This is a genomic window from Hymenobacter bucti (genome assembly GCF_042681145.1).
Classification (GTDB): domain Bacteria; phylum Bacteroidota; class Bacteroidia; order Cytophagales; family Hymenobacteraceae; genus Hymenobacter; species Hymenobacter bucti.
The window spans coordinates 1-57,671 of record NZ_JBHUFD010000002.1; the positions used below are offsets into that span (position 1 = coordinate 1).

45 protein-coding genes and 1 other RNA gene (1 of these 46 running past the window's edge) are annotated in these 57,671 nt (G+C 62.1%); 18 read left to right on the forward strand and 28 right to left on the reverse strand.

The window, feature by feature from the left end:
- Positions 1 to 44 precede the first annotated feature (44 nt).
- The 15 genes from fucP to ACFSDX_RS06080 all read right to left on the reverse strand — a co-directional run bounded on the left by fucP (position 45) and on the right by ACFSDX_RS06080 (position 21,583).
- Positions 45 to 1,319, reverse strand: a complete 1,275-nt coding sequence (gene fucP / locus ACFSDX_RS06010) for an L-fucose:H+ symporter permease (protein WP_382312326.1) — start codon at positions 1,317 to 1,319, stop codon at positions 45 to 47.
- Between the two features lie 191 nt (positions 1,320 to 1,510).
- Positions 1,511 to 2,713 (reverse strand): glycoside hydrolase family 130 protein, encoded by a 1,203-nt coding sequence (locus ACFSDX_RS06015; RefSeq protein WP_382312327.1) that lies wholly within the window; start codon positions 2,711 to 2,713, stop codon positions 1,511 to 1,513.
- A 75-nt stretch (positions 2,714 to 2,788) separates the two neighbouring features.
- A complete protein-coding gene (locus tag ACFSDX_RS06020) occupies positions 2,789 to 3,865 on the reverse strand; it encodes a LamG domain-containing protein (protein ID WP_382312328.1) in 1,077 nt (358 codons plus the stop codon).
- Between the two features lie 37 nt (positions 3,866 to 3,902).
- Entirely contained in the window at positions 3,903 to 5,399 is a 1,497-nt protein-coding gene (locus tag ACFSDX_RS06025; RefSeq protein ID WP_382312329.1) for a RagB/SusD family nutrient uptake outer membrane protein, read from the reverse strand.
- A gap of 14 nt (positions 5,400 to 5,413) precedes the next feature.
- The gene (locus ACFSDX_RS06030) at positions 5,414 to 8,872 is read right to left on the reverse strand and encodes a SusC/RagA family TonB-linked outer membrane protein (protein WP_382312330.1); all 3,459 of its coding nucleotides are present in this window, start codon (positions 8,870 to 8,872) and stop codon (positions 5,414 to 5,416) included.
- 127 nt (positions 8,873 to 8,999) lie between these two features.
- A complete protein-coding gene (locus ACFSDX_RS06035; RefSeq protein ID WP_382312331.1) occupies positions 9,000 to 10,064 on the reverse strand; it encodes a FecR family protein in 1,065 nt (354 codons plus the stop codon).
- 145 nt (positions 10,065 to 10,209) lie between these two features.
- Positions 10,210 to 10,788 carry an RNA polymerase sigma factor gene (locus ACFSDX_RS06040; protein ID WP_382312332.1) on the reverse strand — a complete coding sequence of 193 codons (579 nt, stop codon included), beginning with the start codon at positions 10,786 to 10,788 and terminating at the stop codon, positions 10,210 to 10,212.
- Between the two features lie 282 nt (positions 10,789 to 11,070).
- A complete protein-coding gene (locus ACFSDX_RS06045) occupies positions 11,071 to 12,000 on the reverse strand; it encodes an MBL fold metallo-hydrolase (protein WP_382312333.1) in 930 nt (309 codons plus the stop codon).
- A gap of 166 nt (positions 12,001 to 12,166) precedes the next feature.
- Positions 12,167 to 12,802 carry a hypothetical protein gene (locus ACFSDX_RS06050; RefSeq protein ID WP_382312334.1) on the reverse strand — a complete coding sequence of 212 codons (636 nt, stop codon included), beginning with the start codon at positions 12,800 to 12,802 and terminating at the stop codon, positions 12,167 to 12,169.
- Positions 12,803 to 12,931: 129 nt separating this feature from the next.
- Positions 12,932 to 13,837, reverse strand: coding sequence for a ChaN family lipoprotein (locus ACFSDX_RS06055; RefSeq protein WP_382312335.1), 906 nt, complete (start codon positions 13,835 to 13,837; stop codon positions 12,932 to 12,934).
- A 133-nt stretch (positions 13,838 to 13,970) separates the two neighbouring features.
- Positions 13,971 to 15,221, reverse strand: coding sequence for a 5-(carboxyamino)imidazole ribonucleotide synthase (locus tag ACFSDX_RS06060; RefSeq protein WP_382312336.1), 1,251 nt, complete (start codon positions 15,219 to 15,221; stop codon positions 13,971 to 13,973).
- Complete coding sequence (gene purE / locus ACFSDX_RS06065) at positions 15,218 to 15,745, reverse strand: 5-(carboxyamino)imidazole ribonucleotide mutase (RefSeq protein ID WP_382312338.1); 528 nt, start codon at positions 15,743 to 15,745, stop codon at positions 15,218 to 15,220. The genes ACFSDX_RS06060 and purE overlap by 4 nt, the downstream gene beginning before the upstream one ends.
- A 99-nt stretch (positions 15,746 to 15,844) precedes the next feature.
- Positions 15,845 to 17,122: a dihydroorotase gene (locus ACFSDX_RS06070; protein ID WP_382312339.1), complete on the reverse strand. Its 1,278-nt coding sequence runs from the start codon at positions 17,120 to 17,122 to the stop codon at positions 15,845 to 15,847.
- Between the two features lie 81 nt (positions 17,123 to 17,203).
- Positions 17,204 to 18,184, reverse strand: coding sequence for an aspartate carbamoyltransferase catalytic subunit (locus tag ACFSDX_RS06075; protein WP_382312340.1), 981 nt, complete (start codon positions 18,182 to 18,184; stop codon positions 17,204 to 17,206).
- Between the two features lie 501 nt (positions 18,185 to 18,685).
- Complete coding sequence (locus ACFSDX_RS06080) at positions 18,686 to 21,583, reverse strand: alpha-amylase family glycosyl hydrolase (RefSeq protein WP_382312341.1); 2,898 nt, start codon at positions 21,581 to 21,583, stop codon at positions 18,686 to 18,688.
- 211 nt (positions 21,584 to 21,794) lie between these two features.
- Here ACFSDX_RS06080 and ACFSDX_RS06085 point away from each other — a divergent pair, with 211 nt between their 5' ends.
- From ACFSDX_RS06085 to ACFSDX_RS06100, 4 genes are all read left to right on the forward strand, one after another.
- The gene (locus ACFSDX_RS06085; RefSeq protein WP_382312342.1) at positions 21,795 to 22,991 is read left to right on the forward strand and encodes a Smr/MutS family protein; all 1,197 of its coding nucleotides are present in this window, start codon (positions 21,795 to 21,797) and stop codon (positions 22,989 to 22,991) included.
- 67 nt (positions 22,992 to 23,058) lie between these two features.
- Positions 23,059 to 23,505: a hypothetical protein gene (locus ACFSDX_RS06090; protein WP_382312343.1), complete on the forward strand. Its 447-nt coding sequence runs from the start codon at positions 23,059 to 23,061 to the stop codon at positions 23,503 to 23,505.
- A 160-nt stretch (positions 23,506 to 23,665) separates the two neighbouring features.
- Positions 23,666 to 24,589 carry a metallophosphoesterase gene (locus ACFSDX_RS06095; protein WP_382312345.1) on the forward strand — a complete coding sequence of 308 codons (924 nt, stop codon included), beginning with the start codon at positions 23,666 to 23,668 and terminating at the stop codon, positions 24,587 to 24,589.
- 135 nt (positions 24,590 to 24,724) lie between these two features.
- On the forward strand, positions 24,725 to 25,069 hold the full coding sequence (locus ACFSDX_RS06100; RefSeq protein WP_382312346.1) for a cupin domain-containing protein: 345 nt from the start codon (positions 24,725 to 24,727) through the stop codon (positions 25,067 to 25,069).
- A 6-nt stretch (positions 25,070 to 25,075) separates the two neighbouring features.
- Here the strand turns inward: ACFSDX_RS06100 and ACFSDX_RS06105 are convergent, their stop codons facing one another.
- Positions 25,076 to 26,479: an alpha/beta hydrolase family protein gene (locus ACFSDX_RS06105; protein WP_382312347.1), complete on the reverse strand. Its 1,404-nt coding sequence runs from the start codon at positions 26,477 to 26,479 to the stop codon at positions 25,076 to 25,078.
- A 178-nt stretch (positions 26,480 to 26,657) separates the two neighbouring features.
- On the opposite strand from ACFSDX_RS06105, the gene rnpB reads away from it, so the two are divergent.
- Both rnpB and ACFSDX_RS06115 read left to right on the forward strand, forming a co-directional pair.
- Positions 26,658 to 27,144, forward strand: an RNA gene (gene rnpB, locus ACFSDX_RS06110) — RNase P RNA component class A.
- A 134-nt stretch (positions 27,145 to 27,278) separates the two neighbouring features.
- Entirely contained in the window at positions 27,279 to 28,448 is a 1,170-nt protein-coding gene (locus ACFSDX_RS06115) for a sigma-54-dependent transcriptional regulator (RefSeq protein WP_382312348.1), read from the forward strand.
- 43 nt (positions 28,449 to 28,491) lie between these two features.
- Here ACFSDX_RS06115 and ACFSDX_RS06120 read toward each other — a convergent pair whose 3' ends face one another.
- Complete coding sequence (locus ACFSDX_RS06120) at positions 28,492 to 29,490, reverse strand: acyl-CoA synthetase family protein (protein WP_382312349.1); 999 nt, start codon at positions 29,488 to 29,490, stop codon at positions 28,492 to 28,494.
- Positions 29,491 to 29,603: 113 nt separating this feature from the next.
- On the opposite strand from ACFSDX_RS06120, the gene ACFSDX_RS06125 reads away from it, so the two are divergent.
- A complete protein-coding gene (locus ACFSDX_RS06125; protein ID WP_382312351.1) occupies positions 29,604 to 30,170 on the forward strand; it encodes a hypothetical protein in 567 nt (188 codons plus the stop codon).
- Positions 30,171 to 30,413: 243 nt separating this feature from the next.
- Here ACFSDX_RS06125 and ACFSDX_RS06130 read toward each other — a convergent pair whose 3' ends face one another.
- Positions 30,414 to 32,840: an alpha-ketoacid dehydrogenase subunit alpha/beta gene (locus ACFSDX_RS06130; RefSeq protein WP_382312352.1), complete on the reverse strand. Its 2,427-nt coding sequence runs from the start codon at positions 32,838 to 32,840 to the stop codon at positions 30,414 to 30,416.
- A gap of 205 nt (positions 32,841 to 33,045) precedes the next feature.
- On the opposite strand from ACFSDX_RS06130, the gene ACFSDX_RS06135 reads away from it, so the two are divergent.
- The 4 genes from ACFSDX_RS06135 to ald all read left to right on the forward strand — a co-directional run bounded on the left by ACFSDX_RS06135 (position 33,046) and on the right by ald (position 36,300).
- Entirely contained in the window at positions 33,046 to 33,816 is a 771-nt protein-coding gene (locus tag ACFSDX_RS06135; protein ID WP_382312353.1) for a DUF1573 domain-containing protein, read from the forward strand.
- An 80-nt stretch (positions 33,817 to 33,896) separates the two neighbouring features.
- Entirely contained in the window at positions 33,897 to 34,337 is a 441-nt protein-coding gene (locus ACFSDX_RS06140) for an META domain-containing protein (RefSeq protein ID WP_382312355.1), read from the forward strand.
- Positions 34,338 to 34,505: 168 nt separating this feature from the next.
- On the forward strand, positions 34,506 to 35,024 hold the full coding sequence (locus ACFSDX_RS06145; protein WP_382312356.1) for a VOC family protein: 519 nt from the start codon (positions 34,506 to 34,508) through the stop codon (positions 35,022 to 35,024).
- Between the two features lie 148 nt (positions 35,025 to 35,172).
- A complete protein-coding gene (ald, locus tag ACFSDX_RS06150; RefSeq protein WP_382312357.1) occupies positions 35,173 to 36,300 on the forward strand; it encodes an alanine dehydrogenase in 1,128 nt (375 codons plus the stop codon).
- 123 nt (positions 36,301 to 36,423) lie between these two features.
- Here ald and ACFSDX_RS06155 read toward each other — a convergent pair whose 3' ends face one another.
- The gene (locus tag ACFSDX_RS06155) at positions 36,424 to 36,780 is read right to left on the reverse strand and encodes a winged helix-turn-helix transcriptional regulator (RefSeq protein ID WP_382312358.1); all 357 of its coding nucleotides are present in this window, start codon (positions 36,778 to 36,780) and stop codon (positions 36,424 to 36,426) included.
- Positions 36,781 to 36,951: 171 nt separating this feature from the next.
- On the opposite strand from ACFSDX_RS06155, the gene ACFSDX_RS06160 reads away from it, so the two are divergent.
- Positions 36,952 to 37,824, forward strand: coding sequence for an SDR family oxidoreductase (locus ACFSDX_RS06160; RefSeq protein WP_382312359.1), 873 nt, complete (start codon positions 36,952 to 36,954; stop codon positions 37,822 to 37,824).
- A 216-nt stretch (positions 37,825 to 38,040) separates the two neighbouring features.
- Here the strand turns inward: ACFSDX_RS06160 and ACFSDX_RS06165 are convergent, their stop codons facing one another.
- Complete coding sequence (locus ACFSDX_RS06165) at positions 38,041 to 38,904, reverse strand: fumarylacetoacetate hydrolase family protein (RefSeq protein ID WP_382312360.1); 864 nt, start codon at positions 38,902 to 38,904, stop codon at positions 38,041 to 38,043.
- A gap of 45 nt (positions 38,905 to 38,949) precedes the next feature.
- Positions 38,950 to 39,363 carry a type I restriction enzyme HsdR N-terminal domain-containing protein gene (locus ACFSDX_RS06170; RefSeq protein ID WP_382312361.1) on the reverse strand — a complete coding sequence of 138 codons (414 nt, stop codon included), beginning with the start codon at positions 39,361 to 39,363 and terminating at the stop codon, positions 38,950 to 38,952.
- A 326-nt stretch (positions 39,364 to 39,689) separates the two neighbouring features.
- Between ACFSDX_RS06170 and ACFSDX_RS06175 the strand changes: the two genes are divergently transcribed.
- Positions 39,690 to 40,460 (forward strand): AMP nucleosidase, encoded by a 771-nt coding sequence (locus tag ACFSDX_RS06175; protein ID WP_382312362.1) that lies wholly within the window; start codon positions 39,690 to 39,692, stop codon positions 40,458 to 40,460.
- 378 nt (positions 40,461 to 40,838) lie between these two features.
- Complete coding sequence (locus ACFSDX_RS06180) at positions 40,839 to 42,323, forward strand: amidohydrolase (protein WP_382312364.1); 1,485 nt, start codon at positions 40,839 to 40,841, stop codon at positions 42,321 to 42,323.
- A gap of 82 nt (positions 42,324 to 42,405) precedes the next feature.
- On the opposite strand, the gene ACFSDX_RS06185 is transcribed toward ACFSDX_RS06180, so the two are convergent.
- Both ACFSDX_RS06185 and ACFSDX_RS06190 read right to left on the reverse strand, forming a co-directional pair.
- Positions 42,406 to 42,924 (reverse strand): DinB family protein, encoded by a 519-nt coding sequence (locus ACFSDX_RS06185; RefSeq protein ID WP_382312365.1) that lies wholly within the window; start codon positions 42,922 to 42,924, stop codon positions 42,406 to 42,408.
- A gap of 32 nt (positions 42,925 to 42,956) precedes the next feature.
- Entirely contained in the window at positions 42,957 to 44,387 is a 1,431-nt protein-coding gene (locus tag ACFSDX_RS06190; RefSeq protein WP_382312366.1) for an MFS transporter, read from the reverse strand.
- Between the two features lie 315 nt (positions 44,388 to 44,702).
- Here ACFSDX_RS06190 and ACFSDX_RS06195 point away from each other — a divergent pair, with 315 nt between their 5' ends.
- The 4 genes from ACFSDX_RS06195 to ACFSDX_RS06210 all read left to right on the forward strand — a co-directional run bounded on the left by ACFSDX_RS06195 (position 44,703) and on the right by ACFSDX_RS06210 (position 51,850).
- Complete coding sequence (locus ACFSDX_RS06195) at positions 44,703 to 45,299, forward strand: RNA polymerase sigma factor (protein ID WP_382312367.1); 597 nt, start codon at positions 44,703 to 44,705, stop codon at positions 45,297 to 45,299.
- 238 nt (positions 45,300 to 45,537) lie between these two features.
- Complete coding sequence (locus ACFSDX_RS06200) at positions 45,538 to 46,596, forward strand: FecR family protein (protein ID WP_382312368.1); 1,059 nt, start codon at positions 45,538 to 45,540, stop codon at positions 46,594 to 46,596.
- Positions 46,597 to 46,858: 262 nt separating this feature from the next.
- Positions 46,859 to 50,215 (forward strand): TonB-dependent receptor, encoded by a 3,357-nt coding sequence (locus ACFSDX_RS06205; protein WP_382312369.1) that lies wholly within the window; start codon positions 46,859 to 46,861, stop codon positions 50,213 to 50,215.
- Positions 50,216 to 50,239: 24 nt separating this feature from the next.
- Entirely contained in the window at positions 50,240 to 51,850 is a 1,611-nt protein-coding gene (locus ACFSDX_RS06210; RefSeq protein ID WP_382312371.1) for a RagB/SusD family nutrient uptake outer membrane protein, read from the forward strand.
- A 107-nt stretch (positions 51,851 to 51,957) separates the two neighbouring features.
- On the opposite strand, the gene ACFSDX_RS06215 is transcribed toward ACFSDX_RS06210, so the two are convergent.
- The 5 genes from ACFSDX_RS06215 to ACFSDX_RS06235 form a co-directional block, all read right to left on the reverse strand.
- On the reverse strand, positions 51,958 to 52,560 hold the full coding sequence (locus tag ACFSDX_RS06215; protein ID WP_382312372.1) for a nucleotidyltransferase family protein: 603 nt from the start codon (positions 52,558 to 52,560) through the stop codon (positions 51,958 to 51,960).
- Between the two features lie 163 nt (positions 52,561 to 52,723).
- Positions 52,724 to 55,054, reverse strand: coding sequence for a xanthine dehydrogenase family protein molybdopterin-binding subunit (locus ACFSDX_RS06220; RefSeq protein WP_382312373.1), 2,331 nt, complete (start codon positions 55,052 to 55,054; stop codon positions 52,724 to 52,726).
- 102 nt (positions 55,055 to 55,156) lie between these two features.
- Positions 55,157 to 56,137, reverse strand: coding sequence for an FAD binding domain-containing protein (locus tag ACFSDX_RS06225; protein ID WP_382312374.1), 981 nt, complete (start codon positions 56,135 to 56,137; stop codon positions 55,157 to 55,159).
- A gap of 6 nt (positions 56,138 to 56,143) precedes the next feature.
- Positions 56,144 to 56,794: a (2Fe-2S)-binding protein gene (locus ACFSDX_RS06230; RefSeq protein WP_382312375.1), complete on the reverse strand. Its 651-nt coding sequence runs from the start codon at positions 56,792 to 56,794 to the stop codon at positions 56,144 to 56,146.
- Positions 56,795 to 56,956: 162 nt separating this feature from the next.
- Positions 56,957 to 57,671, reverse strand: partial view of an oxygenase MpaB family protein gene (locus ACFSDX_RS06235; RefSeq protein ID WP_382312376.1) — the 3' portion only. It continues 77 nt past the right edge of the window; 715 of the gene's 792 nt are visible here — the last part of the coding sequence; its start codon lies off the right edge, out of view; its stop codon occupies positions 56,957 to 56,959.

The following is a 57,671-nucleotide window of genomic DNA, read 5'->3' on the forward strand; positions in this document are numbered from 1 at the left end:
TCGTTCGCGCTACGGCCCGCCAGCGCCGAAACCATAGACCAACCCTACCGCACCCGGTAGAGCCGGGCGCCAAACAAAGCGATGAACGCGTAGCACACGATGGGCAGGTAGTACGCCGCGCCGATATCGTAGTTGGCCACCTTGCCCATGAGGTAAGGGAAAACAGCCCCGCCCGCCACCGCCATCACCAGGATGGACGACGCCTGCGGGGTCTTGGCCCCTAGGTCCTTGATACCCAAACTAAAGATGGTGGGGAACATGATGCTGAAAAAGAAATTAATCAGCAGCAGGCAGACAAACGACACCCAGCCCCAGCTTTGGGCCACGATGAGACACATGAGCACGTTGGCCAACGCGAATGCAGCCAGCAGCTTGTGCGGCGCGAGGTAGCGCATGAGGAAAGTACCCACGAAGCGGCCGGTCATCATCATGACCATGAAAAGCGAGAAGAAGCCGGCCGCTGTCTTGTCGCTGAAGTGCATTTTCTCAACGCCGTAGTTGATAAAAAACGCCCAGGTGCCGCCCTGCGCGCCCACGTTGAGAAACTGCGCCAGCCAGGCCCACACAAAGTGTCGGCGCTGCCACAGGCCCCGCGGGGCCGGCGCTACCTCGGCCGTGCCAGAGTAGAAGCCCGCTTCGGTTTCGGCGTGCACCTCGGCAGCGTGGGCATCTTCCAGCGCGGGCACTTTCACGAAGGCAAACGCCACAGCAATCACCAAAATCACGGTGCCGATGGCCAGATACAGCAGCTTCACCGAGGTGAGGTCGCCGCTGGCGGGCGCTTCAGTGCCGCTCAGGATAAAGTAGCTACCTAGGAGCGGCCCGATTACGGCGCCCAGCCCGTTGAATGACTGCGCGAAGTTCAGGCGCTGGTCGCTGGTGCGCTGGTCGCCGAGCGCCGCCATAAAGGGGTGCGCCACCGCCTCCAGGGTAGCCAAGCCGCAGGCCAGCACAAACAGCGCCCCCCGAAAAAACGTGAACGAGGCCGCGTTAGCGGCCGGCACGAAGAGAAACGCACCCGCCGCGTACAGCCCCAGGCCCAACAGCACGCCGCTTTTATACCCAAAGCGCTTCATGAACAGGCCGGCCGGAATCCCCATCACGGCGTAGGCCCCGAAAATCGAGAACTGCACCAGACTCGACTGCGCCTTGCTCACGCTCAGCACGTTCTGAAAATGCTTATTGAGCACATCGCCCATCGTGATGGCAATGGCCCAAAGCATGAATAAGGACGTGACGAATATCAGCGTCGGCACGTATTTCTTCTCGGTGAAAGAAGCGGGCGGGGCGACGCGGGCGGCCGGGGCGGCTGGTTGCATAGAGGTTGTTTTTAGGTTCTGGTTAAGCTCGCCGAGGCGTGGACCTCACCCCCTAGCCCCCTCTCCTTGGGGAGAGGGGGGACTAGCGCTAGTTCTAGCTTTCTAGAGACTAAGATTACAAACTAGTTCTCCCTCTCTCCAAGGAGAGGGGGCTAGGGGGTGAGGTTTCCCGTCTGGCGAGCAGCGCGCCGCTACTCGACCGGCCGCGTGGCCACCGCAATCTTCGAATCAGCCGTGCCGTAGTACAAAAACCACTTGGACTTAAACCGCGCCAGGCCTTCCAAAAACACCACTTGGTTGACCTGGCCGGTCTTCTCGTAGGGCTTATCGGGGCGCATGAAGTAGGTGTCGGTGCGCTGAAGCAGCTTGGTCGGGTCGTTTTTGTCAAACAGCGCCTGGGCGGCGGTGTAGGTGCCCTCGGGCAAAGACTTATCACCGACGGCGGGCACGTTGCGGCTGTTGTAAATCAGCCGGATACCCTGGTCGGTAAGCATGGCGGGCGGGCCCGATTCTACCAGGTCGCTGTCAAACTTGCCGGCGCGGGTGGGCAGCACGACTTTCAGATTGGGCAGGGTGAGGGCCTGGGCGCGCAGCGGCACGGGCGGCTTCTCGCCGGGCACCATCTCGATGGGCGTCCAGTGGATGAGGTCGTCGGAAGTGGCCAGCCAGATTTGGGCATCGCCCCAATACATCCAGTATTTACCGTTGATTTTGGTGGCCACGATGCGCCCGTCGAGCTCGTACTTCGACACGATGGAGCCCGACTTGCTCCACTTGTCCAGGTACTTGCCGCCGAAGGCATTGCCATACTTCTTCCAGCGCCGCAGGTCGGGCGAAGAGGCTACGTGCAGGCGGGCGAGCTTGCCGTCGTAGGCGGTGTAGGTCATGTAATAAATGCCGTTGGCATCTTCCACTACCCTAGGGTCTTCGGTGCCACCGGTTTCGTACTTTTTCTGGGCATCGTTGTCGGGGTAGAGCACCGGCGTGGCCTCCCGCGCAAAATGGATGCCATCGGTGCTGCTAGCCAGCCCCACGCGCGAGGCCTTGCCGAAGGTGGTGATTTTATTTTCAGCGCGGTACAGCATGTAAATCTTGCCGTCGCGCACCACCACAGCGGGGTTGAACACGTCCTTTTCCTCCCACAAGACCACCTTTTTCAGAATGGGGTCGGTGAATTTGCCTACCGCGCTGGGGCCCATGATGGGGTTGGCGCTGTCTGCTTTAACAAAGTTGAGCAGGGCCCAGCTATCGCCAGTGGTCGCGGTATCGGCCGGGGCCTTAGAAGCAGCGGTTTCGGTGGTGGTGCCAGGGGTGCTATTGCAGCTGGCCAGCAGCCCTAAGGCCAGCGCGGCGCTGGTGGAGAGAGAAAGGAAGCGGCTATTCAGAGTACGCATGCAGGTTCAGAAATTGGGTGTGGGAATGATGCGGCTAAGCAATGACAGACGGTCACTGGTGATTAAAAACAGGACCTAGAGCGATTTTTCGATGGTGTAAATAGACTGCACCTCGGCGTCAGTCAGTGAGCGATTATACAGGCGGATATCGTCCATCTGGCCTTTGAAAAAGGCGGGGCCGTAGTAGTCGAAGTAGCCGGTGGCCTGGCCGCCGGTGGGCGTGCTGTTGTAGATGCTCTTAGGTAGCTGCTGGCCGATGCAGAGCGGCACGGCTTGCGGCGCGGTTTTGAGCGGACCTTTTACGTCGGTCCAGGTTTTCACCAGCGCGCCGTTGATGTAGAATTTCATGCTGCCGTCGGTGTACGACACGGCCACGTGCGTCCAGGTATTGATGGGCACGATGCCCGAGTCGGCGTCTTTGTCGGAGAGACCCACCGTGGTGCCCACGGTCAGGAAGGGCTTGCCCGCGCCTTGCAACTGAAATTTGTAGCTCTGCCAGCGGTTCAGCGATACCAGATAGTTGGCATCATTGCCATCGAAGCGCTTGCACCACAGGCTAATAGTGAGCGCCTGCGGATTGAGCGCCGCCTGATACGGCACTTCAATGTAGGCGCCGTTATTGAACTCATAGGCCTGGGCGGCCCGGCCAAAGCGGTCGGCCACGAGCGTGGGCAACGTGCCGCCATCGCCGGGCGCGGTGCCGGGGCCGGTGGGGCCGGTGCGCAGGGCGCCGTTGTTGGCGTTGGTAGTGGCGTCGTTGGCATTGCCTTCAAACCTCCAGTACGCCACCAGGTTAGCCAGCGATACTTCCTGCACCAGGGCCGACCGGAAGGCCGCCACGGCGCGCCGTAGGTTGGCGACGGTCGCGTTCACGGCGGCTTGGTTGTAGCTCGCGTCGTTTTTGGTGACGGTGGAGAGGTCCAGGGCCGTTTTCAGAGAGGCCTTGGCGCCCGGCGCGTAGTTACCGGGCTTGTTGCCCTCCACGGCGGCATTATAGCCCGTGGTCACGGAGTCAATCAGGGCCGTGAGCCTGGCTTTATCCACGTTGCCCACGGGCGCGGTGTCGTCGTTGTCCTTGGAGCACGACGAGGCAAACGTCAGCGCCCCGAGCAGCCCGGCCAGCACCAACACGTAAAATTTAGAGCTTTTCATAACCTAGCGAAGAGTTGGGTGGGAAGGACGGGCGGCTTTACAAGCCTTTATTGGTGTCGCGCTCGCTCTGCGGAATGGGGTAAAAGCGGTTGCGGGCGTAGTTGAAGTTGGGCCGGTCGGCGAGCGCCTGCTGGGCGTAGGCCTGCCCGTAGCGCGTGATGTCGAAAAATCGCTGAAACTCCAGCGCCAATTCGGCCCGCCGCTCGCGCCGGATGGCGTCGCGCAGCTGGCCCTGGTCGGTCACGGTCACGTCGGGCAGCAGGCCGGTGGGCACGGTGCCCGAGTTGGGCAACGTCGTGTCATAGAGGTAGCTCTCGCGGGCGCGCTTGCGCACCTGGTTCAGGGCTTTAAGGGCGTTGGCGCTGTTGCCGGCTTCGTTCGAGGCTTCGGCATCCATCAGCAGCACATCGGCGTAGCGGATGGCCTGGTAGTTCAGGTTGCCGTCGCCCTTGGTGGTGGTCGGAATCTCGGTCAGCGGCTGCAAGTGCTTCTTCGACACGTAACCCGTGGCGCTCCAGCTAGGGTCGAAAGGCACGCCAAAAAACGACTGCCCGCTGCGGCCCACCGAGTAGTCGAGCCGGGGGTCCACGACGCCCGCCGAGGTGCGCTCGAAATTATCGACCAGGCTCTGGGTGGGGTAGAAAAAGCCGTAGCCATTCTGCGGGCGCGGCGCAAACCACTGGTTCAAGTTGTTGCCCTGGTTGGGGCTGAGGCCCGTGGTGTGCTGCACCGAGAAAATGGCCTCCGCGTTGTTCTTAGTCGCCGCCCGGAAATTGTTGGCAAACACCGGCAGCAGGCTGTAGGTGCCTAGGGCTTCCACGGCCTGGGCGGTGGTGGCGGCCAAGGCCCATTTCTGCTCGTAGAGGTAGGTCTTGGCCAGCAGCGCCATGGCGGCGCCCTTGGTAGCGCGGCCCACGTCGGCGCCGGTCCAGGTGGCGGGCAGGGCGGCCATGGCGGCCTGACAATCCAGTTCTACCTGCGCATAAATCTGGGCCTGGGGCACGGCCGGACTTTGCAGCTCGGCGGGCGTTTCTACCTTCAAGCGCAGCGGCACGTTGCCGTAGATGGCGGCTAGCTGAAAGTAGTAGTACGCCCGCAGAAACTGCGCCTGGCCCGTGGCCTGCTGCCGTACTGTGGCGCTCACGCTGGCATTGTCGGCGGGTAGGCCGTCGAGCACCACGTTGCACTTAAAAATACCGTCGTAGTAGCGCCGCCACTGTGCCTCCACGGCCGCGTTAATGGGCGTAATGTTGAAGATGTCGATGTTCTCGAAATCGGCCTGGTCGCCGGGGTTACTGCCCTTCACGGCATCGTCGGAGGCCACGTCGCCGAGCACCCACAAGGCGTTCGACGAGGCATCGCGGAACGAGAGCGGCACGTAAGCCGCGTTCACGGCCAGGATGGCGTTGGTATCGGAAGTGAAGAACTGGCTGGCTTCGTATTGCCCCAGCACTGGCTGGTCGAGGAAGGTTTTGCAGCCGCCGGCGCCAACTAGCAAGGCGCTCATCAAGAGCGCGGTAGAGGAGATTTTCATGGGTGGGAAGACGGTTAGAAGCCAGCGTTGATGCCCACCGTGAAGGTGCGCGCCGAGGGGTAGGTACCGAAGTCGATGCCGGTGGCCCGCACGCCATCGCCAGCCGAGTTGCTGTTGGTGCCCTGCTCGGGGTCGAGGCCGGTGTACTTGGTGAAGGTCAGTAGGTTCTGCACGCTGGCGTAGACGCGGATGGAGGCCACGTGCACCGCGCTCAGCAGCTTCTCATTGAAGGTGTAGCCGAGCTGCAAGTTCTTGAGGCGCAGGTACGAGCCATCTTCCAGGAAGCGGTCGGAGGGCTGCTTGTTGTTGGAAGCGCCGGTCCAGGAGAGGCGCGGAAACTGGTTGGTGCTGCCGGGGCCGGTCCAGTAGCTGGTGGCCGCGCGCTCAGTGAGGTTAAAGGCGCGGTAGAAGCCCTCGATGTCAGTGTTCACCTGGTTGTAGAGCTTGTTACCCTGCACGCCCTGGAAAAACACGCTCAGGTCGATATTTTTAAAGCTCACGTTGCCGGTCAGGCCGTAGGTCAGCTTCGGAATGGGGCTGCCCACGAAGGTGCGGTCGAAGCCGTCAATCACGCCATCGGGCACCCCGTCGGGGCCGCTTAGGTCCTGAAATTTCACGTCGCCCGGCTGAATACCAGGCCCCTGGTAAGCGTGCGTAAACACCTCCTGCGCGGTCTGGAAAATACCCTCCGTTTTCAGCAGGTAAAACGCGCCCACGGGCTGGCCCACGGTGGTTAGCGTGGCAAAATAGTTGTTATCGACGCGGCCCCCAACGAGCGGGTTGGCCCCGCCCAACGACACTACTTCGTTGCGCAGCGTGGCCAGGTTGCCGTTCAGGCCGTAGCTCCAGTCCTTGCCTATCGTGTTGCGATAGCTCAGCTCCAGCTCAAAGCCCTGGTTGCGGATTTCGCCGGCGTTCACGGCCGGGTTGCCGCCGTTGCCGGCGCTGCTGGGCAGCGGCAGGTTCAGCAGCACATTAGAGGTCTTTTTGACGAAGTAATCGGCTGAGATTTGCAAGGCGCCCTTCAGGAAACCTAGGTCGAGGCCGAAGTTGGTTTGGGTGCTGGTTTCCCAACGTATTTCGGGGTTGCCCTTCGATACTACGCTCAGCCCCTGCGTCGAAATCCCCCCAAACGGGTAGTAGCCAGTGCTGTTTATGAGCGAGGCGTAGGGATAATTGCCGATGTTCGAGTTGCCGAGCTGCCCTACGCTCACGCGCGCCTTGAGCAGCGAAATCGCCTCCAAGTTGCTCATAAAGGCCTCCCGCGCCAGGTTCCAGCCTACCGAGCCCGACAGGAAATCCTGCGACCGCCGGCCGGGCAGAAACTGCGACGAGCCGTCGCGCCGGAAGTTGACGGTGGCCAGGTAGCGCCCGTCGTAGTCGTAGGTCAGCCGCCCGAAGCCCGAGAGCAGCGACGAGTGCGCCTCGCCCCCGCCGTTCTGCTGGATGCCGGTGCCATTGTCGAGGTACTGAAACGTGGGCGACTGGTCGACGTAGCCCCGGCGCGAGGCCGAAATGGCGCGGGCGTTGTTCTTGATGGCCTCGGTACCCAGCAGGATGGCGAACGTGCTCTTGCCCAGTGTCAGGTCGTAAACAGCCGTGTTGGTCCAGTTGAAGTTGAACTCGTTGGTGTTAGACTGCGCCAGCTGGGCCGGTGAGTTCAAGGCGCGGTCGATGCCGAAGGTCTTGAAAAACTGCTTGTAATCGGTGATGCGGAACGTGATACCGTAGTCCGACCGGATGCGCAAATGCGGGATGGGCGTAATCTCCACGTAGGCGTTGCCGAGCACCGAGTAGGCGTTGAAATTGCGGTCGGCCGCGTCGGCCAGCGCCACCGGGTTGATGCCGTCGCCGAGGTACGCCGAGGCATCCTGCCCATTTACCCGGGGCAAATCCACGAACTGCCCTAGGTCGTTGTACACCGGCGTGCCCGGCGTCCGAAACAGCGCGAAGCGCACGATGCTGGCGCCCGGATTACCATCGCCGAAGCCGTCGCCGGAGGTGCCCACCTGCCGGGTTTTGGCGTAGGACAGGTTGGCGTTGGTGCCGATTTTAACGTATTTCGAGAGCGAGCTGCTCACCGCCGTGCGCAGGTTATAGCGGTCGTAGGACGAGTTGTTGACCAAGCCATCCTGGGTGAGGTAGCTGCCCGACACGATGTACTGCGAGTTCTCGCCGCCGCCGCTCACGTCGAGCTGCACGTTGTGCTGGCGGGCGGGTTTGAGCACCTCTTTCAGCCAGTTCACATTGGGCAGCGTGGCAGCCACCGCGGCCGGAATCTGGGTGCGCCCGTCGTTAGTGGCCGCCACGTTGTAGGCGTTCACGTACTGGTCGGTGTTGGCCATTTTGATGAGGTTGGCCGCCGTTTGCACGCCGCTGTAAGCGCTCACGCTCAGCCTAGGCTTACCCGATTTGCCGCGCTTGGTAGTCACCACCACCACCCCGTTGGAGGCCCGCGCCCCGTAAATGGCGGCCGACGAGGCGTCCTTCAGGATATTAATGCTCTCAATATCGTTGGGCGAAATCTGGTTGATGCCGTCCTTGGTCGGCACCCCGTCGATGATGTAGAGCGGGTTATTATCGTTGATGGTACCCACGCCGCGGATACGCACGGCGATGTTCTCGCCCGGCGCGCCCGTGGCTGCCGTGATGGCCACGCCCGCCGCCTTGCCCTGCAAAATCTGGGCTACGCCAGTCACCGGCAAGGCGTTGATGTCGCGCTGGTTCACTTGAGCCACGGCGCCGGTGAGGTCCGACTTGCGCTCGGTGGTGTAACCTAATACCACTACCTCGTCGAGCGCTTTTTGGTCGCTTTGCAGCACCACCTGCACCTGCGTGCGCCCTTGCAGGGCTATTTCCTGGGTCACAAACCCGATGGCCGACACCACGAGCGTGGCGCTGGCATCGGGCAAGGTCAGCGAAAAGTTGCCGCTCTCGTCGGCGGTCGTGCCGTTGGTCGTGCCCTTCACCACCACCGTGGCCCCCGGAATGGGCGCCTGGTCGGGGCCGGTTATCTGGCCCGTGACCGTGGCGGCAATGGCGGCCGGCGCGGTGGCATCGCGGCTGGCCAGTACTGGTTCGGCCTCGCCCCTAGGGGCTGGCAGCGAGGCGCCTACCTTCTTGGGCGCTGAAATGACGTAGAGGTTGCGGCCCGTTTTTTCGACGCGCAAGTCGCACATCGTCACGGCGTAGGTCAGCTTTTCCTCCCACGTGCGAAACGTGCGCCCGTCGAGCGCTACGTACTTGTCCTTCAGCACTTCGCTGCGGTACAGAAACAAAGCGTGGTGCTCGGCTTTGAGGCTGCGCAGGATGCTTTCCAGCGAAGTGCCCCTGGCCGAGGGGCGGGACTCGCTGGTCGAGCTAGGCTCGGTTTGCGGGCTGAGCTTGGCGAGCGCTAGGCCCTGCTGCGCCTGCGCGTGGAAGCCCCCTGCGAGTAGCGGCAGCAGGGTTAATAACCGGGTATAAGTAGCCATAGATGGGAAATGGCAAGCGTGGGTGGGGGAAAAGAGAATCAGTAGTAGCGCGAAGCTCTGCTTCGCGTGTCGTAGGGTTAGCCAGGCACACTAGGCGCGCGGAATGCGGCTTCGCGCTGCGGCTTACCTAGTCGAGCGAAACCTGTTTACCGGCGCGATGAACGTTGACGTCGAGCGATTTGCCGAGCGCCGCCAACATGCCCTCCAGGTCGTTACCCGGCAGCGAGCCCGTGAGCTTTTGCCGCAGCAACCCAGGATTATGGACGGAAATTTGGATGCCGTAGGTGTCTTGCAGCGCCGCAATGATTTCGGGCACCGGCGTATCGGTAAAGTCCAGCTGCCCGCTGGTCCAGGCCGAATAGAGGGCGGCTTGCACCGGGCGCTTCGAGAGCGGTGCGGCGGGCGTGGCGGCGTTGTACACGGCCAGCTCGCCGGGTTTCAGCAGCAATGGCTTTTGCGGACCGCGCCCGGCTGTCAGCGCAATCTGCCCCGAGTTGAGCACCACTTCCGGACGCGTATTATGATTGAAAACCGTGAACTGCGTACCTAGGACCGCGATATCGAGCGGCCCAGCGTGCACTGTAAATTTGACATTGCCCGGCGCCAGCGCCACGGCTTTGAGGGCGGTTGGCGCGGTGTGCGCCACGTCGAAGTACGCATCGCCTTGCAGCCACACTTCGCGGGCGCGGCCGGGCTGCCAGGTAGTGGCCAGCGTCAGCTTGGCATTGGCTTGCAATACTACGCGCGAGCCATCGGGCAGCACTACGGGCCGCGGCGCGCCGGCTGGCGCGGTGTAGTGCGTGTAGGTGGCCGTCGCGGGCCGCCGCCACAGCCCTAGGCCCGCTACCAGCAGCCCAACCACCAGGAGCAGCGCCGCCACCCAGCCATACGGCACCCGCTGCGCCCGGCGCCCGCTGCGCAACACCGGCTGCGAACGCGCGCCCGCCATCTCGCGGATGCGCTGCCGCAGCTTAGCCGCTTCGTCTTTTTGCAGCTGGGCCGATACGGGCAGTCGTTGCCCCGCCAGTTGCTCCAGCAGCGCGGCAGCTTCTTGAAAATCAGCGGCCTGGGCCGGGTGCTGCGCCAGCCACTGTGGCCAGAACTGCGCCGCGGCTGGGTCGCTACCTAGCGCATAGGCTTGGAAGGACTCGTCGGCCAGGAAATCTTCGGTTGAGTAGTGCGAGTACTTCATAGGCAGTGGCTTGGCAGAGCGAGCCCGGGCACCTAGGGGCGCTTGCGGGGCTTCATCTACATGACTGGCCTAGGAGTTATTTATACTCATGTACTTTTAAACTTTTTTTAGAATAAATTTCTACTCAAGCATATAATACTGTTTTTCAAACACTTATACATGCGAGCAAAGCCAGCGACACCAGCATATTGCTGCGCAGGGCTTTCAGCGCATTAAAAACCAGGTTGCGCACCGATTGGGTGTTCAGGGCCATGACCTCGGCGATGTGCTCGTAGGAAAAGCCGTCGAAGAACTTCAGGTACAGCGCTTCGCGCTGGCGCTTGGAGAGGCGGTTGAGGGCGCTCATTAATCGCGCCTGCTGAGCGGCGTCGCTTTGCTCGGCAATCAGAAACTCTTCGTGCGAGTACGTGACCTCGAAGGGGTCAGCGTAGCTTTTGAGCAGGGAATAAGAGCGCTGGCGGCGCTTGGTTTCGTCGCCCAGGTGGCGGCGCAGCGACGTAAAGAAGTACGCCTTTACCAGCTGCACTTCCGCCACCTGGGTGGGGCGCTGCAACAGCTTTTGAAACAGTTGCTGGATGCAGTCTTTCACTAGCTCATCGTCGCCCGTCAGCTTCAGGCCGTAGTTGAATAAGGCGGCGTAATGCACTTCAAAGAGCACCGCCAGCGCCTCCAGGTCGCCGCCCCGAAAGGCGGTCCAGAGTTCGGCGCTGCGGAGGTCGGTCATGGTGGGGGCTTGCGGGGTGGGTAGTGGCCTAGTGTAGCGTTGCAAGGTAGCAAACAGGGGGCTACTCCATTGCCTACGGGCTATTGCTTACTGAATGAGCACTTAGAAGGTGCTTGCCACGCAGCCATGGCCGGCGTCGCACCAGACCCGCTGGCCATAGGTACGTTATTGGAGTAGGGTCTGAGGCCGGCTCCTACCCGGCCTTGAACGACTACTCGCAGCTCGTGCAGCGCCGGGCGGGGGCCAGCCCCACATCCTACTGCCTGACACGGATACCTCCATCTAAAACTGTAACGCCCTACCCTGTTCCGGAAACATTAGCTGCACGCCGAGCGCATTTCCCGCGGCCAACTGCTGCCGGATGAGCGCCTCGTTACCCGGCGTAGGCTTGAGGTGAGTGACGACGACGGGCAGTCCGCGCAGGGCCGCAGGGCCGGCCAGCTGCCCTAGGGCGGCCAGCTCTTGCAACAGTAGCGCCGGCGTGAGGTGACCGAAAAGCTGCGCCGGCGGCTGAGAATTTGGGTAAGACGCCTCGATAAAAATGGCCTTCAATGCGTGGCGCTGCACCAGAGGCGCCACGGCCTGCCAGAGGTCGCGCAAATGGTGCGTGTGCTCGATGGTATCGGCGCCGGTGTCGCCTAGGTACAGTAAATAGCTGTCGTGGCTGCGCACCAGGAAGGCTGTGCTTTGGTAGGGCGCGCCGTGGCTGAGCACGAAGGCCTGCACGCTAAGTGCCGTGCCCGCGAGCGGCGTGGGCTGGCCGGGCACCAGCGCGCGCAGCTGGTACCTGCCTAGGGCGGGCGCCCGGCCACCGTCGCCAAAATTGGGCCAGGCCTGCCAGTTGAAGTAGTCTTGTTGCACAGTGGCCAGGCAAGCGGCCAGGCCATAAATGGGCTTGGGCGTGTCGTCGGGGGCGTTGAGCAGCAGGCCAGCCACGTGGTCGAGGTGCGGGTGCGAGAGGCAGTATCCCTTGATATACTGCGTGAGCACCTGCGCGGCGGGCACGGCGAAGACACTGTTGGCCACGGCTTTTTCAGCACCGGGGCGCAGGCTACCGGCATCCAAGGCGATGTAGCTGGTGGTACCAGCCGCGGCTACCAAGTAGGCCGAGAGGTTACCCTCGGCCGGGCCACCCTTTACCCCCAGGGGCACTATTGTGAACGCGGGCTGCCCCTGCGCACCTAGGGCCAGCAGCCACCCGGCCAGCAGCAAAAAAGTAGCTTGAACTCTGCGAGTCCGAACGTGCGCGCAGCGCACATCCTGCGTTCGAGCCGTTTCGACCGTACTAACGCAGATGCGCGCTGCGCACGCGCTCAGACTCGCAGAGTCCAAGATACTACTAGCCCAATCCGCCATTGTTTCCTGAAGCAAGGCGGTGCTAGCTAAACTCGTAGGGGTAGCCAATTTCCTGCAGGTCGGTGGCGAGCATCGTCCAGTCTTCCACCTCATCGACCAGCGCCAGAACCTTGGCCTTGGTCACCGGCTCGTGGTGGTAGATGGGCGCCACGGCCTCGGCCGTCACGGGCTTTTTGTCCGACTCGTCGGTGTAGTATTCGGTGGCCCACTCAGCGTAAGTAGCGGGCTGGCCATCAAAGATGTAGAGCAATTCTTCGGAGCCATCGTCTTCATTCTCCACGATGCCGCGCTGCCAGCCGTGGGCGGGCGTGTACCAGAGGCAAAACGTGGTGCCGATAGAATTGACGGGCTCGCCAAAGATAAAATCATCGAACGCATCGGGCAGGCCGCGGGTAACCTGGGCCTTGTTGGGCTGGTCGTACTCGTGCAGGTAGCCGTTTATTACGCAGCCCTCGGGGCGGAAAAGCACCAGCATCTGGTCGCCTTCGCCATCGCGCATTTCGAGCAGTTGCTCGGTGTCGCTCCAGGCCGGGTTATAGGAGTAGTAGCGGTATTCCCAGTCGGGCGAATTGATGGCGTCGAGCACAGCCAGGGCTTTGCAGATGCGCTGCAAGTCGGCGGCGGGCGGTAGGGCGGAGTAATCAGCAGTTGAAATCATTATGCTTCATTAAAACGGCCGTCATGCTGAGCTTGCCGAAGCATCTCTACCGCTCTGCTGAAGAGCCTTTTAACATGAGCGGTAGAGATGCTTCGGCAAGCTCAGCATGACGGCTGTGTGTATTCATTTTTAGTACGTCTTATTCATGTCCTCGGGCACCACGATGAGGTAGTCAGCCACGTTCATATTAGCCTTATCGAGCTGCTGCAACTGGCTTTGGGTGAGCACGCTCAGCGTCTGGATGCGTAGCGGCTGCTTGCTGTCGGCGCGCAGGTAGGCCACGATGCCGTCGTGATTGTCGGAGTGAAACGAGCCGTTGAGGTGCAGCAGCGTTTGGCCGGGACCTAGGCTGCGGCGGATAGTGTAGGCCATGGTGGCATCCTTCAGGGCCTGGGCCTGGATGATGGTGCGCCCGCCGCTCCCACCGTGGGCCGCAGCATCACCGAACATGGCGGCCATTTTCTGGTAGCCGGGCAGCTCAAAATCGACCTTAAGCGGCAGCGGAGCCAGGTAGCTTTTCTCGTTGGCGGGCAACGCGTCGAGGGCCGTGAGTGAGCCGCGGGCCACCTGCTGGGCGTAGCGGCGCGGCGCGTTGGTGCCGACGATGGCGATTTTCTCGCCGCGGGCGAATTGCAATAGCGGGCGGTAGTCGGTGGCGTAGTTGGGCCAGGGGCGGCTCTGGCGCTCGAAGGCCGTATCGGGCAGAGCGCCGGCGGCGTACTGCGCCACTAGCGGCTGCACGTCGCGCTCAAACATTTCCATGCCCAGCACCAGCTTGCCGGGACCTTTGAGGCGCTGCAAGTCCTTGGCTACCTGCAATTCGAGCCAGTGCGCCATGGGGTCATTGTGCTGCTCGCCGAAGAGCACCACGTCGGCCTGCGCCAGCTGGGCGAGCATCTGGTCGTAGTCGGCCGCCTGGCCCTGGGCCGTGAAGAGGCGGTAGGCGGGCCGGTCGCCTGCGGTGAAGCTGAGCAGCGGCAGCAGCCACAGCAGCCAGCGGCGCCCTAGGTGGCTAGTGGAGGAGAAAACGGACATAGCTGATTTAGTCTGCAACGGATTAGTTAGCCCTATACGCGCAAAACCGCTCGTCAAGCTCATTACGTGCCATGCGCGGTAGCCGGGCCCAAGAGCTGCGGGTACGCGCTTGGTCGAGCGCAGCCAACGGCTGCTAGATAGCGTCCAGCCCCGGCAAGCCGAGCAACTCAGCGGCGCGGCGCGCCACGGTTTTGACGCTGGCCACATCCGGGCCGGTGATGGTCAGGTGGCCCATCTTGCGGCCTGGGCGTGCATCCAGCTTGCCGTACAGGTGCAGGTGCGTGCCCGGCAGGCTCAGCACGGCGTACCAGTCCGGCTCTTGCGGCTGGCCATCGGCGCCGAACCACACATCGCCTAGGAGGTTGAGCATGATGGCCGGCGAATGCTGGCGCGGCTGCGGCAAGGGCAGGCCCGCCATGGCATGGACCTGCAGGTCAAACTGCGACACATCACAGGCGTCCATGGTATAGTGGCCGCTGTTGTGCGGGCGCGGGGCCATTTCGTTGACTACTAGTCCACTGTGCTCACTGCTGTCTTCCACCACAAAAAACTCGACGCACAGCACCCCGACGTAGCCGATATGCTGCGCGATGGAGATGGCCGCGTCGCGGGCCCTAGCGGCCAGGGCGGGCGGCATATTCCCTACGTAGGCGTGGGTCACGGCCAAAATGCCCGCGACGTGCACGTTGCGCTGCGGGGCGAAGCTGACGACTCGCCCGTCCCAGCCGCGCGCCACCAGCACCGAGCACTCGGCGGTGAGCGGCAGCATCTTTTCCAGCACGCAGGCGGTGCCGCCCAGCTCCGCCCAAGCGGCGGCCAGTTCAGCGGCCGTCTTAACGCGGACCTGCCCTTTGCCGTCATAGCCCATGCGCGCAGTTTTCAGGATGCCGGGCAGCAAATCAGCCCGGTCGTCCTGAACGGCCTGCAGCTGGGCCGGCGTTTCAATCACCGCGTAGGGCGCGCAGCTCACCCCCGACACGTCGGCGCAGGCCGTGAAGTGGGCTTTTTCCTCTATGCGGTTTTGCGCAATGCCGACTACGGCCGCGCTAGGCGCCACGAGCCGGGTCAGGGCCAGCGTTTGCAGGGCCTGGGCGGGCACGTTTTCAAACTCAGTGGTGATGGCTTGGCACAGGTAAGCCAGTTGCGCCAGCCCGGCCGGGTCGTCGTACGCGGTCTGGATGTGGTGGTGGCTCACCAGCCCGGCCGGGCTCTGCGCATCGGGCTCCAGCACGGCGGTGAAGTACCCCAGGCGCTGGGCAGCGTGCACAAACATCCGGCCCAGCTGGCCGCCTCCCAGCACCCCTAGGGTCGCCTTTTGGCCAGCCGCGTCCTCACTGCCCGGGAAAATAGGGGTCATGGCTACCGTGTGAATATCGTCATTCATACCGGCAGCGTCATGGCGCGAGCAGCCTCGGTTTGTTCGGCGCGAAACGCCAGCAGCTTGGTCGCTAGGTCCGGGTCGTGCAGGGCCAGCAGGCTAACCGCGAACAGCGCGGCATTGGCCGCCCCGGCCGTGCCAATAGCAAACGTGGCCACGGGTATTCCTTTGGGCATCTGCACGATACTGTGCAGCGAGTCCACGCCCTGCAAATGGCGGCTGGCTACCGGCACCCCCAGCACGGGTACCGTGGTTTTGGCGGCCAGCATGCCCGGCAGGTGGGCGGCCCCACCCGCCCCGGCAATAATGGCCTGCAAGCCGCGCGGGCCGGCCTGCTCAGCGTAGGCAAACAAGTCGTCGGGCATGCGGTGGGCCGATACCACGCGCGCTTCGTGGGCCACGCCAAAGTGCGTGAGAATCTGCACGGCGTGCTGCATGGTGTCCCAGTCGCTGCTGGAGCCCATGACCACGCCGACTAGGGGTTTGCCTAGGTCGGCGCCGGGGGTGTCGGATGATGAAAGGGTACTCATGAAAATCAAATTAAAACAGTCGTCATGCTCATCTTTCGTCCGCTCCGCGGACGAAAGATGAGCATGACGGACGACTATTATTCAGGTAAGCGCTACCTGCTAGCGCTCCAGCAGGATTTCCGCGCCCAAAATTACCAGGTCCACCCGGCCTTTCAGCGTCTGGTCGATGAAAGGCGTGTTTTGGGATTTAGACTTCATGAAGTCCCGCGTGAAGGTCGTTTCCGCTTCGGTATCGAATAAGACGCAGTTGGCTTCCTGGCCGATTTCGACGGCGGCTACCGGCAGGCCCATTAGGCGGCGGGGCTCGGCCGAGTAGCGTTTCACCACCAGGTCCCAGCCAAATTTCTTGGGCTCCACGAAGAAGTGGTGGAGCGAAACCAGGGCCGTATCCAAGCCGGTGATGCCATTGGGCGCGCTGATGAAATCCTGGGCTTTCTCGAAGGGCGTGTGCGGCGCGTGGTCGGTAGCAATGATGTCGAAGACACCCTCGATGAGCCCTGCCAGCAGCGCATCACAATCGACCTGCGTGCGCAGCGGCGGGTTCATCTTATAGTTGGTGTCGTAGTCGCCGATGTGCTCGTCGGTGAACAGCAGGTGGTGCGGCATCACTTCCGCCGTCACCCGCACGTCGCCGCGCGATTTCCACCAGCGGATGGTTTCCATACCGAGCTTGCTCGACACGTGCTGGATGTGCACGTGCGCGCCCGCCGCGTGGGCCAGGCGGATATCGCGGTCGATGATAATCTCTTCGGCGCAGGCCGGCGAGCCCTTGATGCCGAGCCGGTAGCTCATCACGCCCTCGTTAAGGGCGCGCGGCCCGGCCAGCTCCGGCACCTCGCAGTGGCTGGCGAAAAACATCCCAAACTCGGTGGCGTACTGCATGGCCCGCAGTAGCACCGCCGGGTCGTTGGTGGTGTCGCCGTCGTCGGTGAGCATTTTCACGCCGAGGCCGCGCATGCCCTCGATTTCGGCCAGCTCCTTACCCTCGCGGTTCTTGGTGACGCAGCCCGAGGTGTACACTGGAATGCGGGAGCGGTCCTTGGCATTTTCCAGCACCGTGGCCACGGTAGTTGCCGAGTCGAGGGCCGGGCGGGTGTTGGGCATCATCACCACGCCGGTAATGCCGCCGTTGATGGCCGCCTCGCTGCCCGTGGTAATGGTTTCCTTGTTCTCAAAGCCGGGGGCGCGGAAGTGGACGTGGGCATCGAACATGCCGGGCATCAGCACCCGGCCGCGCGCGTCGATAACGCGGGCACCCTCGGGAATGGCTAGTTTGAGACCGATGGCTTGAATTATTCCTTCGACAATGAGGATATCGCTCTCGACAAGCTCGGGTGAATTTTCGGAGGCGATGCGGGCGTTTTGAAGGAGGAGCATGGAGGGAAGAGTGCGGTGAACCGGCAAGGGGTGATATTCTATAATTTAAGGTGAAACTACGCGGGCGGAATGAGCCGGCACCTAGGGCATAATTACCGCCGAGCCAGCGCGCTGCTGCGCTACATACGCTTCCTGCTTGGGGAAGTCCCCGCCCGGCGTGAGCCAGTCGAGCACGGCCATGCGCACGGAGATGCCGTTTTCGACCTGGTTGGTGATGAGGCTGCGCTCGTAGTCCATCACGGCGTCACACAGCTCGACGCCCCGGTTCACGGGGCCGGGGTGCATGATGTAGAGGCCACGGTCGCGGATTTCGGCCAGCCGGGCGGTGGTGATGCCGTAGACGCGGTGGTACTCGCGCACGCTGGGGAAAAACTGCACGTCCTGGCGCTCCAGCTGCACGCGGAGCAGGTACACGATATCGGGCGCCCAGGCCATGGCCGCCTCGTAGTCGGTGAAGCGCTGAATGCTTGCCGGCACGTACTTGGGCACCAGTGAGCCCGGCCCGAGGTAAGCGACCTCGATACCCAGCTTTTGCAGCAAAGTGCTGGTCGAGCGCGCGACGCGGGAGTGGAGAATGTCGCCGATAATGAGGACCTTTTTGCCCCTAGGGTCTGGGAATTTCTCCCGGATGGTGAAGGCGTCTAGCAGAGCCTGGGTGGGGTGCTCGTGCGCCCCGTCGCCGGCGTTGATGACCGACGCCGTGGTTTGGCGGGCTATCATACCGGGCAGGCCGGGGTGGCTGTGGCGCACGATGATGTAATCGGTGCGCATGGCCTGGAGCGTCTCAATCGTCTCGCGCACCGACTCGCCCTTGGTGATGGAGGAGTGGGCAACGTCGAAATTCGTGACCTCCGCCGAGAGGCGCTTGGCCGCGACCTCGAAGGAGGAGTGCGTGCGGGTGCTGGCCTCGTAGAACAGCATGAGCACGGACTTCCCCTCCAGGGCGGGGATTTTCTTCACCGAGTGGGAGAAGAGTTTTTTAAACGACGTGGATTGGTCGAGCAAAAACTCGATTTCCTCGCGGTGAAGGGAGGCAATGTCGAGCAGGTCTTTACGTGCCATACCGAGGGGGAGGATAAGTGAGGTTGACTAGCGGAAGCAGCAGCTAACGAACTTAGTGGACATAAAAAAACCGTTTCGGAATCCGAAACGGTAGCGGGGTAATACTCAGAAAACAACGGAAATACCAAAGGCAAAATTGGAAAAACCAATGGAAGCGAAGGCCTTCCGGTCCACTCGCGGCTCCTTGCTGAGCAAGGTTTCGCGCTTCGTCAACAAGCTTTTTGGTTGAAGCATGGTGCAAAGCTACGGCATTGTTACGTATTCCTTGGGTATGTCGGGCAAGAATATCCATTGGGGCGAACGCCCGCAGTGCGCACAAACGAGCAAAGAACCTTGAGATTAAGGCGCTACAAGGAAGCGTTTCGAGCGGGCCGGCACCTAGGTGGCTAGTGAGGGGAAAATAGAAACATGCAAGCCAACAAGTGCCTACCACAGCATACAGCCAAAAAAGCCCCGCTGCCGAGCAGCGGGGCTTCTTAGCTTCATTCAGAATCGGGTGGTTTAGTTGACCAGCAGGCGGGCGGTTTGGGTTTGGTCGCCGGCTTGTAGCTTTACCAGGTACACGCCGGGGGCCAGGCCGTGCAGCGACAGGGACTGCGCCTGCGCGCCCGCCGCCTGGCGGGCCGGGGCTAGCTGCCGGATGGTTTGGCCCAGCAGGTTTTGCACCATGATGGTGGCGGTGGCGCCGGTGGGCAGCTCGTAGGCCACGGTGGTGGTGCCGGCCGCGGGGTTGGGCAGCAGCGCCAGCTTGAACACGGCCGCGGCCTGGGCGCCGGTGGTGGCCAGCGTGGTGCCGGTGGGCTTGGTGAGCTGCCGGCTGGTGTACACGGCGTACTGGCCGGGCTGCATGGCCATAGCCTGGCTGGTGCTCGTCACGGTCAGCGGCTCGCCGGTGAGGTAGTTGTACCAGGTGCCGGCCTGCGGGAAGGGCACGCTGGCCGTCTGGGCGGTCACATCGAAATTGCCGACGGTTACCACGCTCAGGTCGGGGCCGGTGACCACGATGGTTTTCACCGCCACGTTGCCACCTAGGGTCTGGGTGTAGGTGGTGGGGGCGGCAAATACCGGCTGCTTTTTGAGGGCGATGAGCGCCCGGTAGGTGTCGTAGAGGTGGCGGCGGTTGGCGTCCTGGTAGTAATCCCAGCGGATGGGCTTGTTGCCGGTGCGGCAGTCGTTGTTGACGGTAACGCCGTCGGCGCAGGTGTTGATGCTGTAATCGTAGCCCAGCTCGCCAAACTGCCAGACCAGGCGCGCGCCGGGCTGGGTGAAGAAGAAGGCGGCGGCCATCTCATTGCGCTTCAGGCCGGTGGCGGGGTCCTTGATGTTGTAGCTGCCGTTGGCGTTGGCGTAGGCCTTGTTTTTGAACTGCAGGCGCTCCTCATCGTGGCTTTCCATATAGGCTATCACGTTGGGCTGGCCCCAATTGCGGCCGCCCTGGGCGCCGTAGTAGCCGTAGCTGAGGTCCGAGCCGCCTAGGTAGCCCATGGTGGCCTCGTTGTAGTTGCCGTTGAGGTTGCCCCACAGCATCATGCCGTAGTCGCTCAGCACCTTGCCCTCGTCGGTGGGGTTGGTGTCGGATACGCCTTTGGCAAAGAACTCTAGAATCGGGTACGAGCCGTTGTCGGCGCTCATCTGGGCGTCGTAGTAGTCCTTCCAGATGGCGACGCGGGTGGCGTCGTAGTTCTCGAAAGTGGCCTCCGTCTTGGCCCGCTGGCTGAAGCCGCCCGCCAGGTCGTAACGGTAGCCGTCGATGTGGTATTCCTGGAGCCAGAACTTGATAACCTGCTTGCTGAAATAGCGGGTGTAGGCGCTCTCGTGGTTGAGGTCGTTGTAGACGCTGTAGGGGTGCGGGGCGGCGGTATTAAACCACGGGTTATCGGCCGTGGGGCCGCTCGTGACGTTGCCGTAGAGTTGCACCATCGGGCTGTTGCCGGTCGAGTGGTTCAGCACCACGTCGAGCACCACCGCGATGCCGCGGCGGTGGCACTCGTCGATGAGTGCCTTGAGGTTATTCTTGGTGCCGTAGTACTTGTCAGGGGCGAAGTAAAACGACGGGCTGTAACCCCAGTTCTCGTTGCCGTCAAACTCGTTAATCGGCATCAGCTCAATCACATTGGCCCCTAGGCGCTGGATGTAGCTGAGCGTATCGCGCAGGGTCTGGTAGTCGTGGCGAGCCACGAAATCGCGCACCAGCAGCTCGTACACCACCATATTGGCGCGGGCCGGGCGCTGGAAGTTGGTCGTCGTCCAGGTGTAGGCCGCCGCGCCCGGCGACAGCACCGAGACCAGGCCCGTGGTTTTGCCCGTGGGGTAGGCCTTGAGATTAGGATACGTCACGGCCGGGATAAACTTGTCGTTGTCCGGGTCCAGAATCTTCTCGCAGTACGGGTCGGCGATGCGCAGCTGCCCATCCACCAAAAACTGGTAGGCGTACTCCTGGCCCGGCACCAGGCCATTGACCTGCACCCACCAGCGGCCGGTGGCGGCGTCGGTGTCCACGGTGGCCGTTTTCTTAAGCAGGCCGGCCTCCGAAGTCTGCCAGTTATTAAACTCACCCAGCACGTAGATGTAGCTCTTCTTGGGCGCCGTGAGGCTGAGGATGGCCGACGTGCCGCCGTTGATATACGTGATGCCATCGGGGTTGGCGCTGGTGGGCAGCGGGGCGGTGGTGGTAGCCGGCGGCACCAGCACGGTGGCCGTGGCGGTAGCCGTGCTAGTGCCATCGTTGCCGCTGAGCACCAGCGTGTTCACGCCCGGCTGCGTGATAGTTACGCTCGTGCTCAGGCTCGTAGCGGCAGTTTGCTGAGCTACCTGGGTACCATTCAGGGTGAGCGTGAGGGTGGCGGGCGCCGTGGCCGTGCCAACCACCGCGAGGGCGGTGCCGGCGGCCACGGTAGTAGTGGCGCTGGCCGGGCTCGTGAAGGATACCTGCAAACCCAGGTTTATCAGGATGTTGGTATTACCGGTGCCCTTGCCCTCGGGGGTGCCGCCGGACCCGCGAAACACCATCGCCAGCTTTTTCACTACCTCGCTGGTAGCCGCCAGCCCCGGGTAGTAGGTGCGCGGCGTAAAGCTGATGCTGTACTTGTGATTGCCGAGCGACGTCATTTTCTCGGCCGCGATGGGGCTGCCAAAGCTGTTGCCCACCACGTAACGCCAGTTGGTGTCGTCGGTGCTCAGGTTGGTGACGACGCCCGTCCAGATGTAGACGTCGCCCGCGTAGTTGGCCAGGCCCGCGTTGCCCAGAGTGGCATCGTAGGTGAGCGTAATGGGCGTGGTGTCGCTAAAGAAAGCCGGGCTCACCGTCACCGGCGAAGTGGCCTGGGCGCGGGCGCCCGGCGCCCAGCCTGCCAGCAGTAAAGCCAGCACGAGATACCCCCAGAGTTGAGGTTTTTTCATATAAAATTGGGTGGGGAAAAGATAAAGTGCCCACTGGCTCGGGTGGCCGGCTGGGCGTGGGGAGTGCTAAGGTACGGAGCGCGTTGCATTTCCGAAATCGATTCCGAGTGATGGGCGGCGCGGGCGGGTACCTAGGGGCGGCCCTCGGCGGGGCGCCTACCTTTGCGCCCCGGCTGCGTACTCGTAGCATTCGCATTATTAGTAGAAGATTATGAACGTTGGAGACCGCGTCCGCCTGCTCACCGGCACCGAAGAAGGTATCATCACCCGCGTGCTCGACAGCGAGCTCGTCGAAGTAGCTATCGACAACGACTTTACCATCCCGGTACTGCTGCGCGAGCTCGTGCCCGTGGCCGCCGAGGAAGGCCAGGCCTTCCGCCGCGCCGCCCCCGAGCCCGCCCGCCCCGCCACCGGCAGCAAGAAAAACAAGCCCCTAGGTGGCCAGCCCAAGGCCCAGCGCCCCGGCACGCCCGCTCCGGCCCCGGGTCCGGCCAACGCCACGGCTGGCCCCAGCGCCGCCATGCCGCCGCGCCCGGCTGCCGCTACCCCGCCGCCGCCCGCCGCCAAGGGCCTATACTTGGCCCTGGTGCACCAGGCGCCCGAGCTGCTAGCCCTGCACCTGCTCAATAACACCGAGTCGGAAGTAGTATTCACCTACGGCGAGGAGCGCCAGGGCAAGTACCGCGCCCTGGCCGCCGATAAGCTAAAGGCCAAGGCCGCCAGCGCCCCGCTGGCCCATCTGCACCTCAAGGACTTCGAGGAGTGGCCCGCGGTAGTGTTTCAGATGCTCAATTTCAAGTTGAACAGCGATTCAGCCTACGACTTGCTTACCAAGCGTCAGTCGTTCAAGGCCAGCACGTTCTACACCAGCCGCCGCCCGGCGCCTGTCATCGGCAAGGAAGCCTATCTCTTTCAGCTTGATGAGCGGCCCGCCCCGGCCCTCAACCCCGAGAAGCTGGCCCAGGCCGAAGCCGCCCTCGAAGCTGCCGCCACCCCGGCGCCCGTGCTCGATACCAAGCGGGCCAACGTGCTCCAGCAGGCCCTAGGCGGCGACAAGCCCGCGCCGCCGGTGCCCGCCGCCATCGCGCCCGCCCCACCCAAGCCGGCCGCCGCCCTCGTGGCCCCGCCTCACGAGTTCGACCTGCACCTCGAAGCCCTGCGCCCCGAGGGCGCTGAAGGCCTGAGCAACACCGCCATGCTGCGCCTCCAGCTCGATGCGTTTGAGGATGCGCTGAGCCGCGCCCTGGCCACCAACATGCACGAAATCATCTTCATCCACGGCGCCGGCAACGGCACGTTACGCAAGGAGATTCACCGCCAGCTGAGCCGCAACAAGGACATCAAATTCTTTGAAGAAGCCCAGAAGGAGAAGTTCGGCTACGGCGCCACGCTAGTGCGCCTGAAGTAGACTGAGCAGGAACTTGCGGCGGGGGGGGTACGTATACTAGGGACCTCCCTACCTACCCTTCCCGCCCATGAAAACGTTGTTTTTTGCCCTTGCCGCCAGCTTGGTGGCCGGGGCCCCTTCCGCCCTGGCCCAGTACCAACCCGGCGTGTACACCAGCAGCCAGGAGTACGTGCAAAACAGTCCGGCCAAGCCGGGCACCGTCACGAACCCCGTTGCCGCGCACCCCTACCTAGAAGTGGTGCACGCTAGTACTTACGCCGTGCACCGGGTGCCCCTCACCCATGCGTGGGGCTACGCCAACATGCAAGGACAAACCTTCCGGGTGGTTGATAACAAGCAGTACCGCCTTCAGCCCCAGCAGAATGGCTTGGTGATATATAACCGCCAGCGCCCCGTGCAGAACGGCCGCTACACGCAGGTTATCACCGAGCACTTTTACAGCGAAGGCCTGGATGGCAAGATTCACTCGCTCACCAAGCGCGCCCTGCGGCAGCAGCTAGCCGTGGCCCAATAGCCGCCTGCTACGGCCCTAGGTCCGCTCGCCAGACAAAAAAGGTTGCCCTTGCGCGTGTAGCAAGGGCAACCTTTTTTCGCTTTTGCACTTACCCTAAGCGGCTCCGTAGTTCCGGCTCAGCCGGCACGCTACGGAGCTTTTTGTTCGTTATCTTCTTTCCATGTACGACCTTATCGGCGACATTCACGGCCACGCCGACGAGCTGCGGGCCCTGCTCCATCACCTAGGCTACCGCCCCGATGCGGCGGGCGTACCGCGCCACCCGGCCAGCCGCCAGGTCATTTTTCTGGGCGACTACGTCGACCGCGGCCCCAAAATCCGGGAAACTTTGCAGCTGGTGCGCGGCATGGTGGAGGGCGGCGCGGCGCTCGCCATCCTGGGCAACCACGAGTATAATGCGTTGGCTTTTTGGCAAGCATACCCGACCGGCGGCCACCTGCGGCCGCACTGGCCCTGGCACATCAAGCAGCATTACCGCACAATAACGGAGTTTGGCACGCCCGAGCTTTTCCAGGAGTGGCAGGACTACCTAGGATGGTTTCTCACGCTGCCGCTGGCCCTGGAGCTGCCCGGCCTGCGCGCCGTGCACGCCTGCTGGGAGCCCCGGCACATCGACTACCTGCGCGCTGAGCTGCCCGGCCTGCGCCTCACCCCCGAGTTTATGCTGCGTGCCGGCCACCGCGGCTCGCTCGAGTACGAGGCCACTGAGGTAACGCTGAAAGGCCGCGAGGTGCGCTTGCCAAAAGGCGTCAGCTTCCATGATAAAGACGGCCACCCGCGCGAGCTCATGCGCGTGCGCTGGTGGCAAAACCCCGCCACCGCCCCCAGCTACGCTCATTACTACCTCGAAGACCTGCCCGAGCTGCACGGCCAGCCCGTAGACGTTGCCAGCCTCGACCCGTTTTATTACCAAGATGAGACGCCCGTATTTTTCGGCCACTACTGGCTGCAAGGCGCGCCGCAGCTCCTCCAGCCCCACGCCGTGTGCCTCGATTACAGCGTGGCCAAGGGCGGCCAGCTAGTCGGCTACCGCTGGGACGGCGAGGTGGTGCTGAGTGCTGATAAGCTGGTGTGGGTAGCGTAAGTTTCCGCGCAAAAGCATCTGTCATTGCGAGCGCAGCGGAGCAATCGCATCGAAGAAGCTCGTTCTGTTGTCATTGCTTAGCTGCGCTCGCAATGACAGCAGTTTTATAGCAATCCCTATTTCTTACAAAATCCTATGACCCACTCCACTCCCGCTTTTAGCCCCGCCGCCGACCTAGCCTGGCAAGAAATGGCGCCCGGCGTGCGCCGCACCCTGGTGGCCTACAACGACGACCTGCTACTGGTAAAAGTAGAGTTTGAAACCGGCGCGGTAGGCGCGCGGCACCAGCACGTGCACAGCCAGATTTCCTACGTCGAGAGCGGCGAGTTTGAAGTGACGGTGGGTGACGAAACCCGCGTGCTACAAGCCGGCGACACCTTCTACGCCGCGCCCAACGTGCCGCACGGCGTAGTGGCCCGGCAGGCGGGCGTATTGCTCGACTCGTTTAGCCCCGTGCGGCTCGATTTTCTGCCTGGCTAACGCGCCTCATTTACGCGATGGCGTGAGCCCCGCTTGCTGCGTGAGCCACTGCACCAGCAGCCGCAACTCAACTAGTGAAAAGGTCTCCGGATTGTCAAACGGCGACTTTTCCTGTCCCGGCACGTTGGTTTGAAAAAAATGATTTACCTGCGGCACCACGGCCGTCGTCACGTGCTGATTGCCGGCTAGCTTGAGTTCCGTTTGCAGCGCGGGCAGTTGGGTAGCGGCGGGGGTTTCGGTATCCTGGTCGCCCGTGAGGGCCAGCACGGGCATCTTTAGCCGACGCAAATTGGGCCTAGGGTCTTGCGCCAGGATGTCGTGCACAGTATGCTCCAGATACGTGGGGACGTAGTAACCCACCTCTTCGGCGCTGACTCCTAGGGCCGGCGCTTCGCGCTGCATCTGGGCCAGGGCGGAGGCGCTGTCGGGCACGGCGGCGGCGATGGCAATGAGCCGGTCGTGCAGCTTGATGTATTTCTCCACGCCGGGCTTGTCAGCAGCACTGGCGGCCGCCAGGCGCGCCTGAAAATTTGCCCGCATCCGGGCCTGGTACAGCATTGCATTGGGTTGGCTGATGCCGCCCAGCAGCACTACGCCCGCCAGCGTGGGGTCTTGCGCGGCCACTTGCACAGCTTCCAGTGAGCCCTGGCTGTGGCCCAGCACGTACATCCGCCCTAGGTGTAGGCGGCGGTCAGCGCGGAGCGCCCGCACCGCAGCGGCGGCATCGCGGGCAAAGTCGGCGGTGCCCGCCGGGGCGTAGCGACCGGTGGAGGCCCCTACCCCGCGCTCGTCGTAACGCAGTACAATGAAACCCTGGCGCGTGAGCGCATCGGCGGGCACCAAGAAAGACTTGTGCCCAAACTCCTCGCCATCGCGGTTGTGCGGCCCCGAGCCTGAAATGAACACTACGGCCGGCCCACGCAAGCTAGGTGGCGCCGTGATGGTGCCCGCCAGCGTTACACCCGGTGCCCCGCCCGCAAACGTGGTTGCTAGCTCGCGGTAGGGTATCGGCTGAGCGGGCGCTTGGGGGCGCCTAGGTAAAAGCTTGGCCAGGCGCGCGGGTGCTACCGGGCTCAGCCGCAAGGGCAATCGCTGGCCGGCCGCCAGCAAGTAGCCAGCCAAGCCCAGCGTGTCGGTGGTGCGGCGTGCTACGTAGCTGCCTGGCATCGCGCTGATGCTTAGCCGCACGCTATCGCCAACGGGGCTAAGCTGGTCTACTTGCATCGCGTGCAGGCCTAGGCTCGGCAGTGAAACCGTTGCTTTGCGAGCTGGCATTTGTTGCTGCGCCTCAAAATCAACCAGCACCAAGGCCGGGCTACCAAACAGCAAAATCGTGCCCGCCCAAGTGCCGCGCAAAGGTGCGAGCGCGGGCGCCTGCCCAAAAGCATGGCTATTAAATATATTTAGCAAGCAGGCAGATAGCACCCAACAATTACTCAGCAAGCCAGCTAGTTTGGCAGGAATAGCTTTATTCCGCAGCATAGAACTAAGGTAAAATTCAAGATTTTCTTATTCTAAAGATGCCACGCGAGGCGCATTTGCACACGCCAGCTAACGCTACGCGGCCAAACGGCGTACCTTTGCTTCCGCAGTGAGCCACCCCACCGCCGCGCCCAACGCAAATGCGGGCGGGGAGGAAAGTCCGGGCTACGCAGGGCACCCTGCTTCCTAACGGGAAGGACTGGCCAATCGGGCCAGGACAGCCAGTGCCACAGAAAATAACCGCCGACTTTTTCAATGAGCAATTAACAATGAGCAATGAGCAGATTGACTATTCGGTCTGTTCACTGCTCATTGTTAATTGCTCATTGAAAACTGGTAAGGGTGAAAAGGTGCGGTAAGAGCGCACCAGCGGCTGGGTGACCATGCCGGCTGGGTAAACCTCAGGGGTTGCAAGACCAAATAAGCAGACACGCTGGCGGCCCTCGGGCCGCTGGCACCGGGCGGCCCGCTCGGGTTTGCGGGTAGGTCGCTGGAGCCTAGGGGCGACCCTAGGCCTAGATAAATGGTGGGGCCGCCGCCGAAGGAAACTTCGAAGGGCGTGACAGAACCCGGCTTATCGGCTCATTGCCTAATTTCGGCGGCTGCTTCTGCAAAGAGGCAGCCGCCTTTTTTTGATGGAGTAATGAGCGTAATAGGTAATGGGTAATTTTACCACCTGCTTGTTCATTACGCTCATTACCTATTACGCTCATTACCCCATACTACCGTGCCGCGCATCCTCACCATCGACGACGAAAAAGCCATTCGCTTTGCCCTCAAGGACATTTTGGAGCTGGAAGGCTACCAGGTAGACCAGGCCGAAGACGGCCCCACCGGCCTCGACCTGCTCATCCAGCAGAAGTACGATGTGGTGCTGTGCGACATTAAAATGCCCCGCATGGATGGCCTAGAGGTGCTGGAGCGCGCCCGCACCCTGGCCCCCGACGCGGCGTTTATCATGCTTTCGGCCCACGGCAACATCGAGCTGGCGGTGGAAGCCACCAAAAAAGGCGCCTTCGACTTCCTGCCCAAGCCGCCCGACCTCAACCGTCTGCTCGTGACCGTGCGCAATGCCCTCGACCGCAGCAAGCTCGTGACCGAGACTAAAACGCTCAAGAAAAAACTGGCCGTGAGCACCGGCAAGGGTTCCGAAATGATAGGCGCCTCGGCCGAGCTGGGCGCCGTGCGCAAAGCCATCGAACGCGTGGCCCCCACCGATGCCCGCGTACTTATCACCGGCCCCAATGGCGCCGGCAAAGAAATGGTGGCCCGCCAGCTGCATCAGCTCAGCCCCCGCGCCAACGGCCCGCTGGTGGAGGTCAACTGCGCCGCCATTCCTTCGGAGTTGATTGAAAGCGAGCTATTTGGCCACGAAAAAGGCTCCTTTACTTCGGCCGTGAAGCAACGCATCGGCAAGTTTGAGCAGGCCGACGGCGGCACGCTCTTTCTGGATGAAATCGGCGATATGAGCCTCTCGGCCCAGGCCAAGGTGCTGCGCGCCTTGCAGGAAAGCAAGATTACCCGCGTGGGTGGCGAGAAGGAAATTTCGGTGAATGTGCGCGTGCTGGCCGCCACTAACAAGGACCTGCTGCAGGAGATTGCCGATAAGAACTTCCGCGAGGACTTGTACCACCGCCTCTCCGTTATCCTCATCAAAGTGCCGGCCCTCAACGACCGACGCGACGACATTCCGGACCTGATACAGAAGTTCCTGCAAGACATCGCCGCCGACTACGGCGACAAGCCCAAGAAAATATCGCCCGCCGCCCTCAAATACCTGCAAGGCCTCGACTGGCGCGGCAACATCCGCGAGCTGCGCAACGTGATTGAACGCCTGGTTATCATGAGCGACGCCACCATTGAAGAAGCTGATGCCAAGGCATTTGCGGGTAAGTAGCAAGCAAGTAGCTCGGACTCTGCGAGTCCGAGCTACTTGCTTGCTACACCAGCTGGCTGCACCCCCGGATGTCCGAGTTATCCATCCGCCCCAGCACTTCAAAAGCGCCACCCGGATGGCGCCGCGCTAGGTCTTTGGTTTCGATGAAGGCGCAAGAATCGATATTGGCCAGGTCAACGACATTGATGGCGCCATCGACCCGGTCCGCGCTCACCGAAAACGGGTCGGCGGGGTCGCGCAGCAACACTTGCAACTGCGGCGGAGCGTAGAACAGGCCCTCGCCGGGCGAGTAGGCCTGGCTCAGCAGCTCCGTCATGCCGTACTCGGAGTGGATGGGCGCGGGGCCGAACGCCTGCTGCAACTCCTGGTGCAGCTCCTCCCGAATCATCTCGCGGCGGCGGCCCTTCATACCGCCCGTTTCGAGCACCGTGATGCCTTGCAGCTCGGGCGCGGCGCCCACCTCGGCCGCCAAGTCGAGCAGGGCGTAGGTGACGCCAAAGAGCATCACGCGGCGGCCAGCCTGCGCCTGGGCGGCACCTAGGGCCCGCAGCAAACCGGCGTGGTCGCGCAGAAAAAACGCCTCCTGCTCTTGCCCCGAGCGCTGGGCAAAATCAGCCACCATCGCCACCAATGACGACTCACCTTGCTCCAGGTAAGAGGGCAGCAGCCCTAGGAATATCCAACTCGTGAGCGGCCCGTAGGCGGCCTCGAAGATGCGGGCCGCATTATCGCGGTACAACGCGGGCTCGCGCACCAAGTGGCGGCTGCGCTGCTGCAAGGTGGTGCCGCTGCTGCGAAATTCTTCCTGCGGCTGCCACGCGGCGGGGTCGGTGCGCACGGCGTGGGTTTTGAAGAATTCGATGGGCAGAAACGGGATATCCGTCATCCGCGTGACCGGGGCGCGGCGGCCTAGGGCCGCCAGATACGCGGCGTAAGGCGGGCAGTGCTGGGCCTGGTAATTGTAGAGGCGCAGCGCAGCCGCTTCGGCGGTGGCCGCCGTGAGGTGGGGCAGTTGCCGGAGATAGTCAGCGCGGAAACTCATAGGAAACTAGCGGGGTTATGGAAGCTCACAACAATCGGGTGGGCCACATCGTTGTCAGGCAGCGTATCTTCGGCACCGGCCACGGGTGGTATTACTATAACTTTCTCTTGCGTATGAATCTGCGACTACTGCGAGTGGTGGGGCTGTTGAGTGCGGGGGCGGGCTGCCTTGCGGGCTGCCTCAGCGCGCCTAGCTATCCCGAAACGCCAGCCATCAACTTTGAAAGCATTCGCCTCCAGCGCTTTGTGGTTGCCAATTCTACCGTGCCCATCGACTCGGTGTACATCACGGTAAATTTTCAGGATGGCGACGGTGACCTGGGCCTCAACAGCGTGGAAGCCCAAACGGCGCCCTACGGCTCCAAGACTCTGGCCGCCGTTAACTACATCAATACGGCCTTCATCAAAAACCCCAACGCCGGCGGGCGGTTCGACTCGGCGCGGACTTTCTACAACTATCTACCTAAGAGCGACTTGTACAGCCTCTTCGACCACCTCTCGCCGACGACCGACAACCGGAAGTCGCCGCTGCGGGGCACCCTCACGCGGGCGTATGGCTTCTACCTAGGCTCGCCTTACCTGCCTGGGCAGGAGATTAAATTCCGGGTCAGCATCTACGACCGCGCCCTGAACCGTAGCAACGAAGTTGAAACCACCAGCTTGATTATTTCGCCGCGCTAGGTAGGCAGGCGTTAGTACTTCTAGAATTAAAGCCCGCTAGTACTGCTAGCGGGCTTTTTTGGGCACCTAGGGCAGGCCTATAAACTAATTTTTTAAGCAGAATAAAGCAAAGGCGTCCGTTATGCTGAGCGTAGCGAAGCATCTCTACTGCTTCTTCTAACCCGCTCAACGAAGCGGTAGAGATGCTTCGCTACGCTCAGCATGACACTCGTTTTTGCTCTAGCTGCTTATGAAACAGAAAGCCTAATAAATACTCGCAAACTGCTCGGGGTCAACCTCGCGCATCATTTCGTACACCACATCGAACACGTCCTCCACGCTGGGCTTGGAGAAGTAGTCGCCATCGGAGCCATAGGGCGTGCGGTGGGCCTGGGCGGCGAGGCAGCGCGGGGCCGAGTCGAGCAACTGATAGGCCTGCTGATTATCAAGCACTTGCTGCATCATGTAGGCGGTGGCGCCGCCGGGCACGTCTTCGTCGGCAAATACCACGCGGCCCGTCTTGCGCAGGCTGTCGGCAATGAGCTGGTCGGTGTCGAAGGGCAAGAGCGTCTGCACGTCAATCACTTCCACCGAAATGCCCTCGGCGGCCAGCTGCTGGGCGGCGTCGAGCACGATGCGGCACATCGAGCCGTAGGTCACGATGGTGAGGTCGTCGCCCTGGCGCAGCACTTCGGGCCGACCTAGGGGCAGCGTAAACTCGCCGATGTTGGCGGGCAGCTTTTCCTTGAGGCGGTAGCCGTTCAGGCACTCAATGACAATGGCCGGCTCGTCGCTGCGCAGCAGCGTGTTGTAGAAACCCGCCGCCTGGGTCATGTTGCGCGGCACGCACAGGTGCATGCCCCGAATGGCGCCGAGTATCATCTGGATGGGCGAGCCCGAGTGCCACACGCCTTCCAGGCGGTGCCCGCGGGTGCGCACGATGAGCGGCGCCTTCTGCCCACCCTTGGTGCGGTACTGCAAGCAGGCTAGGTCATCGCTGAGCGTCTGAACGGCATACAGCAGGTAGTCAAGGTATTGAATCTCGGCAATGGGCCGCAGCCCGCGCAGCGCGGTGCCAATGCCCTGCCCGATAATGGTGCACTCGCGGATGCCGGTATCGGTTACCCGCAGGTCGCCGAACCGGGCTTGCAGGCCCGCAAACGCCTGGTTTACGTCGCCGATGTAGCCCACGTCTTCGCCGAAGGCGAGCACCCTAGGGTCGCGCTCGAAGTTGGCGGTGAAGCACGCCTGCAGCACCTCGCGGCCATCGACCGAGGGGGCGTTGTCGGCGTACTCGGCGGGCACTTCTTCGATGTTGCCCACGGCCTCGTCGCTCTGGCTGAAGAGGTAGGAGTTGTAGCGGTCGGAGCTGTTAGCCAGGCACTCTTCGAGCAGGCGCTGGGCGGCGCGGCGGCCGCCGGTGGGCCGGTTGTTGCGCACCTGGCGCAGCGCCTTGCGCAGCGTGCGCACGATGTCGGCCCGGATGGGCGTCACGTTGGTTTGCAGGCTCTTAACGAGCTCGGCTAGCTGGTTTTCGGCCCCGTTGTCGGCCACCAGCTGATTGAGCACCTTCAGGGCTTCGTCGCGCTCCTGCTGAATGGGATTGAAGTACGCGCCCCAGGCGGCAGTGCGGGCTTGCTTGATAACGGCGGCGGCCGTTTTCTCGATTTGAGCCAGCTCGTCTTCGCCCGCAATGCCCTCGGTGAGCAGCCACTCGCGCATCTTGGTCAGGCAGTCGTGCTGCTCTTCCCAGCTCAGGCGCTCCTTGGGCTTGTAGCGCTCGTGCGAGCCGCTGGTGCTGTGGCCCTGGGGCTGGGTCACCTCGGTTACGTGGATTAGCGTGGGCACATGGCCGGCCCGGCAAATGGTGGCGGCTTTCTGGTACGTGTCGAGCAGGGCGGGGTAATCCCAGCCGCGCACCACGTAAATCTCGAAGCCTTCCTGGCCCTCGCCGTCGCGCTGGAAGCCGGCGAGCAGGGCCGAAATACTTTGCTTGGTAGTCTGGTACTCAGCGGGCACCGAGATGCCGTAGTGGTCGTCCCAGACGCTCACCAGCATCGGTATTTGCAGCACGCCAGCTGCGTTCAGGGCTTCGAAAAACATGCCCTCCGAGGTGCTGGCGTTGCCGATGGTGCCGAAGGCCACCTCGTTGCCATTCACCGAAAAGTCGCTGAACTGGTGCAGCTCGGGGTTTTGGCGGTAGAGCTTACTGGCGTAGGCCAGGCCCACAAGGCGCGGCATTTGGCCGGCGGTGGGCGAAATATCGGCCGACGAGTTTTTGGCCTGGGCCTGGTTTTTAAACTTGCCATCCTCGTCGAGCAGGCGGGTGGCAAAGTGGCCGTTCATGCAGCGGCCGGCGGTGGCGGGCTCGGCCTCCACATCCGGGATGGCGTAGAGCTGGGCAAAGTACTGCTCCCAGGTGAGCTCGCCGATGGCCACCATAAAGGTCTGGTCGCGGTAGTAGCCGGCCCGGAAGTCGCCGGCCCGGAAGGCGCGGGCCATGGCGAGCTGAGGCAGCTCTTTGCCATCGCCAAAAATACCAAATTTGGCCTTGCCCATAAACACCTCGCGGCGGCCGGCCAGCGAGGCGTGGCGGCTTTCCCACGCGAGGCGGTAATCGTCGAGAATGTCGGCTTTGGTGAGCGCAAGGAGGGCCGAGGCTTCGGTAGCAGCAAGCAGGGGCACGGACATAGCGGCAGCAGTTTGAGTGAGCGGGTGGGAAGGGGTAGAATGAGGCCACAAAGCTACGGAAGCGGCCGGGGGCAGCCCGTATATTTGCTTGTAGCCCCCGGCCTAGGTCGGGGGCGAGCAGTGGCGGTGGGGCTTACCTCTACAAGCCGCCAACGCACACCTTTTGTTCACCTCACGCGCCGGGCCGCTGCCTGGCACCCCGGCTATGCGCTACGTTTCTACGCTCATTTTCTGCTTGTTAGCCTTAGGGGCCCGCGCCCAGGGCGTGCTCACGTTTGAGCGCACCGACCACGACTTTGGCAAGGTGCCCGAAGGCACGCTGGCCAGCTATGAATTCAAGTTTAAGAATACCGGCAACCAGCCCATTGTCATTGCCAGCGCGCAGGCCAGCTGCGGCTGCACCACCCCCGACTGGACTAAAACGCCGGTGCTGCCCGGCAAGTCGGGCGTCATCAAAGCGGTGTACAACAGCGCGGGCCGCCCCGGCGTGTTCGCCAAAACCGTGACCGTGACCAGCAACGCCGCCGAGAGCAGCAAAGTCCTCAGCCTCAAAGGCACCGTGCTCAGCAAAGAAGAGCTGCGCGCCACCCTCACGCCGGCCCAGCTCGCGGCCTCGCCGCGCCTGGTGCTCGAGCGCAGCACCTACGACTTCGGCCGCATCGAGGCCGGGCAGCAGCCGGTGGCTCGCATTAGTGTCAAAAATACCGGCCCTAAGGAACTGGTGTTGAGCACCATTTCCTCACCTTGCTACTGCGTGGGCTACCGCGGGGCACCGCCCACCATCAAGCCCGGCCAGAGCGCCGTGGTCGAGCTAGTGTATTCGCAGCGCAACGTGGGCGCGGCTACCGAGGAAGTAAAGCTGTCGTCCAACGACCTGCACGGCGATGCCAAGCTCACGCTCAAGGCCAACGTGGTGAAGGACCTGGTACCCACCAGCTTGGTGAAGGAGAGCGGGGCATCGGTACCGTTTAAGTAGCCGGGTGCAACCTATGCTCACTGCGCGGGCTCTTATTTGCGCCGGCTACTCCCAGCCCCTACCTAGGCCGGCCAGCACCTATGAATAAGCAACTTACGCTGCTATTTCTCTACCTAGGGGCAGCCTTAGCCCTCAGCAGCTGCCAAGACGACCCGGAGCCAACCGACAAGCTGCTGAACACCCGCTGGATGCTGGTGCAGATAGATGCGTTTCCCCTGGTGGCTTCGAGCTATTACGAAGACAATCAATCGTATATCCAGTTTGCAGCGTCGGGCCAGCGAATGACGGGGTTAGCTGCTTGCGATGCTATTTCGGGGCAGTTTACGCTATCGGCCAGCGCTCGCCAATTAACTATCAGTCAAGTGACCACCGCAAAAGGCAGCTGTACCAGCCCGGTTATCGGTCCCCGCTACTTGGCTACCTTGCCCCAAACCAGCCGTTACGAAATCAGCGGTGACAAGCTACGGCTCTACGATGCCCAGGCTGCCCAGCCGCGGCTGATTTTTCAGGCTGCGCCCTAGGGTAGACCAAAGCAAGGCCGTCTGGTTGCAGCCAGTAGTTATTTACCAATCGGCTTTCTTACCGACTTAGGTCAAAAAAGCTCTGCCGGGTTGGCAGAGCTTTTTTTAAGGTTAATCATTAATTAATGTAGGTACATTACTTTTGCTTTACTCAGCAACCTTTCGCTTATGAACCCTACTACTTCCGCCGCGGCGCTGCCGCCTTACACCGTGCCCGCGGGCACCGGCATCGGCCACGTCCACTTGCAAGTCACGGACCTTGAGCGGGCCCTAGGGTTCTACCGCGACCTGCTGGGTTTTGAGGTGATGCTGCTGGCCGGGGGGCAGGCCGCGTTTTTGTCGGCGGGCGGCTACCACCACCACATCGGGCTCAATACCTGGCACAGCCTAGGGGGCCGCCCGGCGCCGCGCGAGGGCGTCGCGGGGCTGTACCACGCCGCCATCCTGTACCCCACGCGGGCCGGGCTAGCCACCATCGTGCAGCGCCTGCTGCAGGCGGGCTACCCGCTGCGCGGAGCCTCCGACCACGGCGTGAGCGAGGCCATCTACCTCGATGACCCTGATGGCAACGGCCTGGAGCTGTACTGGGACCGCCCCCGCGCCGAGTGGCCCACCACGGCCACCGGCGAGCTGACCATGTACACCCACGCGCTCGACATGCAGGGGCTGCTAAAGCTGGCCGAGTAACGGTACCGTGGACCCTGCGGGTCCGCGCGCGGGCAGATAGTAGTAGCAGCTTTTTGGCTACTCACGCGCGGACCCGCAGGGTCCACGGTACGGCCGGGCGTATCTTTACGGCACGTTTTCTCTTCCTACTTGTCCCCTCCCCTACCCCATGATTATCGGCGTTCCGAAGGAAATTAAAAATAATGAAAACCGCGTTGGCCTGACCCCGGCCGGCGTGGCCGAGCTACGCAAAAACGGCCACTCGCTTTTCGTGCAGGCGGGCGCGGGCGAAGGCTCGGGCTTCAGCGATGCGGAGTACGAAACGGCGGGCGCGACGATGCTTTCGACCATCGCCGACGTGTACAAGCAGGCCGAGATGATTATCAAGGTGAAGGAGCCGATTGCGGAGGAATACCCGCTCATCAAGGAGAACCAGCTGCTGTTCACTTACTTCCACTTTGCCAGCGGCGAGGAATTGACCCACGCCATGATAGAGCGCAAGGCCATTTGCCTGGCCTATGAGACGGTAGAAACGCCCTCGCGCGCGCTGCCCTTGCTTATTCCGATGAGCGAAGTGGCCGGCCGCATGGCCCCGCAGGAAGGCGCCAAGTACCTAGAGAAGCCCTTGAAAGGCCGCGGCATTCTCCTAGGGGGCGTGCCCGGCGTGAAGCCCGCGCACGTGCTGGTGCTGGGTGCTGGCATCGTGGGCACCCAGGCCGCCAAGGTAGCCGCTGGCCTCGGCGCGCAGGTTACCATCATGGACATTAACCTGAACCGCCTGCGCGAGTTGGACGATTTTATGCCCAAAAACGTGGTGACGCAGTACTCCAACGAGTACAACATCCGCGAAGCCATCAAAACCACCGACCTCGTGGTGGGCGCGGTGCTGATTCCGGGCGCGAAGGCCCCGCACCTCATCACCCGCGACATGCTCAAGACCATGCGCCCCGGCACCGTGCTCGTGGACGTGGCCGTGGACCAGGGCGGCTGCATCGAGACCTGCCGCCCCACGACCCACGAAAACCCGACCTTCATCATCGACGACGTGGTGCACTACTGCGTGGCCAACATGCCCGGCGCGGTGCCCTACACCAGCACCCTGGCCCTCACCAACGCCACCCTACCCTACGCCGTGAAGCTGGCCAACCTAGGCTGGCAGGAGGCCTGCCGCCGCGACTCCGCGCTGCGCCTCGGCCTCAACGTGGTGCGCGGTGAGGTGGTGTACCAAGGCGTAGCCGAAGCCTGGGGCCTGCCCCTGGTAGACGTGGACTCGGTGCTGGAAGGCGCTGCGGTATAGAGTGTACCGTGGACTCTGCGGGTCCGCGCGTGAGTAGCTGATTCAGCGCTGCTGTACTCACTACTCGCGGACCCACAGGTACACCGAAAAGGCCTGCCGGACGTTCGTCCGGCGGGCCTTTTTTTATGCTTCCACCGCTGACCCCATTATTTTCTTGCGGTGCCCCTCGCCCCAGTCACGCAGGGCGGAAATGACCGGGTCGAGGGTGATGGCGTAGGGCAGGATATCGTATTTGACCAGCACCGGCGGGCCTTCGTGCACGGTGCGCTGAATGAGCTGGTGCTGCTCTAGGTCCTTCAGCTCTTTGGCCAGCACCTTGGACGAGATGCCGGGAATGACGCGCTCCAGCTCGCGAAAGCGGTGGTGGCCCACGCGAAGCGCCACCAGAATCTGGAGCTTCCACTTGCCATTAACGATGTCGAGCGCGTCGCGCAACGGGCGAATGGCCTCAATGCAGTAGCCAAGAGTAGGGGTGTCCATCGGGGGAGTGGTTAAGCCGAGGTAAGCGCTTACCTTCAGGTAGCTGCTGGCTTTTAGTAAGCAAATGTACAGACCTTTGTTTCATCATTCAGCTCCAGCGGCGGCGACTTGCGCCCGGCTGAGCTTGTTCTTCCCAAAGCAGGGCTTGCGCCTTGCATTTTCTCTCTCCTCATGAGCAACATACTCGTAACCGGCGCCACGGGCGGCCTAGGTAAGGGCGTCGTCGAAAACCTCCTCAAAACCGTTAGCCCCGGCGCTATTTCGGTGCTGGTGCGCGACCCCGCCAAAGCCGCCGACCTGCAAGCCCAGGGCGTCATTATCAAGCAGGGCGACTACAACGACTACGCTTCGCTGGTAGCGGCGTTTGCGGGCGTTGACAAACTGTTTTTGGTGTCTAGCAACGACGTACCCAACCGCGGGCCGCAGCAAACCAACGCCGTGAACGCTGCCAAAGAAGCCGGCGTGCAGCACGTGGTGTACACCAGTTTTCAGCGCAAAACGGAGGATGGCTCGTCGGCCGCCTCGGCCATCGCCGAAGCCCACCTCCTCACCGAAAAGCTACTCAAAGAGTCGGGCCTCACCTACACCATCCTCAAAAACGCGCTCTACCTCGAAGTGCTGCCCTGGTTTATGGGGCCGGTGCTCGACACCAATACCATCTACCTACCCGCTGGTGAGGGCAAAGTGCCCTACGCGAGCCGCGCCGACATGGGCGCCGCCGGCGCGGCCGTGCTCACCGGCACCGGCCACGAAAACCAGTCGTACGAAATCAGCAACGATACCTCGTACTCTTTCCACGACATTGCTAAAATATTGAGCGACTTGTCGGGCAAAACCATCCAGTACGTATCGCCTGATGCCGAAGCATTTGGCACGGCGCTGGCGGCCGCCGGCGTACCCGCCGAGGCCATCCAAATGACAGCCAGCTTCTGCGTGGCCATCGGGCAGGGCGAGTTTGACTTTCCCGCTTCGACCCTAGAGAAGCTGCTCGGCCGCAAGCCCGAGTCGGCCGCCGAGTTTCTAAAAGCCGCTTACAAGCTATAAGGTTGACTAAGGACTACCCTAGGACACAAAAAAGCCTCCGCAAGCTGCTGCGGAGGCTTTTTTGTGTCCTAAATATTTAAGCTAGCAAAAACCGACTGTCCTTGCGAGCGTGGCGAAGCACTCACATCTGGACGAGGCTTAACAGGTGCGATTGCTTCGCTACGCTCGCAATAACAGTCGGTTTTCAGGCTAATTAAACGACTTATTAGGTCATCGCTACTCGCTCAGCCGAAAGGGCACAATGCGCTGACGCTGGGTACCCAGCTCGCCAATGCCCAGCTCCACTACGTCGCCGGCTTGCAAAAACTGCGGTGGGTGCAGCCCCACGCCCGAGCCCGCCGGGCTGCCCGTGGTGATGATGTCGCCGGGCAGCAGCGTCATGAACTCGCTCACGTAGCTGATGAGCTTGGGCAGGGCAAATAGCATGTCGGCGGTGGTACCATCTTGCCGCAACTCGCCGTTGACTTTGAGCCAGATGGGCAGGTTCTGCGGGTCGGGCACGTCGGCGGCGGGCGTGAGATACGGACCTAGGGGCGCGAAGGTATCGGCGCTCTTGCCCTTGGTCCACTGCCCGCCGCGCTCCAGCTGAAAGGCCCGCTCGCTGTAGTCGTTGAGGATGGTGTAGCCGGCCACGTAGCTCAGCGCCTCGGCTTCTGACACGTATGAAGCGCGGCGACCGATGACGAACGCCATCTCGGTTTCGTAATCGAGCTTGGTGGCGTCGCGCGGCAGTATCACCTCGTCATTGGGGCCGCAGATGGCGGAGGGCGCCTTCAGGAAGAAAACCGGCTCGGTAGGCGTGCCTAGGCCTGTTTCGACGCCGTGCTCGCGGTAGTTGAGGCCAATGGCAATGAGCTTGGAGGGCCGCCCCACGCAGGGCCCTAGGCGCGTGCCAGGCGGCACCACGGGGCACGCGGCGGCATTAGTTTCGAGCCAGGCCGCTAAGCGCGCAAGGCCCGCGGTAGCAAAAAATTTCTCGTCGTAGTCCTCCCCAAAGGCCGCCACGTCTAGCGAGAGGCCGGCGGCGTTCAGCACGCCGGGGGTTTCCTGGCCCACGGGGCCAAATCGAAATAATTTCATGCTCATTCTTACGGCTGATGCGCCGTAGCGGCGGAAACGGCGGCCCTACCCCGCCGCGGCGGCCGCGTAAGTCGGGATGTCGGCCAGCCGCTCATTCACGCCTTGCTCAAAATCAACGCGCCAGCAGTAGTGCACCAATCCGTTGGTAACTAATAGATAAGGCGCCCGCATCGTCTGGTTGTACGTGGCCACCTGCTGGGCCACGGCTGCCGTGATGGCCACGCTGGGCCGCTTGCACTCTACTAGCAGCAGCGGGCGCCCATCGGGGCCTAGGGCCACGAGGTCGGTGCGCTTCTGGCGCTGGTTGTAGCGGTGGCCGCGCTCCAGCGAAAGCAGGCCGCGCGGGTAGCCTAGGTGCGTCATCAGGTACTGCGCCATGTGCTGCCGTACCCACTCCTCGGGGGTCAGCACCACGTACTTGCGCCGCAGCTCATCCCAGATTTCCGGGATATTCGCCAAATTTTGCCTAATTTTGTAGTCGAAAGGCGGCAGGTCCAACACTTGCATCACCTCCAAAGGTATGGGTTTGGCTGTCGCATTTCGCCTGGGTTTAGCACCCATCGCGCCGCCATACCCTACCGGGTAGGCGGCTTTTTTCGTTTTACTACATGCGCAAATATCTGTCCTTGCGAGCATGTTGCGCATCAAGCAAGGACGAAGCAATCTTTTCTTCACGTTTAGCTAGCGTCAGCACACGACAAGGAAAGATTGCTTCGCTGCGCTCGCAATGACAAGCGTCTTTTAGCTTATTCACCAACTCACTATTTCACCAATTCACCCCTGATATGAAGACCAAAGAAGATATCGTAAATAACTGGCTGCCACGCTACACGGGCGTAGCGCTGAATGAGTTTGGGCAGTACATTCTGCTCACCAATTTCAGCAACTACGTGTACATGTTTGCCGAGCAATTCGACGTGGAGGTGCGCGGCAAAGACAAGCCAATGCAATCGGCTACTTCGGGCGGCATCACCATCATCAATTTCGGCATGGGCTCGCCGATGGCGGCCACCGTCATGGATTTGCTGTCGGCCATCAAGCCCAAGGCAGCACTGTTCCTAGGTAAGTGCGGCGGCCTCAAAAAGACCAAGCTCGGCGACCTCGTGCTGCCCATCGCGGCCATTCGCGGCGACGGTACTTCCGATGATTATTTGCCTAAGGAGATTCCGGCCCTGCCCTCTTTCCGCTTGCAGCGCGCGGTTTCTTCCATGATTAAGAAGCACGAGCTCGACTACTACACCGGCACCGTGTACACCACCAACCGCCGCGTGTGGGAGCACGACCAGGAGTTCAAAGACTACCTCAAGCGCGTGCGTGCCCTGGCCGTGGACATGGAAACGGCAACCATCTTCGTGGTGGGCTTTATGAATGATATTCCGCACGGCGCCCTGCTGCTCGTGAGCGACAACCCCATGACGCCCGAGGGCGTGAAAACCGCCGAGTCGGACTCGAAAGTGACCACCGACTTCGTGAAAATGCACCTCAAAATCGGCATCGAGTCGCTGCTGGAATTGAAGAACTCGGGCGAGTCGGTGAAGCACATGAAATTCGAATAAATCGCAGATTTAGCGGATTTAACGGATTGCGCAGATACGCCCGCCTGCGGCGGGCTGACTGTTTTGCGGCGACGTGGGTTGGCTTGGCGGGATAGTGCGGATACTTTGTCTTTGCGGATTTTGGATGGTTTTGGCAGACCTTTCTCTTTTGGGGAAGGGCTTAGCTTTGCTCCATTATCTGAACTTAACGGACCCTTTTGTACCATGCGGCGCGCTTATAAACTTTGGAGTACTTTTGGCTTGTTCGCTACCCTAGGGGCTGTAAGTTGCCAATCTAAGCGAGAAAGCGTTGACCTGCTGCTTACTAACGCTACGGTATATACGGTCGATTCTACTTTTAGCAAGGCTGAGGCCTTTGCTGTGCGCGATGGGCGTTTTATGGCTGTGGGTACTACGGCCGATTTAGTTAGCCGCTACGAGGCGGCGCAGACGGTCGATGCGGGCGGGCAGTTTGTTTACCCTAGCTTTTACGATGCGCACTGCCACTTTTATCGCTACGCCCTAGGGTTGCGCTCGGCCAATTTGGTGGGGGCCACGTCATGGGCCGAAACGGTGGGGCGCCTCACGCGGCACCGCCAGCAGCAGCCGGGCGCAGCGTGGCTCACCGGCCGCGGCTGGGACCAGAATGATTGGCCCGGCCAGCGCTTCCCCACCAAAGACACGCTCGACGTACTCTTTCCCGACGTGCCAGTGCTACTGGCCCGCGTGGATGGGCACGCCGCCGTAGCTAACCAGAAAGCGCTCGACCTGGCGGGCATTACGGCGCGCACGCCCATCAGCGGCGGCGTGATTGGGCGCGATGCGGCGGGTAAGCTTACCGGCCTGCTCGTGGATAATGCGGTGAAGCTCGTGGCGGCTAAAATCCCCGAGCCCAGTCCTGCCGAGGCCGACGCCGCCCTACTGCAAGGCCAGCAAAACTGCCTGGCCGTGGGCCTCACCAGCCTCGCCGATGCGGGCCTCGACCGCGAAGACATCGAGCGCATGGCGGCTTTGCAAAAGGCCAACAAGCTGCATTTACGCCTCTACACCATGCTCAATCCCACGCCCGAAAACAAGGCGTATTACCTACCTAGGGGGCCGTACTTCAGCGATAACCTAACGATTTCCTCCTTCAAAATTTACGCCGATGGCGCCCTAGGTTCGCGGGGCGCGTCGCTGCTGGCTCCTTACTCCGACCGGCCTGCTGAGCGGGGCTTTCTGCTGCAAAACCCTGGCTATTACCGCACCTTAGCCAAGGAGCTAGCGGCCACCAAGTTTCAGATGAATACCCACGCCATCGGCGACTCCAGCAACCGGCTACTGCTCGACATATACGGTGCGGCACTGCGAGGGCAGCCCGACCGGCGCTGGCGCATCGAGCACGCGCAGGTGGTGAGCCAGGCCGACATGCCTAAGTTTGGGCAGTACCACATCGTACCCTCGGTGCAGCCCACGCACGCCACCTCCGATATGTACTGGGCCGGCGAGCGCCTGGGCAAGCAGCGCCTAACGACCGCCTACGCCTACCAGGAACTACTGAAACAGTACGGCCAAGTGGCCCTAGGGTCCGATTTTCCGGTTGAGGACATCAACCCGCTCTATGGCTACCATGCGGCCGTGGCTCGGCAAGACGCCAAGAACTTTCCGGCCGGCGGCTTCCAAATGAGCAACGCCCTCGCGCGCCCCGACGCCCTGCGCGGCATGACGACCTGGGCCGCCCACGCCGCCTTCGAGGACAAGCGCAAGGGCCAAATCAAGCCCGGTATGTTGGCCGATTTTGTGGTGCTCAAAACCGACCTGCTGACCGCGCCCAACGAACAGCTGCGCAACGCGCCGGTGCAGCAGACGTGGATAGGCGGCAAGCGGGTGTTTGAGCGGAAGTAAGCTTAAAGTTGCCTAGAAGATGCAAAAAAGCCTTCTCTCCTACGCAGGAAAGAAGGCCTTTTTTTGATGCCCTTTCGGCTACCTAGCGCTTGGGCGCCTCGTCGGCCGAGCCGCCGTAGATGGCGGGCACCGCGATGTCGAGCAGGCGCAGGTACACGCTCATTTGGCCGCGGTGGTGAATGAGGTGGTTGAGCACCATGGTGCGGACCACGGCGGTGCGGGGCAGCGAGAGCAGCGTTTTGTCGCCGTGCGTGAGACTCCAGATATCGTTGAAGGCGTCGTCGCTCACGTCGGCCAGGGCCTGGTGCAAGTTCTCGGCATTGACATCGAAGCGGGCTAGCAAATCGGCCGTGGTGGCCGGGTTGTCGGGCATCTTATTGGTAGCCAGGTCGAAGGCGGCGCCTTGCAGCGACATTTCGAGGAAGCCGATGAGGTTGGCCATGTGGCCGGCCAGCGTGCCCAAGCTCATGCTTTTGGCGTGGGGGCGCCAGCCGAACTGCTCGGTGGGCACGCGCTCTAGCACGCGGCGCGTAATGGCCAGCTCGTGCTTCAACTCGTGGCCGAGCGCGGTTTGCAAATTGGGTTGGGGAGGATGAATCATGGCGCAAAGGTCACGCTTTTTGCCCGAGGTCTTTAGCGCGCGGCCAGCGGCGTGCCGGCCGTTGGCGAGGCGGGCGGCGGCGGCAGGGCCGCCCCGGTGGCCGGCTCGTCGCGCAGCTTCTTGCCGCGCAGCGTCAGCAAGAACCCTAGGCCGATAATAAAGAACACGATGAGCGAGAGAATGCTGTTGCGCATCGAGCCCGTGAGCTGCCCAATCAGCCCAAACGACAGCGTGCCGATGACGATGCCCAGCTTCTCCACCACGTCGAAGAAGCTGAAAAACGCCGCGTTGTTGGGCGTGTTTTCGGGGATGATTTTGGAGTAGGTGCTGCGCGAGAGGCTCTGCACCGCGCCCATCGTGAGGCCGATAACGCCGGCCAGCACGAAGAAGCTCCAGCCCGCCTGCACGAAGTAGCCGGCCACGCAGATGAGCATCCAGATGAACACCGCCCAGCTGAGCGCCCGCGTGTTGCCGATGCGGTCGGAGAGCTTGGCAAACAGCCAGGCCCCCAGGATGCCCACAATTTGGAGCAGCAAGATGGTGACGATGAGCGACGTGCTATCGAGCTTCAGCACCTTGTCGCCGAAGATAGTGGCCACGTACATCACCGTTTGCACGCCCATGTTGTAGGTGAAGTAGGCTAGCAAAAACCGCTTGAGATTGGGCAGCTGCTTGAGCTGGTCCCAGACCTTGCCCAGCTCGCGGAAGCCGTTGAGCAGCCAGCCGTCCTGGGAAACGGGCGCATCGGCGGGGCGGCCCGTGTCGGGCGGCAGCGTGAAGAAAGGAATCTGGGCAAAGCCCACCCACCAGATGCCCGTGAGCACGAAGCTCAGGCGCGTGGCGTCGCCGCTGCTCATCCCAAAGAGAGCCACGTTCTTAGGTCCGCCGGCTATTTCGGGCCCCATAATGATACCTAGGCAGATAACCAGCAGCAGCACCGAGCCGATGTAGCCCATCGAAAAGCCCCGCGCCGACAGCGAGTCGAATTTCTCCTCCGAGCTGATTTCGGGCAGGTACGAATTGTAAAACACGATACTGCCACTAAAGCCCACCGTGGCCGCGATGAAGATAAACGTGCTCAGCGTCAGCGTGTCCTTTGTAAAATACGCCAGCCCCGCGCAGCTGGCGGCCCCTAGGTAGCAGAAGATTTGCAGAAACAGCTTCTTGCGCCCTGAGTAGTCGGCCAGCGACGTTAGGAACGGGCTCACCAGCGCAATAATGAGGAAGGCCGCCGAGATGGCATACGTCAGCAGCGACGAGCCCGGCACCTTATACCCCAAAAAATCGACCACGTCGGTGGGGTTAATTTCCTTCGTGATGGAGCCCCAGTAAATCGGGAAAATCGAACTGGTGATGACGAGCGGGTACACCGAGTTGGCCCAGTCGTAGAAGGTCCAGCCGGTGGTGATGCGCTTGTTGTCTTTTTCGACGGCCGGCGCGGAGGCGGTAGCAGTGGGAGTCATGCAGAGAGGAAAGTTGGCAGGCGCCAAGATACGTAGCGCGGCCGCGCCACCTAGGCGCGCACCGATAAGGTAACCTAGCGGCTTGGCCGGCGCAGTCCCTCGCGCGGTTTGCGCCCCGGTCGGCCCCAGGGGTGCGTTAGCCACCTAGGTCACTGTGGCCCACGGTAGGCGTGCCCCGCTACTGTTAAAATAAAGCGCTCGTTTTTACTTTATTTGGTGGTTTAAATGAGGAGCGGGCGGCTAGTTATTTGGTAACAATGTGCTATTGATTTGTACATTAGCTGTCATTCCCGCCTCCTATACGCTATCCTATTCGTGTTATCCCCCTCCTCCGGCAAGTATGCTTCCTACTCGGATGTGGACCTGCTTGCTGCCCTCCGCACCGACGACCAAGGCAGCTTCGCCGAAATTTACCAGCGCTACTGCTACCGGCTTTTCACGCTGGCCTACCAGAAGCTGAAGAGCCGCGAAACCGCCGAAGAGCTCGTGCAGGACTTGTTCGAAAACCTCTGGAACCGGCGCGCCAGCCACGATATTCAGCAGCTGGAGCAGTACTTGTTTTCAGCCCTGCGCTATCGCATTATCAACTACATCAAGGCGCAGCAGGTGCGGGCGGGCTACGAGTTGTATTGCCGCCTAGGTGCCTCGGAGGCCGATAGCAACACCGAAGACGCCTTAGCGGTCAATGAGCTAAGCACCGCGCTGCTCGCGAGCGTGCGCAAGCTACCAGCCAAAACCCGCGAGATATTTCAGCTGAGCCGGCTGGAGCAGTACTCGGTAGCCGAAATCTCGGGTCGGGTAAATCTGTCCGAAAAGACGGTGGAGTACCACATCACTAAATCGCTCAAGCTCCTGCGCAGCTACCTACGCGACTTTTTGATGCTAGTCGTGGCAGGGTTCTGGTATTTGTAGGGCTCGTTTTCGGCTTAGCTAGGGCTTGACAAAAAGCGCCTGTCATTGCTTCGCTTCGCTCGCAATGACAGGCGCTTTTTGTTTTTTTTGGCAAACTACTTTCAGATAACACACTGACCTTCTGACCTAAGTAAACCAACTACTTATTTTTCTGCAAAAAAGTAGTCCGTTAGGTTAGGGGTAGCCGCGAGTTGATTGACTTGTGAAGTAGAAGCCCACCTACCCTACCTACCCACCCGTGACGGAATCCGAATTCTACCTGCTCTTGCAGCGCTACCTCGATGGTACCTGCACGCCCGCCGAGCAGGCGCAGGTGACGCAATGGTACGACCAGCTCCAAAAAGCCGACCTGCGCCAACTGCCCAGCCATTCCCAACGGAGTGTGGAGGAGGCCATCTGGCAGCGGCTGCGGCTTACCCCGGCGGTTCCCCAGCCGGCTTTGCGCGGGCGGCGGGCCGCTCGGCTCTGGCAAAAGCGCCAGCTACGCTGGGCCGCTGGGCTCGGGCTATTCGTGCTGGGCCTGGGCGGCTTGCTGCCCTACGCCCGGCATTGGCAAGCGGCCTCGGCGCCCACCGCCGCCACCTCGGCCAACGGCTGGACGCGCCACCAGAATACCACTCCCCAAGTACAGGCGTTTAGCCTGCCCGACGGTAGCCGCGTCACGCTGCGCCCCGGCAGCAGCTTGCGGTATCCGGACGCGCTGGCCGGTGCTCGGCGCGAGGTGTACCTAGAGGGCGAAGCCTTTTTTCAGGTGCACAAAAACCCGGCGCGGCCCTTCCTAGTCTTTACTAACCAAGTAGTAACTACTGTGCTGGGCACCAGCTTCGACGTGAAAGCCTACCCCGGCCAGGCGCAGGCATTGGTGGCCGTGCGCGAGGGCAAGGTATCAGTGCAACCTAGGGAGACGGCCCAGCTGGAGGCTACCCCCACGCACCCCGCCAAAGGCGGCGTACTGCTGCTGCCTAACCAGCAAGTCGTGTACTCGGTGGCCAGCCACCGGCTGAAGAAAGAGCTGGTCAACAAGCCCGCGGTGCTCGTGCCGCAAGCCTTCGAGTTTGAGGAGCGGCCAGTGGCCGAAGTGCTCGCCACCTTGGAAAAAGCCTACGGCGTGCCGATTGTGTACGACAAGCAGAAGCTGGCGGGCTGCACGGTCAGCATCACCTTCTACGACGAGCCTTTGTTTGAAAAGCTGGGCCTGCTGTGCAAATCCCTAGGTGCCTATTACACGCTGGCCGATACTCAGATTACCATTCATAGTACGGGCTGCGAAGCCCACCCTGCCCCACCGCATAGCTAAGCGGCGCCCCGTGGGAGGTAGCTAGTGGCTAGCCTCGCCAACCCAACTACACGATTGCACCGGCACCCGGAGGAACCTAGCTAGTGGCTAGCCCTCGCCGATACACCACCACTTATCAAGGTCATTTTTACTAGGTAGCGGCATTTGAAAAAATGCTGAACGGTAACCCTTTGCGTTTTATTTCCCACCCTTATCCATGAAAAACCAGGTACCATTTTCCCCACCTCTCCGGCCCTTACTGCGAGGTTTACTAGTACCAGCCGTGGTAGCTTGCCTCCAGGCCAGCCCGGCGCAGGCGCACGGGCACGCCACTGCTCAAACGATACTGGAGCGCACCGTAACGGTGCAGGCAGAAGGCCAATCCATCAAGGTTATTCTGAGCCAATTGGCCAAGCAGGCCAACATTCGCTTCGTGTATAGCCAGCAACTCGTGGGCGCCGACCGCAAGGTGTCGGTGCGCGCTCAAAACGAGCCGCTGGCCACGGTGCTCGACGAGATTTTTGCGCCCCTCAAAATCGAATATGAGATAAACCACGACCGCATCGTGCTGCGGCTTCCGGCAAAGGCCAGCTCCGCAAACGATTCCGGTAGCTCCAGCCTCTCGCCGGAAGCGGTGCCCGTTACGGGCAAGGTGGTGGATGGCAAGGGCGCGGGCCTGCCCGGCGTAACGGTGCTTGTGAAGGGCACGACCACCGGCACCAGCACCGGCGTAGACGGCAGCTTCAGCATTCAGGCACCCGAAAACAGCGTGCTCGTGTTCAGCTTCGTGGGCTACACGCGGCAGGAAGTACCGGTGACCGGCGCGGCCAGTGGCCTGACCGTGACGCTAGTTGAAAGCGCGCAGGACCTGAACGACGTAGTCGTAATCGGCTACGGCACGGCCCGCAAGAGTGACCTCACCGGCGCCGTGGCCTCGGTTAACAGCGCGCAGCTGACCCAGGTGGCCACCTCCGACCCCGTGCAGGCCCTGCAGGGCCGCGTGTCCGGCGTGGAAGTGACTTCTAACAGCGGGCAGCCGGGCTCGGGCACCCGCATCCGGGTGCGGGGCGTGGGCACCATCAACAACAGCGACCCGCTGTACGTGGTGGACGGCATCCAGACCAGCGACATCGGCTTTTTGCTGCCTACCGACATCGAGTCGACGGAGATTCTGAAGGATGCTTCGGCCACGGCCATCTACGGCTCGCGCGGGGCCAACGGCGTGGTTATCATCACCACCAAGCACGGCAAGGCGGGCTCTACGCAGTTTAACCTGACCGGCTACACGGGCTTTCAGCAAATTCGGCGCGAGCTGCCCCTCACCACCGCCGCCCAGTATGCGACGCTCGTGACGGAAGCTTACGTCAACGACGGCAAACAGCTGCCCGACTACGGTCCGCAACTGCAAAACGCCATTGCCACCAACGCCGAGGGCACCGATTATCAGAAGCTGGTGACGCAGAAGGGGTTGATTACCAACTACAGCTTGTCGGCCTCGGGCGGTACTGAGCAAAACCGCTACCTCATCAGCGGCAGCTACTTCCAGCAAAACGGCATTATCCAGAATTCGGGCTTTAAGAAGTTCGTGATTCGAGTAAATGACGACGTGGTGCTCACCAAGCACATCAAGGCGGGCGTGGCGGCCACGTTTACCAACAACAACCAGACGGGCAGCGGTGATGGCCAAGGCGGCTCGCAGCCGTACACCGTGCTACTATACGCCCTGCAAGTCAATCCCATCCTCAACCCATTCGGGCCCAACGGCACTTATACGGAAGATGTTATCACGCGCAATGCACTGAACGTGCCGCGCTTACTAGATGAGCAGAAGTATAATAAGGTGCAGAACAACAACTTGTTCAGCAGCAGCTACCTCGACGTGTCGCTGTTCAAAGGGCTGTCGTTCCGCTCCACATTCGGCATCAATTACTTCAACAACCACCCTAAGACTTACCAGCCGCAGTACTACATCGGGCCGGTAGACCAGCGGGCCCAGAGCGCGCTTATCGAGACGCGCAACGAAAGCGTGAGCTGGGTGTGGTCGAACTACTTTAACTACAACAAGACCTTTGCCGATAACAGCAACCTCTCCTTTACCCTAGGGCAAGAGGCGCAACGCGGCTACGGCACCGGCATTTCCCTCACGGCCTACAACGTGCCGCTCGATGCTTCGCTGCAATACGCGTCGGCCTCGCGCAGCACCGGCAACGTGGTGCGCAGCAGCCAGTACGACGGTAGCTTATCGTCTTACTTCGGCCGGGCCAACTACAACTTCCGCGACCGCTACCTCCTCACGGGTACGCTGCGCTTCGACCAGACCTCGAAGTTCCTGGGCGCGGTGCGCCGGGGCACCTTCCCGTCGGTGGGTGCCGCCTGGAACATCTCCAACGAGAGCTTCCTCAAGGACGTCAGCTACCTGTCGGTGCTGAAGCTGCGGGCCAGCTACGGCCAGGTGGGCAACCAGAACGCCGCGCCGAACTACGGCTACGCCTCGGTGGCGAACAACAACCAGATTTATGTCTTCAACGGCGCGGCCGCGCCCGGCCTGGCCATCACCCAGATTAACAATCCAGATTTGAAGTGGGAAACGGCCATCACAACCGACGTGGGCGTGGATGCCGAGTTTTTCAACAGCAAGCTGACCTTTACGGCCGACTACTTCGAGCGCCGCACTCGGGACATGATTGCCCTGCTGCCGGTGCCCGACTACGTAGGCCAAGCCCCGGCCAGCGCCAATGTGGGCGCCCTGCGCAACCGCGGCCTGGAACTAGCCCTGAACTACCGCAATGAAATCGGCAAGCTCGGGTACAACGTAGGGTTGAACTTCACCAAAATCAACAACGTCGTAACTAGCCTAGGGGGCGGCAACGCCATTGCGGCCGGCAACGTGCTGCCGCAAATCGGCAACACTACCCTCACCGACGTGGGCCGCGAAATTGCGTTCTACTACGGCTTGCAGGCCCAGGGCGTGTTTCACAATCAGGGCGAGATTGACGGGTATAAAAATGCCGCTGGCGCGCTGGTGCAGCCCGGTGCCAAGCCCGGCGATGTGCGCTACCAGGATACCAATGGCGACGGCGTCATCACGGCTTCTGACAACACCTACCTGGGCAGCGGCACGCCCAGCTTCAGCTACGGCGGCTCACTGAGCCTGAACTACTCGGGCTTCGATTTCCGGGTGCTGCTCTACGGGGTGCAAGGTGCCGAAGCCATCAACGGCGGGGCCTTCAACCTGTCGAAATCGGCTGACTTTGTGGGCGTGTGGAGCAATTTCTACGCGAGCCGCATGGACCGCTGGACGCCCAGTAACCCCAACAGCGACCAGCCCCGCGTGACCACGACCGACACCAACGGCAACGACAAGTTCAGCAGCCGCTACGTGGAAAACGCGAGCTACCTGCGCGCCCGCAACATGGAAATCGGCTACACGCTGCCCCAGGCGTTGCTGGGCAAGGTGCAGGTGAAGGGTGCCCGGATATTCGCCTCAGTGGATAACGTGTTCACCATCACCAAGTACACCGGCTACGACCCCGAAATCTCGACCGTGGCTAACTACAACAACCCCCTGTCGTACGGCGTGGACTACGGCAACTACCCGCAGGCGCGCACCTACCGCCTGGGCTTCAACGTGCAGTTCTAATTCAGCTATTTCCTACCCCTCTATATGAAACCCACCCGCGCCGCCGCCATGCTCGGCTTGCTGCTCACCACCGCCCTCACGCCGGGCTGCAAAGACTTTCTGGAAAAGCAGCCCCTAGGTACCACCACCCAGGATAACCTCTTCAAAGACCCCACCAACGCCGTGCAGGCCATCAACGCCACATACGACGTGACGGCCTGGGACCAGGGCCCCAAGTGGGGCGACCCCAACGGCCAGTACGTGGCCCAGACCTACGAGTGGATGTTTGGGGACCTGATGACCGATGACTCCGAAAAAGGCGGCAGCTCACCCAGCGACTTCGGGCCCCTGATTGAGCTCAAAACCTGGAATATTCCACCTGCCAACCAAACCATTACCACGCTGTGGGTACACAGCTTCACGGGTATTGCGCGGGCTAATACGGTGATTAACAACATCGACGCCGGCACCATCGACGCGGCGCTGAAATCGCGTTTGAAGGGGGAGGCGCTGTTTTTGCGCGCTTACTTCTATTTTAACCTGGTGAAGGCCTTCGGCGGCGTGCCGCTGTTTGAAAAAACCGTGACGCCCACCGAGGCGCCCAACGTAACCCGCGCCACTATCGCCCAGACCTACGCCTTCATCGAGAAGGACCTGAAGGCCGCCGCCGCCCTGCTGCCCGAGAAGAATGCCTACGCCCAGGCCGACCTAGGCCGCGCCACCAAGGGCGCTGCCAACGGCTACCTGGCCCGCGCCATCATGTACCAGCTGGGCACCGTGAACGGCAACAGCCACACCTGGCAGGAAGTGTACGACATCACGAGCACTATCATCAGCTCGACCCAGTATAGCCTGTTGGCCAACTACGCGGCCATCCACCAGGACATTGGCGAGAACAGCAGCGAGTCGCTGTTCGAGATTCAGTTTGGCTCGGACAACAACGGCTACGGCCCCATTTCGATAGGCACGACCAACAACATTTTCCAGAACAACCGCCGGACGTTCGGCTACGGCTTCAACAACCCCACGCAGAACCTGTTCAACGAGTTTGAGGCCAACGACCCGCGCCGCGAAGTCACCATTATCAAGAACAACGACGTGGTGCTGGGCATCCTCAACCCCGTCGATATCACGCAGAACGCCACGGGCTATTTCAACCGCAAGGCGGCCATTATCGCCCCCAACGCCCCGGAGTCGGGCCCGCAGAACATTCGCAAGATGCGCTACGCCGACATTTTGCTGATGAAGGCCGAAGCCGCCGCCCAGCTCAGCCGCCCCGCCGAGGCCATCGCCCTGGTAAACCAAGTGCGCGCCCGCGCCCGCCTGTCAACCCGCCCGCCGGGCACCACCCTAGGCTCGCTGGCCTATGAGCCTACCAACGCCCCGGCCGGCACCCTGCCTGATGTGGTGGGCCTGTCGGGCAGCGCCCTGCTCAACGCCATCTGGCACGAGCGCCGGGTCGAGTTTGCCGAGGAGTCGCTGCGCTTCTGGGACTTAGTGCGCACGGGCCGCTACCTGGCCACCCTACCGGCCGATGTACGGGCCCGGGCCCAGTCGCACGTTGCGACCGAAACCTCGGTGAACCCGACGCCCCTACTGCCAATTTCGCTGAACGATGCCCAGACCTGGAAGCTACCGCAGAACCCTGGCTACTAGGTAGCCTTGCGCTACTTAATACTTAGTAGCCTATTTACCCGCTATGCAAAAGGCCGTGTTCAGTACTGAGCACGGCCTTTTGCATAGCGGGTAAACACGTTTTTGCGCTACCCTAGGGCGGCGTACTGCGCCTCCGTATCCACGTCAGTAGCGCCGCCGGGGAAGTCTACGGTGGGCAGGTGGGCGTATTGCTGCAACAGCTCGCGGGCGCCGGCGGCCCCGCGCAGCTCCAGCAGCTGCGGAAATATCTCGCGGCTGAACAGGGCCGGTACGCCCTGAGTGCCCGCGTAGGCCGAGGCCACTACCGCTTGGCCGGTGGCCTGAAACTGCACAATCAACTCACCGATAATCTCGGGCGTGAGCAACGGCTGGTCGCAGAGAATAACGACTACGGCATCGACCTTGGCGGCTTCCGACGCGGTTTCGAGCTCGGCGAGGCCAGCGGCGATGCTGCCGCCCATGCCATCGGCCCAGGCATCATTGCAGACCACGTGAAAGGGCAGGCCGTCGATTTCAGGCAGCAGCTCGTCGTGCAAGGCGCCGGTCACGAGTACCAGCGGGCGGCAGGGCGAAGCGGTGGCCACCTCGGCGGCGTGGCGCAGCAGCGTCTGGCCCTGGTAGGGCAAGAGCTGCTTGGGGCGAGCGAGGCGCGAGGACGAGCCGGCGGCGAGTAGCAGCAAGCCAACGGTGGCGGTGGGGTCGTGGTGCATGGGGTAGGGAGGGCTTGGTTATAAAAAACGTTTGTCATTGCGAGGAGGAACGACGAAGCAAACCTTCCTTCACGCTAGCACGGTAATGCTACTGTAAAGGAAAGTTTGCTTCGTCGTTCCTCCTCGCAATGACAAACGTTTTTATTTAGGTCAGGACGCTAATCTAGCTCGCCAACCCCGCCATCATTACCTTCTCGGGCGTGAGGGGTAGGTCGCGCAGGCGCTTGCCGGTGGCGTGGTACACGGCGTTGGCTACGGCGGCGGCTACGCCCACCATCGAGATTTCGCCAATGCCTTTCACGCCCATCGCGTTGATGTAGGGGTCGTGCTCTTCCACGAACTCGACCGTCATGTTGGGGATGTCAGCGTTGACGGGCACGTGGTAGTTGGCCAGGTCAGAGTTGGTGTAACGCGAGAATTTGGCGTCGCGCTCGGTGGCTTCCATCAGCACCGAGCCGATGCCGAAAATAGCGCCGCCGATAATCTGGCTGCGGGCGGTCTGGGCGTTTAGGATGCGGCCGGCACCCATCACGCTCACCCATCTGCTGACGCGGATGACCCCTAGGTCCATATCAACCCGCACCTCGCAGAAGTGCGCCCCGAAGGAGTGCATAGAGTGCTGACCCGCCGCGTCGGCATTGTTGCCGGGGCCGGCGGGGCCCGCCGATTGGCCCGTTTCGTAGCCCGCGCCGTAGCGGCCGCGGCCCATGCCCTCGATGTCGGTGAGCTCGGCGCGCTTCATCAGCTCGCCGAAAGCTTCGCCTTTGCTTGGGTCTTTTTTCAGGAACAGGCGACCTTTTTCCATGGTCACATCTTCGGGCTTAGCCTTGTAGAGCGGCGACTTTTTGTCGCCCACCGCTATCTTAATGAGCTTTTGCCACACGTCTTGCGCCGCCATAAACACCGACGACGACACCGTGCCGGCCGCAATGGAGCCGCCCGAGTTGGGGGCGGTGGGCAGGTTGGTATCGCCGAGCTCGAAGCGCACTTTCTCGATGGGCAGGCCCAGCGAGTCGGCGGCTACTTGGGTCATCACGGTGTAGGTGCCGGTGCCTAGGTCGGTGGCGCCGCTCTGCACCACGGCGTGGCCGTCGGCGTAGAGGCGGGCGCGGGCCGTGCCCTGCGAACTGTGCACGGGGTAGCTGGCGGTGGCCATGCCCATGCCGATGAGGTAGCGGCCGTCGCGGGTGGCGCCGGCCTTGGGGTTACGCTTGCTCCAGCCAAACAGCTCAGCGCCACGGGCGTAGCATTGTTTCAGGCTCTTGCTGCTCCAGGGTTTATCGTTGCTGTAATCGTGGTCGGCGTAGTTGCGCAGCCGAATTTCGAGGGGGTCTACCCCCAGGCGGGCGGCTAGGTCGTCCATCGAGCACTCCAAGGCGAAAGAGCCCGGCGCCTCGCCGGGAGCGCGCATGAATGTCGAGGTCATGACGTTGGCCCGCGCCATCTCGTAGCTGGCCTCGAAGGTGGGGCTGGCGTAGAGCATATCGATAATCTTGGAGTTCGACTCGGCGTACTCATCCCAGGGCGAAGTCGTCGACTTCTTGGTGTGAATGAGTGAGGTGAGCTTGCCATCAGCCGTGGCCCCGAGCTGTAGGGTTTGGTGCTGGTCTTCGCGGTGGCCCATGCTGGTAAACTGCTGCTTGCGCGTCAGCATGAGCTTCACCGGCCGGCCCACGGCCTTAGCGGCCTGCACCGTGAGGATGGTGTGCGGCCACATCGAGCCTTTGCAGCCGAAGCCGCCACCTAGGTACTTCGTAATGACGCGCACCTGCTCGCGGGGCAGGCCCGTCATGGCAACCAAGGTAGTCTGCGTGCGCGTCACTCCTTGCGTCGATTCGTAGACGACGAGGCGGTCGGGCGCTTCCCAGTGGGCCGTGGTCGAGCCCGGCTCCATGGGGTTGTGGTGGTACACCGGGTGCGTGTAGGTAGCCGTAAGCTGAATGGGCGCGCTGGCAAAGGCACCTTTGGCATCGCCGCGCCGCTGGTGGCCGTCCACTTTGCCATCCTGCACCTGCGCCGGGTTGAAGAGCTTGGCGCGGGGGTCGAGAAAGGTGGCAATGGGCTGTTCGGGCGTCGTGGCGTACGTCACGCGTACCAGCGTAGCGGCGTGGATGGCGTGGTCGAGCGTATCGGCCACGACCAGGGCCACGGGCTGCGCCGAGTAGAAAATCTCGTCGCTGGTGAGGGGCATGAAGCCCATCGGGGCGCTCGTGTCCTTTTTGCCCTGGTCGTCGTTGGGCGTTTTGGCCAGCTTGGGCAGGTTTTGGTGGGTGAGCACGGCAATAACGCCGGGCTCGCGCATGGCCACCGTGGTATCAATGCTTTGGATTTTACCCTTGGCTATCGTGCTAGTAGCCAGCACGCCGTAAGTCAGGCCCGGCAGCGGAATCTCGGCCGAGTACTTGGCTTTGCCGGTTACTTTCTCGCGGCCCTCCACCCGCACGAGCGGCTTGCCAACGAAGCCACCGGGCTGGTCAAAAAATTGGGGTTCCATAGTCAATTATCAGTTAGCAATTAGCAGTCATCAGCTGTTCGGGCGTGCGCCTCACGAGACCCCTCTAGGGCTAGCCCTAGAGGGGTCTCGTGAGGCGCTGCGTTAGGCGGTAACCTCAAGAAGCGCCCGCACGATGGTGCGCTGGGCCATCTCGACCTTGAATTTATTATGCTCGCGGGGCGAGGCATCGCGCACGGCCAGGGCGGCGGCAGCGCGGAAGGTGTCCTCCGTAGCGGGCTTGCCCACCAGGGCTTTTTCCACGGCGGGCACGCGCCAGGGCACGGTGCCCACGCCCCCCAGGGCCACGCGCGCCGAGCGGATGGTGCCACCCTGCACATCGAGGCCCACGGCGGCCGAGACAAGCGCGTAGGCGTACGAAGCGCGGTCGCGCACCTTGAGGTAGTGCGACTTGCGGGCGTGCGCGGCGGCCGGCACGAGGATGGCCGTGATGAGGTCGCCGGGCTGCAATTGGGTTTCGATGTGGGGTGTGTTGCCCGGCAGCTTGTAGAAGTCGGCCAGCGGCACGGTGCGGGTTTTGCCCTTCGCGCTCTCAATGCTGAGCGTGGCATCGAGGGCCACCAGGGCCACGCACAGGTCAGAGGCGTGGGTCGCGATGCAGCTTGGGCTCCCCCCTAGGATGGCCAGGTTGCGGTTGTCGCCGTCCTGCGCGGGGCAGCCCGAGCCGGGCACCCGCTTGTTGCACGGAAAGGCCACGTCGCGGAAGTAGCCGCAGCGCGTGCGCTGCAACAGGTTGCCGCCCATGCTGGCCATGTTGCGCAGCTGCGGCGAGGCCGAGGCTAGCAGCGACTGCGAAATGACCGGGTAATTCTGCACCACCAGCGGGTGCTCGCCCACGTCGCTCATGCGCTCCAGGGCGCCGATGCGCAGGCCAGTGGCCGCGTTTTCGATACCTAGGAGCGAGAGTTTATTTAAGTCAACCAGCAGCGAATGGTGCTCGATGTTGGCCTTCATCAAATCGATGAGCGAGGTGCCGCCGCTGATGAAAGCCGCGTTTTTATCGCTCTGCGTGGCGGTGGCCGCTTCTTTGGTCGAAGCGGCCTGGGTGTAGGAAAAATTATCCATCGGGAATTAGCCTTTTGCTTGTTGGCCAGCTACTTCGCGCACGGCAGCCAGAATATTGGGGTAGGCGCCGCAGCGGCAGAGGTTGCCGCTCATCCACTCGCGGGCCTGGTCGTCGGTGGTGGCGTGGCCCTCCTTCACGCAGGCCACGCCCGACATGATTTGGCCCGGCGTGCAGTAGCCGCACTGGAAGCCGTCGTGCTTGAGAAACGCTTCCTGCATGGGGTGCAGCGCATCGCCCTTGGCCAGGCCCTCGATGGTGGTTATTTGCTTGCCCTGGCTCATCACGGCCAGGGTCAGGCAGGCATTGACGCGGCGGCCATCGACGAGCACGGTGCAGGCGCCGCACTGGCCGTGGTCGCAGCCTTTTTTGGTGCCGGTCAGGTCCATATACTCGCGCAGGGCGTCGAGCAGCGTGGTGCGGGGCTCCAGGCGCAGGCTTTTGGCCTGGCCGTTGATGTTGAGGGTCATGGGGCTGGCGCCCGATACGATGGGGCTGGCGGGGGCCAGCTTGTCGGCCAGCGCTTCGGCCTGGCTGGCGATGGGCGGGGCTAGGGCAAAACCCAGGATGCCGCCGCTTTGCTTAAGAAAAGAGCGGCGTGAAGGGCCGCCCGCAGGTGTCCCGGCCGCGTCGGGGAGTTGGTCGTCAGGAGTAGACATCAGAAATAGCGCGTAGTGAAGTGGTTTATATCTACGCGAAAGCCCCAGCTACCGGCCATCATTCACCCTAAAAAATACTAATCTAAAAAGCTTCTAATCAATACGTAACTCTATATGGTTTTACCTCGACAGCTACGCCGGCACGCGCTGACTACGCCCCCACTACTGCGCCTGCAAGGCGGGCGCTGCCACAGCCGGCTGCCCATCCAAGGCCAAAATCTGCGCCCGGTATTTAAGGGGCATCAGCGAAGCGCGCGCCCAGCGGCCCAGCGCCAAGTGCTGCGTGGGCCGGTACACGGGCAGCGCCAGCGGCAGCCACGACCAGCGCCCCAAGTGCAGCAGTTCGCGCACGCGGGGCGGCACCACAAACTGCTGCGCCTGCAGCACCAGCCCGTAGCGAAACGCCCCTAGGTGGCGCCGGTACTGCCGGTAGAGGTCGGTGGTGTAGCTGCTGACTACCAAGTCGTTTTCCAGGTGCGCCTGGCGGGCCTGCTGCCACGCCGCGTAGGTAGCGGGCACCTCCGGGATGCCCATGCGCGCACCCATGCGGTAGAAAACGTCCACGATTTCCTCCTTTTCGGCGGCCGTGAGGGGCCGCTCGATGGCTTCAAACACGCTGATGGAATACGCGGTGAGCATAAACAGCACGTCGCGGTACGCCCAGTCGGGGATGCGCATGCCGCGCTTGGCCTCCACCGCCGCGTGGATGCCCACGATGGTATCGATGGCGTGCTCGGCCGCCGCCCGCTCGGCAAACACGATGCGCCGCGCATATTCCACCGTCGAGAACAGCCGCCCTAGGGGGTCGGCCGGCAGCTTGCCGGTGAAGTAGAGCCAGTCTACGGCTTTGTTGAGGGCAAACTCGGCCGCCGAGCCG

What these genes read in the sequence shown, in the direction of transcription:
- ACFSDX_RS06075 (WP_382312340.1), bottom strand. Translation starts at nt 18,184, where the DNA reads ATGGCACGTAAAGACCTGCTCGACATTGCCTCCCTTCACCGCGAGGAA.
- ACFSDX_RS06220 (WP_382312373.1), bottom strand. Translation starts at nt 55,054, where the DNA reads ATGGAACCCCAATTTTTTGACCAGCCCGGTGGCTTCGTTGGCAAGCCG.
- ACFSDX_RS06100 (WP_382312346.1), top strand. Translation starts at nt 24,725, where the DNA reads ATGACCCACTCCACTCCCGCTTTTAGCCCCGCCGCCGACCTAGCCTGG.
- ACFSDX_RS06125 (WP_382312351.1), top strand. Translation starts at nt 29,604, where the DNA reads ATGAATCTGCGACTACTGCGAGTGGTGGGGCTGTTGAGTGCGGGGGCG.
- ACFSDX_RS06155 (WP_382312358.1), bottom strand. Translation starts at nt 36,780, where the DNA reads ATGGACACCCCTACTCTTGGCTACTGCATTGAGGCCATTCGCCCGTTG.
- ACFSDX_RS06070 (WP_382312339.1), bottom strand. Translation starts at nt 17,122, where the DNA reads ATGCTCCTCCTTCAAAACGCCCGCATCGCCTCCGAAAATTCACCCGAG.
- ACFSDX_RS06210 (WP_382312371.1), top strand. Translation starts at nt 50,240, where the DNA reads ATGAAACCCACCCGCGCCGCCGCCATGCTCGGCTTGCTGCTCACCACC.
- ACFSDX_RS06230 (WP_382312375.1), bottom strand. Translation starts at nt 56,794, where the DNA reads ATGTCTACTCCTGACGACCAACTCCCCGACGCGGCCGGGACACCTGCG.
- ACFSDX_RS06030 (WP_382312330.1), bottom strand. Translation starts at nt 8,872, where the DNA reads ATGGCTACTTATACCCGGTTATTAACCCTGCTGCCGCTACTCGCAGGG.
- ACFSDX_RS06175 (WP_382312362.1), top strand. Translation starts at nt 39,690, where the DNA reads ATGAAGACCAAAGAAGATATCGTAAATAACTGGCTGCCACGCTACACG.
- ACFSDX_RS06015 (WP_382312327.1), bottom strand. Translation starts at nt 2,713, where the DNA reads ATGCGTACTCTGAATAGCCGCTTCCTTTCTCTCTCCACCAGCGCCGCG.
- ACFSDX_RS06050 (WP_382312334.1), bottom strand. Translation starts at nt 12,802, where the DNA reads ATGATTTCAACTGCTGATTACTCCGCCCTACCGCCCGCCGCCGACTTG.
- ACFSDX_RS06035 (WP_382312331.1), bottom strand. Translation starts at nt 10,064, where the DNA reads ATGAAGTACTCGCACTACTCAACCGAAGATTTCCTGGCCGACGAGTCC.
- purE (WP_382312338.1), bottom strand. Translation starts at nt 15,745, where the DNA reads ATGAGTACCCTTTCATCATCCGACACCCCCGGCGCCGACCTAGGCAAA.
- ACFSDX_RS06090 (WP_382312343.1), top strand. Translation starts at nt 23,059, where the DNA reads ATGAAAACGTTGTTTTTTGCCCTTGCCGCCAGCTTGGTGGCCGGGGCC.
- ACFSDX_RS06180 (WP_382312364.1), top strand. Translation starts at nt 40,839, where the DNA reads ATGGCTGTGGGTACTACGGCCGATTTAGTTAGCCGCTACGAGGCGGCG.
- ACFSDX_RS06085 (WP_382312342.1), top strand. Translation starts at nt 21,795, where the DNA reads ATGAACGTTGGAGACCGCGTCCGCCTGCTCACCGGCACCGAAGAAGGT.
- ACFSDX_RS06165 (WP_382312360.1), bottom strand. Translation starts at nt 38,904, where the DNA reads ATGAAATTATTTCGATTTGGCCCCGTGGGCCAGGAAACCCCCGGCGTG.
- ACFSDX_RS06060 (WP_382312336.1), bottom strand. Translation starts at nt 15,221, where the DNA reads ATGAATGACGATATTCACACGGTAGCCATGACCCCTATTTTCCCGGGC.
- ACFSDX_RS06040 (WP_382312332.1), bottom strand. Translation starts at nt 10,788, where the DNA reads ATGACCGACCTCCGCAGCGCCGAACTCTGGACCGCCTTTCGGGGCGGC.
- ACFSDX_RS06215 (WP_382312372.1), bottom strand. Translation starts at nt 52,560, where the DNA reads ATGCACCACGACCCCACCGCCACCGTTGGCTTGCTGCTACTCGCCGCC.
- ACFSDX_RS06135 (WP_382312353.1), top strand. Translation starts at nt 33,046, where the DNA reads ATGCGCTACGTTTCTACGCTCATTTTCTGCTTGTTAGCCTTAGGGGCC.
- ACFSDX_RS06025 (WP_382312329.1), bottom strand. Translation starts at nt 5,399, where the DNA reads ATGAAAATCTCCTCTACCGCGCTCTTGATGAGCGCCTTGCTAGTTGGC.
- ACFSDX_RS06225 (WP_382312374.1), bottom strand. Translation starts at nt 56,137, where the DNA reads ATGGATAATTTTTCCTACACCCAGGCCGCTTCGACCAAAGAAGCGGCC.
- ACFSDX_RS06140 (WP_382312355.1), top strand. Translation starts at nt 33,897, where the DNA reads ATGAATAAGCAACTTACGCTGCTATTTCTCTACCTAGGGGCAGCCTTA.
- ACFSDX_RS06055 (WP_382312335.1), bottom strand. Translation starts at nt 13,837, where the DNA reads ATGTCCGTTTTCTCCTCCACTAGCCACCTAGGGCGCCGCTGGCTGCTG.
- ACFSDX_RS06145 (WP_382312356.1), top strand. Translation starts at nt 34,506, where the DNA reads ATGAACCCTACTACTTCCGCCGCGGCGCTGCCGCCTTACACCGTGCCC.
- ald (WP_382312357.1), top strand. Translation starts at nt 35,173, where the DNA reads ATGATTATCGGCGTTCCGAAGGAAATTAAAAATAATGAAAACCGCGTT.
- ACFSDX_RS06185 (WP_382312365.1), bottom strand. Translation starts at nt 42,924, where the DNA reads ATGATTCATCCTCCCCAACCCAATTTGCAAACCGCGCTCGGCCACGAG.
- ACFSDX_RS06130 (WP_382312352.1), bottom strand. Translation starts at nt 32,840, where the DNA reads ATGTCCGTGCCCCTGCTTGCTGCTACCGAAGCCTCGGCCCTCCTTGCG.
- ACFSDX_RS06020 (WP_382312328.1), bottom strand. Translation starts at nt 3,865, where the DNA reads ATGAAAAGCTCTAAATTTTACGTGTTGGTGCTGGCCGGGCTGCTCGGG.
- ACFSDX_RS06160 (WP_382312359.1), top strand. Translation starts at nt 36,952, where the DNA reads ATGAGCAACATACTCGTAACCGGCGCCACGGGCGGCCTAGGTAAGGGC.
- ACFSDX_RS06120 (WP_382312349.1), bottom strand. Translation starts at nt 29,490, where the DNA reads ATGAGTTTCCGCGCTGACTATCTCCGGCAACTGCCCCACCTCACGGCG.
- fucP (WP_382312326.1), bottom strand. Translation starts at nt 1,319, where the DNA reads ATGCAACCAGCCGCCCCGGCCGCCCGCGTCGCCCCGCCCGCTTCTTTC.
- ACFSDX_RS06080 (WP_382312341.1), bottom strand. Translation starts at nt 21,583, where the DNA reads ATGAAAAAACCTCAACTCTGGGGGTATCTCGTGCTGGCTTTACTGCTG.
- ACFSDX_RS06190 (WP_382312366.1), bottom strand. Translation starts at nt 44,387, where the DNA reads ATGACTCCCACTGCTACCGCCTCCGCGCCGGCCGTCGAAAAAGACAAC.
- ACFSDX_RS06095 (WP_382312345.1), top strand. Translation starts at nt 23,666, where the DNA reads ATGTACGACCTTATCGGCGACATTCACGGCCACGCCGACGAGCTGCGG.